The sequence below is a fragment of the Bradyrhizobium sp. IC3123 genome (assembly GCF_020193625.1).
Classification (GTDB): Bacteria; Pseudomonadota; Alphaproteobacteria; order Rhizobiales; family Xanthobacteraceae; genus Bradyrhizobium; species Bradyrhizobium yuanmingense.
The window spans coordinates 724,678-779,648 of record NZ_JADYVF010000002.1; the positions used below are offsets into that span (position 1 = coordinate 724,678).

The 54,971-nt window shown below is 64.8% G+C and carries 58 protein-coding genes (2 of these 58 only partly in view); 18 read left to right on the top strand and 40 right to left on the bottom strand.

Translation table 11 applies throughout. The features are described 5' to 3' along the window. Positions 1-142 carry the 3' end of a hypothetical protein gene (locus tag I6F20_RS08980; RefSeq protein WP_128262247.1) on the top strand. The gene continues 182 nt to the left of window position 1, outside the view, so only the last 142 of its 324 coding nucleotides appear in the window; its start codon lies off the left edge, out of view; it ends in the stop codon at positions 140-142. Here the strand turns inward: I6F20_RS08980 and I6F20_RS08985 are convergent, their stop codons facing one another. The 6 genes from I6F20_RS08985 to I6F20_RS09010 form a co-directional block, all read right to left on the bottom strand. Next, the gene (locus tag I6F20_RS08985) at positions 143-1,066 is read right to left on the bottom strand and encodes a DUF1932 domain-containing protein (RefSeq protein ID WP_225125829.1); all 924 of its coding nucleotides are present in this window, start codon (positions 1,064-1,066) and stop codon (positions 143-145) included. It lies immediately after the preceding gene. Next, complete coding sequence (locus tag I6F20_RS08990) at positions 1,066-1,944, bottom strand: substrate-binding domain-containing protein (RefSeq protein ID WP_225125830.1); 879 nt, start codon at positions 1,942-1,944, stop codon at positions 1,066-1,068. Before I6F20_RS08990 ends, I6F20_RS08985 begins: the two co-directional genes overlap by 1 nt. Beyond that, positions 1,941-2,654, bottom strand: coding sequence for a PIG-L deacetylase family protein (locus I6F20_RS08995; RefSeq protein ID WP_225125831.1), 714 nt, complete (start codon positions 2,652-2,654; stop codon positions 1,941-1,943). Before I6F20_RS08995 ends, I6F20_RS08990 begins: the two co-directional genes overlap by 4 nt. A 75-nt stretch (positions 2,655-2,729) precedes the next feature. Continuing rightward, entirely contained in the window at positions 2,730-3,614 is an 885-nt protein-coding gene (locus I6F20_RS09000) for an amidohydrolase family protein (protein WP_225125832.1), read from the bottom strand. A gap of 31 nt (positions 3,615-3,645) precedes the next feature. After that, a complete protein-coding gene (locus I6F20_RS09005) occupies positions 3,646-4,356 on the bottom strand; it encodes a TetR/AcrR family transcriptional regulator (RefSeq protein ID WP_036001304.1) in 711 nt (236 codons plus the stop codon). An 83-nt stretch (positions 4,357-4,439) separates the two neighbouring features. Beyond that, on the bottom strand, positions 4,440-5,582 hold the full coding sequence (locus tag I6F20_RS09010; protein ID WP_225125833.1) for a mechanosensitive ion channel family protein: 1,143 nt from the start codon (positions 5,580-5,582) through the stop codon (positions 4,440-4,442). Positions 5,583-5,708: 126 nt separating this feature from the next. On the opposite strand from I6F20_RS09010, the gene I6F20_RS09015 reads away from it, so the two are divergent. Then, positions 5,709-6,959 (top strand): DUF763 domain-containing protein, encoded by a 1,251-nt coding sequence (locus I6F20_RS09015; RefSeq protein WP_225125834.1) that lies wholly within the window; start codon positions 5,709-5,711, stop codon positions 6,957-6,959. Between the two features lie 35 nt (positions 6,960-6,994). Here the strand turns inward: I6F20_RS09015 and I6F20_RS09020 are convergent, their stop codons facing one another. The 8 genes from I6F20_RS09020 to I6F20_RS09055 all read right to left on the bottom strand — a co-directional run bounded on the left by I6F20_RS09020 (position 6,995) and on the right by I6F20_RS09055 (position 10,979). Then, complete coding sequence (locus I6F20_RS09020) at positions 6,995-7,237, bottom strand: hypothetical protein (RefSeq protein WP_036001316.1); 243 nt, start codon at positions 7,235-7,237, stop codon at positions 6,995-6,997. Positions 7,238-7,261: 24 nt separating this feature from the next. After that, positions 7,262-7,525, bottom strand: a complete 264-nt coding sequence (locus I6F20_RS09025) for a hypothetical protein (RefSeq protein ID WP_036001319.1) — start codon at positions 7,523-7,525, stop codon at positions 7,262-7,264. Positions 7,526-7,540: 15 nt separating this feature from the next. Next, positions 7,541-7,768, bottom strand: coding sequence for a hypothetical protein (locus tag I6F20_RS09030; RefSeq protein ID WP_036001323.1), 228 nt, complete (start codon positions 7,766-7,768; stop codon positions 7,541-7,543). 1 nt (position 7,769) lies between these two features. After that, positions 7,770-7,970: a hypothetical protein gene (locus I6F20_RS09035; protein WP_036001325.1), complete on the bottom strand. Its 201-nt coding sequence runs from the start codon at positions 7,968-7,970 to the stop codon at positions 7,770-7,772. 14 nt (positions 7,971-7,984) lie between these two features. Further along, positions 7,985-8,170, bottom strand: a complete 186-nt coding sequence (locus tag I6F20_RS09040) for a hypothetical protein (protein WP_036001413.1) — start codon at positions 8,168-8,170, stop codon at positions 7,985-7,987. 148 nt (positions 8,171-8,318) lie between these two features. Further along, a complete protein-coding gene (locus I6F20_RS09045) occupies positions 8,319-9,590 on the bottom strand; it encodes a cytochrome P450 (protein ID WP_225125835.1) in 1,272 nt (423 codons plus the stop codon). A 101-nt stretch (positions 9,591-9,691) separates the two neighbouring features. Next, positions 9,692-10,015, bottom strand: a complete 324-nt coding sequence (locus tag I6F20_RS09050; RefSeq protein WP_036001330.1) for a hypothetical protein — start codon at positions 10,013-10,015, stop codon at positions 9,692-9,694. A 190-nt stretch (positions 10,016-10,205) separates the two neighbouring features. Further along, a complete protein-coding gene (locus I6F20_RS09055; protein WP_109144114.1) occupies positions 10,206-10,979 on the bottom strand; it encodes a ferredoxin--NADP reductase in 774 nt (257 codons plus the stop codon). 157 nt (positions 10,980-11,136) lie between these two features. Between I6F20_RS09055 and I6F20_RS09060 the strand changes: the two genes are divergently transcribed. Beyond that, positions 11,137-12,333, top strand: coding sequence for an amidohydrolase family protein (locus I6F20_RS09060; protein WP_036001335.1), 1,197 nt, complete (start codon positions 11,137-11,139; stop codon positions 12,331-12,333). 124 nt (positions 12,334-12,457) lie between these two features. Beyond that, the gene (locus I6F20_RS09065) at positions 12,458-13,159 is read left to right on the top strand and encodes a hypothetical protein (RefSeq protein ID WP_036001338.1); all 702 of its coding nucleotides are present in this window, start codon (positions 12,458-12,460) and stop codon (positions 13,157-13,159) included. A gap of 4 nt (positions 13,160-13,163) precedes the next feature. Here the strand turns inward: I6F20_RS09065 and I6F20_RS09070 are convergent, their stop codons facing one another. From I6F20_RS09070 to I6F20_RS09110, 9 genes are all read right to left on the bottom strand, one after another. Then, positions 13,164-13,553, bottom strand: a complete 390-nt coding sequence (locus I6F20_RS09070) for a hypothetical protein (protein WP_225171382.1) — start codon at positions 13,551-13,553, stop codon at positions 13,164-13,166. A 161-nt stretch (positions 13,554-13,714) separates the two neighbouring features. After that, positions 13,715-14,170, bottom strand: a complete 456-nt coding sequence (locus tag I6F20_RS09075; protein WP_036001344.1) for a MarR family winged helix-turn-helix transcriptional regulator — start codon at positions 14,168-14,170, stop codon at positions 13,715-13,717. Positions 14,171-14,194: 24 nt separating this feature from the next. Next, complete coding sequence (locus I6F20_RS09080; protein ID WP_172786252.1) at positions 14,195-14,899, bottom strand: ABC transporter ATP-binding protein; 705 nt, start codon at positions 14,897-14,899, stop codon at positions 14,195-14,197. Continuing rightward, the gene (locus tag I6F20_RS09085; RefSeq protein WP_109144118.1) at positions 14,896-15,687 is read right to left on the bottom strand and encodes an ABC transporter ATP-binding protein; all 792 of its coding nucleotides are present in this window, start codon (positions 15,685-15,687) and stop codon (positions 14,896-14,898) included. Before I6F20_RS09085 ends, I6F20_RS09080 begins: the two co-directional genes overlap by 4 nt. After that, positions 15,684-17,573: an ABC transporter permease gene (locus I6F20_RS09090; RefSeq protein WP_057028848.1), complete on the bottom strand. Its 1,890-nt coding sequence runs from the start codon at positions 17,571-17,573 to the stop codon at positions 15,684-15,686. Before I6F20_RS09090 ends, I6F20_RS09085 begins: the two co-directional genes overlap by 4 nt. 150 nt (positions 17,574-17,723) lie before the next feature. Further along, positions 17,724-18,926, bottom strand: coding sequence for an ABC transporter substrate-binding protein (locus tag I6F20_RS09095; protein WP_036001355.1), 1,203 nt, complete (start codon positions 18,924-18,926; stop codon positions 17,724-17,726). 36 nt (positions 18,927-18,962) lie between these two features. Further along, entirely contained in the window at positions 18,963-19,547 is a 585-nt protein-coding gene (locus I6F20_RS09100) for an amino acid synthesis family protein (RefSeq protein ID WP_025035619.1), read from the bottom strand. Between the two features lie 15 nt (positions 19,548-19,562). After that, a complete protein-coding gene (locus I6F20_RS09105; protein ID WP_225125837.1) occupies positions 19,563-20,459 on the bottom strand; it encodes a UPF0280 family protein in 897 nt (298 codons plus the stop codon). Then, positions 20,456-21,913 (bottom strand): 6-hydroxynicotinate reductase, encoded by a 1,458-nt coding sequence (locus I6F20_RS09110; protein WP_225126018.1) that lies wholly within the window; start codon positions 21,911-21,913, stop codon positions 20,456-20,458. The genes I6F20_RS09105 and I6F20_RS09110 overlap by 4 nt, the downstream gene beginning before the upstream one ends. A 265-nt stretch (positions 21,914-22,178) precedes the next feature. Between I6F20_RS09110 and I6F20_RS09115 the strand changes: the two genes are divergently transcribed. Together I6F20_RS09115 and I6F20_RS09120 are read left to right on the top strand one after the other, a co-directional pair. Continuing rightward, complete coding sequence (locus tag I6F20_RS09115) at positions 22,179-22,661, top strand: (2Fe-2S)-binding protein (RefSeq protein WP_157282298.1); 483 nt, start codon at positions 22,179-22,181, stop codon at positions 22,659-22,661. After that, positions 22,661-26,185, top strand: a complete 3,525-nt coding sequence (locus I6F20_RS09120) for a molybdopterin cofactor-binding domain-containing protein (RefSeq protein ID WP_225125839.1) — start codon at positions 22,661-22,663, stop codon at positions 26,183-26,185. The genes I6F20_RS09115 and I6F20_RS09120 overlap by 1 nt, the downstream gene beginning before the upstream one ends. A 116-nt stretch (positions 26,186-26,301) precedes the next feature. Here I6F20_RS09120 and I6F20_RS09125 read toward each other — a convergent pair whose 3' ends face one another. Further along, a complete protein-coding gene (locus tag I6F20_RS09125; protein WP_036001365.1) occupies positions 26,302-27,267 on the bottom strand; it encodes a catechol 2,3-dioxygenase in 966 nt (321 codons plus the stop codon). 369 nt (positions 27,268-27,636) lie between these two features. Between I6F20_RS09125 and I6F20_RS09130 the strand changes: the two genes are divergently transcribed. The 3 genes from I6F20_RS09130 to I6F20_RS09140 all read left to right on the top strand — a co-directional run bounded on the left by I6F20_RS09130 (position 27,637) and on the right by I6F20_RS09140 (position 30,688). After that, positions 27,637-29,376, top strand: a complete 1,740-nt coding sequence (locus I6F20_RS09130) for an ATP-binding protein (protein WP_036001369.1) — start codon at positions 27,637-27,639, stop codon at positions 29,374-29,376. A 216-nt stretch (positions 29,377-29,592) separates the two neighbouring features. Beyond that, on the top strand, positions 29,593-30,174 hold the full coding sequence (locus I6F20_RS09135) for a peroxidase-related enzyme (protein WP_057029295.1): 582 nt from the start codon (positions 29,593-29,595) through the stop codon (positions 30,172-30,174). 10 nt (positions 30,175-30,184) lie between these two features. Further along, positions 30,185-30,688 carry an MgtC/SapB family protein gene (locus I6F20_RS09140; protein ID WP_036001373.1) on the top strand — a complete coding sequence of 168 codons (504 nt, stop codon included), beginning with the start codon at positions 30,185-30,187 and terminating at the stop codon, positions 30,686-30,688. On the opposite strand, the gene I6F20_RS09145 is transcribed toward I6F20_RS09140, so the two are convergent. The 3 genes from I6F20_RS09145 to I6F20_RS09155 all read right to left on the bottom strand — a co-directional run bounded on the left by I6F20_RS09145 (position 30,685) and on the right by I6F20_RS09155 (position 33,779). Further along, a complete protein-coding gene (locus I6F20_RS09145; RefSeq protein ID WP_225125841.1) occupies positions 30,685-33,237 on the bottom strand; it encodes a cation-translocating P-type ATPase in 2,553 nt (850 codons plus the stop codon). The genes I6F20_RS09140 and I6F20_RS09145 overlap by 4 nt on opposite strands. After that, positions 33,234-33,401 carry a hypothetical protein gene (locus I6F20_RS09150; protein WP_167361653.1) on the bottom strand — a complete coding sequence of 56 codons (168 nt, stop codon included), beginning with the start codon at positions 33,399-33,401 and terminating at the stop codon, positions 33,234-33,236. The genes I6F20_RS09145 and I6F20_RS09150 overlap by 4 nt, the downstream gene beginning before the upstream one ends. A 234-nt stretch (positions 33,402-33,635) precedes the next feature. Next, positions 33,636-33,779, bottom strand: coding sequence for a hypothetical protein (locus I6F20_RS09155; RefSeq protein ID WP_167361652.1), 144 nt, complete (start codon positions 33,777-33,779; stop codon positions 33,636-33,638). A gap of 262 nt (positions 33,780-34,041) precedes the next feature. On the opposite strand from I6F20_RS09155, the gene I6F20_RS09160 reads away from it, so the two are divergent. Next, complete coding sequence (locus tag I6F20_RS09160; RefSeq protein WP_165637160.1) at positions 34,042-34,197, top strand: hypothetical protein; 156 nt, start codon at positions 34,042-34,044, stop codon at positions 34,195-34,197. An 11-nt stretch (positions 34,198-34,208) separates the two neighbouring features. Here I6F20_RS09160 and I6F20_RS09165 read toward each other — a convergent pair whose 3' ends face one another. Then, complete coding sequence (locus I6F20_RS09165) at positions 34,209-34,838, bottom strand: ParB-like protein (RefSeq protein ID WP_225112808.1); 630 nt, start codon at positions 34,836-34,838, stop codon at positions 34,209-34,211. Positions 34,839-35,164: 326 nt separating this feature from the next. On the opposite strand from I6F20_RS09165, the gene I6F20_RS09170 reads away from it, so the two are divergent. The 6 genes from I6F20_RS09170 to I6F20_RS09195 all read left to right on the top strand — a co-directional run bounded on the left by I6F20_RS09170 (position 35,165) and on the right by I6F20_RS09195 (position 39,951). After that, the gene (locus I6F20_RS09170) at positions 35,165-35,506 is read left to right on the top strand and encodes a hypothetical protein (protein WP_036001385.1); all 342 of its coding nucleotides are present in this window, start codon (positions 35,165-35,167) and stop codon (positions 35,504-35,506) included. A 234-nt stretch (positions 35,507-35,740) separates the two neighbouring features. After that, on the top strand, positions 35,741-36,028 hold the full coding sequence (locus I6F20_RS09175; RefSeq protein WP_007592476.1) for an acyl carrier protein: 288 nt from the start codon (positions 35,741-35,743) through the stop codon (positions 36,026-36,028). Between the two features lie 10 nt (positions 36,029-36,038). After that, the gene (locus I6F20_RS09180) at positions 36,039-36,509 is read left to right on the top strand and encodes a 3-hydroxyacyl-ACP dehydratase FabZ family protein (protein ID WP_225125843.1); all 471 of its coding nucleotides are present in this window, start codon (positions 36,039-36,041) and stop codon (positions 36,507-36,509) included. Beyond that, a complete protein-coding gene (locus I6F20_RS09185) occupies positions 36,506-37,711 on the top strand; it encodes a beta-ketoacyl-ACP synthase (RefSeq protein ID WP_225125845.1) in 1,206 nt (401 codons plus the stop codon). Before I6F20_RS09180 ends, I6F20_RS09185 begins: the two co-directional genes overlap by 4 nt. A gap of 21 nt (positions 37,712-37,732) precedes the next feature. After that, positions 37,733-39,010 carry a beta-ketoacyl-ACP synthase gene (locus I6F20_RS09190; protein ID WP_036001392.1) on the top strand — a complete coding sequence of 426 codons (1,278 nt, stop codon included), beginning with the start codon at positions 37,733-37,735 and terminating at the stop codon, positions 39,008-39,010. Positions 39,011-39,018: 8 nt separating this feature from the next. Next, positions 39,019-39,951: a lipid A biosynthesis lauroyl acyltransferase gene (locus tag I6F20_RS09195; RefSeq protein ID WP_036034424.1), complete on the top strand. Its 933-nt coding sequence runs from the start codon at positions 39,019-39,021 to the stop codon at positions 39,949-39,951. A 99-nt stretch (positions 39,952-40,050) separates the two neighbouring features. Here I6F20_RS09195 and I6F20_RS09200 read toward each other — a convergent pair whose 3' ends face one another. The 7 genes from I6F20_RS09200 to I6F20_RS09230 form a co-directional block, all read right to left on the bottom strand. Beyond that, complete coding sequence (locus I6F20_RS09200; protein ID WP_036022311.1) at positions 40,051-41,163, bottom strand: polyamine ABC transporter substrate-binding protein; 1,113 nt, start codon at positions 41,161-41,163, stop codon at positions 40,051-40,053. 6 nt (positions 41,164-41,169) lie between these two features. Then, positions 41,170-42,351 carry an aminotransferase gene (locus I6F20_RS09205; RefSeq protein ID WP_057028841.1) on the bottom strand — a complete coding sequence of 394 codons (1,182 nt, stop codon included), beginning with the start codon at positions 42,349-42,351 and terminating at the stop codon, positions 41,170-41,172. A gap of 7 nt (positions 42,352-42,358) precedes the next feature. Further along, entirely contained in the window at positions 42,359-42,685 is a 327-nt protein-coding gene (locus tag I6F20_RS09210) for a rhodanese-like domain-containing protein (protein ID WP_036022412.1), read from the bottom strand. Positions 42,686-42,858: 173 nt separating this feature from the next. Further along, a complete protein-coding gene (locus I6F20_RS09215; RefSeq protein ID WP_225125847.1) occupies positions 42,859-44,793 on the bottom strand; it encodes a potassium transporter Kup in 1,935 nt (644 codons plus the stop codon). A 140-nt stretch (positions 44,794-44,933) separates the two neighbouring features. Further along, the gene (locus I6F20_RS09220; protein ID WP_036001442.1) at positions 44,934-46,832 is read right to left on the bottom strand and encodes a potassium transporter Kup; all 1,899 of its coding nucleotides are present in this window, start codon (positions 46,830-46,832) and stop codon (positions 44,934-44,936) included. A 173-nt stretch (positions 46,833-47,005) separates the two neighbouring features. Further along, positions 47,006-47,836 (bottom strand): OmpA/MotB family protein, encoded by an 831-nt coding sequence (locus tag I6F20_RS09225; RefSeq protein WP_036001445.1) that lies wholly within the window; start codon positions 47,834-47,836, stop codon positions 47,006-47,008. Positions 47,837-47,859: 23 nt separating this feature from the next. After that, positions 47,860-48,633, bottom strand: coding sequence for a motility protein A (locus I6F20_RS09230; RefSeq protein WP_036001447.1), 774 nt, complete (start codon positions 48,631-48,633; stop codon positions 47,860-47,862). Between the two features lie 301 nt (positions 48,634-48,934). Here I6F20_RS09230 and I6F20_RS09235 point away from each other — a divergent pair, with 301 nt between their 5' ends. Continuing rightward, entirely contained in the window at positions 48,935-49,228 is a 294-nt protein-coding gene (locus I6F20_RS09235; RefSeq protein WP_036001448.1) for a hypothetical protein, read from the top strand. A 117-nt stretch (positions 49,229-49,345) separates the two neighbouring features. On the opposite strand, the gene I6F20_RS09240 is transcribed toward I6F20_RS09235, so the two are convergent. The 4 genes from I6F20_RS09240 to I6F20_RS09255 form a co-directional block, all read right to left on the bottom strand. After that, on the bottom strand, positions 49,346-50,065 hold the full coding sequence (locus I6F20_RS09240) for an RraA family protein (RefSeq protein WP_036034447.1): 720 nt from the start codon (positions 50,063-50,065) through the stop codon (positions 49,346-49,348). A gap of 124 nt (positions 50,066-50,189) precedes the next feature. Continuing rightward, entirely contained in the window at positions 50,190-51,071 is an 882-nt protein-coding gene (locus tag I6F20_RS09245; RefSeq protein WP_036001453.1) for a CDP-alcohol phosphatidyltransferase family protein, read from the bottom strand. 87 nt (positions 51,072-51,158) lie between these two features. Beyond that, positions 51,159-51,881 carry a phosphatidylserine decarboxylase gene (locus I6F20_RS09250; protein ID WP_225126019.1) on the bottom strand — a complete coding sequence of 241 codons (723 nt, stop codon included), beginning with the start codon at positions 51,879-51,881 and terminating at the stop codon, positions 51,159-51,161. An 88-nt stretch (positions 51,882-51,969) separates the two neighbouring features. After that, positions 51,970-53,928: an ABCB family ABC transporter ATP-binding protein/permease gene (locus tag I6F20_RS09255; protein ID WP_225125849.1), complete on the bottom strand. Its 1,959-nt coding sequence runs from the start codon at positions 53,926-53,928 to the stop codon at positions 51,970-51,972. Between the two features lie 201 nt (positions 53,929-54,129). Here I6F20_RS09255 and I6F20_RS09260 point away from each other — a divergent pair, with 201 nt between their 5' ends. Continuing rightward, positions 54,130-54,735: an LOG family protein gene (locus I6F20_RS09260; protein ID WP_025035586.1), complete on the top strand. Its 606-nt coding sequence runs from the start codon at positions 54,130-54,132 to the stop codon at positions 54,733-54,735. A 108-nt stretch (positions 54,736-54,843) separates the two neighbouring features. Here I6F20_RS09260 and I6F20_RS09265 read toward each other — a convergent pair whose 3' ends face one another. Next, positions 54,844-54,971, bottom strand: the final stretch of a protein-coding gene (locus I6F20_RS09265; RefSeq protein WP_036001466.1) for a VOC family protein. 250 nt of this gene lie beyond the right edge of the window; the window shows 128 of its 378 coding nt (coding positions 251-378); its start codon lies off the right edge, out of view — the gene reads right to left on this strand; its stop codon occupies positions 54,844-54,846.

Genomic DNA, 54,971 nt, shown 5'->3' on the forward strand with positions numbered 1-54,971 from the left:
CGTTCGCGCCGTGCTGGCGGAGTTCCGCACCCAGCCGGCCACCGAGCAGCTCGTCCGTAAATCCCGCAATCTGATCGACCTCATCGAACGCGCGCGTGACCAGGTCGGGAGCTTCGAATCCCGCGACCCGGTCCTGAGCTGACTATTTCGTCCGATTGATCTTCGCCAGGATCCGGTCCGCCTCGGTGCGCCAGTCCGCACTGCGGGCGAATTCGCTGCTGCCCCTCAACCCGAACAGCCCCTCATCGGCGAGATCGGCCATCCAGGCCTGCCGCTCGGCCGTGCCTTGCGCCGACCACGGCGTCAGCCCCGCCTCGCGCACGGTCTCGGCGACCTCGCGCACCTCCTCGGCCCGGCGGCGGCCGTGCTCGATCACGCGCTGGAAGCAATAGGCGCCCAGCTCCTCCCAGTCGATCCCGGGGAACGTTTCCGCAAGCGAAGGCAGCACCGCATCCTCGACGCCATAGGCACGCGCCGTCGTGAAGCTCTCGATGACCATGGCCTCCAGGCCCTTGATCATGATGCTGCGGCACATTTTGACGGCCGAGGACACGCCGAGCTTGTCACTGGCAACCTTGGCCGCGAAACCGATCGCGTTCAGCAGCGGCTCGAGCTCTCTCGCGCCGGGTCCGCCGAGCAGCAAAGGCACCTTGATGCGATAAGGCGGCACTGAGGTCATCACCGCGCCCTCGACATAGCGCCCGGCGGCGCCGTCGATCAGCCCTGCCGCGCGCTGCTTGGCGCCGGGAGAGGCCGAGTTGAAATCGAGAAACCAGGTGCCCTGATTGATCGCTGCCGCACAGGCCTCTGCGACCGGCACGGCCTGGCTCGCCGTGACGGCGGAGATGATGAAGTCGGACTTCGCGGCCAGCTCTGCGTGGGAAGTTGCAAGAGAGACACCGAATTTCGCCGCATGCTCCTGCAGCGGCGCGCCCTGCTCGCCGCCGAGCTTGATGTCGTAGGCTGAGACTCTGATGTCCTGCTGGCGCAAATCCTCAGCCAGTATCCTGCCGACCTCGCCATAGCCGACCAACCCGATCTGCCAGCGCCTGGGATCACCTGCCATCAGTTCAGCCCTCGTGTCGTCTCGTCGAAGAGCTCATCGACCGTATAGCGGCGCGGAATCAGCGCCTGCTGGAATGCGTAGTCGATGATCAGCTCGAGCGGTTTTCTGTTGGCCTCGATCCCATACGGAACGAGGTCCGGCGTTGCCGTCGCTCCCGTCTGGGCCTTGTTGCGCTTGAGCAGATCATAGACGCCGGCGACCACGTCGGGGCGCGATTTCGCCAGGCTCTCGGTCACGACCACGAGATGGTTGATCGGGACCACGCCGCGCCGCGAATACCATCTGGAGGCTTCTGCGGCCGGATCGGGAAACAGCGGCTTCAGCTTGGGATCATCGGAGGTCTCGCCGAGGACGGCATCGAGCTCGCCGTCGCGCAGCATCTGCAGGATCTTCTTGTCCTTCGGCGCGCGCTCCGTGGTGTCGACATATTCGGCGACATGCGGATCCTCGAAGGTGATCCAACGAATCCTGTCGAGATCGACGCCGTAGTCGTTGGCGAGGATGCCCCTGATCCAGGCGCCCGTCGTGGTCGTGAAGGAGCGGATACCGACGCGCTTGCCTTCGAGATCGGACGGCCCGAGCGTCCCACGCGCAGGATTATAGAGAGCGTAAGAATGCTGGAAGCGGCCGAGCATGGTCGCCGGCAGCAGAACCAGCGGCTTGCCGTGCGCTTTCGCCATCAGATAGGTGACGATCGCCATCTCGCAGACGTCAAAGGCCTGCTCGCGCACCATCGGCTTGAACGCCGTGTTGGTCGGCGTGTATTCGATGAAATCGAGATCGAACAGGTCGGAACGGAGCGCCCCGCTCTTCACCGCCTGCACATGGTGGTGACTGCCGAGTACGGCCTTCAGCTTGATGTTGCGGACCGGCTTCATGCCAGCTCGTCCGCAACCGTCGGAAACAGGCGCTGATAGGCCTCGCCATAGGTCATGGGCACGCCGGTGTTGCGGCTGCCCTGGATGCCGCGGTTGAGCGCGACGCGCTCGTAATAGCCCCAGAGATGTTTTTGCGCGGCGAGAATCTGGAACGCCTCGTGTTTCTCCTTCCAGACCTCGTCGATCTTGAGAATGGTGTCGGGCTTATAGTTACACTGCTCGGGCTGGTGCGGCTCGAACAGGAACACCGGCGGCGCCGAATATTTGTACGGCGCGCCGGGCTTGTGGCCCATGGCCTGCGCGACCACACGCGTCTCCTGCGCGAAATGCGCCGCATTCGGATGGTCGAAATTATAGGGGTCTTCCAGCGCATGCGTCAGGACGAAGCTCGGATTGAGCTCGCGGTAGATATCCACCATGCGGTCGAAATGCGCCTCGGTGAGCTTCAGCGGATAGTCACCGCAATCGAAGAACTCGATTTCGGCACCCAGCAGCCTGGCCGCCCGCTCCGCTTCGTCCTTGCGGCCGGCCTTGACCGATTCCAGCGTCGCGCCCTGCTCCTTCCAGGCGAACTGGCTCTCGCCGCGCTCCCCGAAGGACAGGCACACGATCTTCACGCGATAACCTTTCTTCGCATGCAGCGCGATGGCGCCGCCGGCGCGCCAGACGAAATCGCCGGGATGGGCGGTGACGACGAGGCCTGTTTTCATGGGCTACTCCTTTTTGTTTCGTATGCATGCGTCCACAGCACATGTCCTCCCAGCGTGCCGGTCGCGATGACGTCGTCACGCCTCGAACCCGAACAGGCGCGCGGGATTGTCGACCAAAATCTTCGTCTGCACCGCCGGCTCCGGCGCGAACAGCGGAATCAGATCGACGAGATCGCCGTCATTCGGCATCACCTTGACGTTGGGATGCGGCCAGTCCGTACCCCAGATGACGCGATCCGGCGCGGTCTCGACGATCTTTCGCGCGAACGGCACCGCATCGGTGAACGGCGGACCGATAGAGGACACCCGCTCCGAGCCGCAGATCTTCACCCAGCACTTGTCATCGCGCTGCATCAGCTCGATCAGGATTCTGAACGGCAACTGGTCGAGCCCGTCTGCCGCCTTCACCCGGCCCATATGGTCGATGGTGTAGGTCAGGGGCAGCCTTGTCAGCATGTCGGCATATTCGGGCAGATCGATCGCATCGAAATGCAGATCGATGTGCCAGCCGAGCGGCGTGACCATCGCGACGATGCGGTCGAACACGCGCTTGTCGGGGACGCCGCCGAGATGGCGGACGAAATTGAAACGGCAGCCGCGAAAACCGCCCTCATGCAGCACGCGCAGGTCGCGCTCGGTGACGGCGCCATCGATGTTGGCGACGGCACGGTAGGCGCCATTGCTCTCAGCGATCGCATCGAGCGCCACCCTGTTGTCGGTGCCGTGCACGCTGGCATTGACGATGACGGCCCGCTCCACGCCGAGCTTGGCATGCAGGATGCGAAAATCCTCCAGCGGCGCATCCGGCGGCGTGTAGGAACGCTCCGGCGCGTAAGGGTATTTCGTGCCGGGCCCGAAGATGTGGCAATGCGCGTTACACGACAACTTCGGCAGCCTGAACTTCGGCGTGCGCGTGTTCGGGTCGGGCGGTGGAATGGTCGGCGTGTACATCATCGTCATGAGGTGAACCGCCGAAGCGAGATTTCTTGCTTCACGCCTTGCCGGCGACGACCGGCCGCCGCCGCGCCGGCGCGGCCTCATCCAGCGCCGGCGCCTGGAAAGCGGCGACGGTGGCCTGCACCAATTGTTCGATGGCGCAAGCGGCATCGCTGCCGTCGGCCTCGCCGCGCGACAGGCGCGACACGCGTTCCGGCGTCACCAGTGAATAATAGAGTGCGCCGAGCAGGAAGTGACTGCGCCAGACGATGTCCGTGCGCGGAATGTGCGGCAGACTCTCGTGCACCGCGTCGATGAAGGCGTGGCTGGTGTCGTCGAAGGTCTGCGCGATGATCTTTCGCGCGACCTCGTTACCTTCCGCCGACATCACCGCGCGCAGCCGCGTGAAACGCGCCCCGCCGCCGGCGAGATCGCTGCCCGAGGTGAAGGCCGGCACCACATAGGCCCGAACGATCGCCTCCAGCCGGTCCTGGAGATCGCGCACGCGCTTTGCGGCCGCGAGCAGCTCGGAACGGCGCAGATTCATCGGCCCGCAATGACGCCGGTAGATCTCCAGCAGCAAACCGTCCTTGGTCTTGAAATGATAGGTCACGCTGCCCGGATTTGCCCCGGCAGCTTGCGCAATGTCGCGCACCGATACGGCATTGAAGCCGTTGGTGGCGAACAGCTCCTCCGCGGCGGCGAGGATCGCCTCGCGCATGTTCGGCTTGCGGGCCGCTTCCTTGCTGGTGGGCTTGCGTACCATGAGATTTGTACTATCGTACAAAAGATCAGGTCTCGTCAACAAGAACGTGGCAATGGCGGGACGGCGCAGCGCGTAAGCGCCGTTCAGTGACTGGCGCTCGCCCGCATCCTCTCCGGCGGTGCGGGACGCAGTCCGAGATCGCCCTCTCCGTCTCCCGACGGGATCAGGATGGCGCGGTCGCGCGGCAGCGCCTCCGGCATCTCGTCGCGGATGAAGGCGATGAGCTTCTCCCTGATCTCGCAGCGCAGGTCCCACGACTGCGGTGCGTTCCTGGCACTGACCAGCGCCCGAAGCTCGATGGTGCGCGAATCGGCATCGATCACCTGGAGATTCACCACCTCCCCGTCCCACAGCTTCGACTGCTTCACCGCCTCCTCCAGCCAGCGTCGGATGCGCGGGACGTCGGCGCGATAGTCGACATGCAGCGCGACGACGCCGATGAGGGATGCGGTGTCGCGCGTCCAGTTCTGGAATGGCTTTTCGATGAAGTAGGACAGCGGCACCACCATGCGGCGCCAATCCCACAGCCGGATCACGACATAGGTCGAGGCGATGTCCTCGATCCAGCCCCATTCGTTCTCGATGATCACGGCATCCTCGATGCGGATCGGCTGGGTGATCGCGATCTGCAGGCCGGCGATCAGATTGCTCAGCAGCGGGCGCGCGGCAAGGCCGACGATGATACCGGCAGCACCTGCAGAGGCGAACAGGCTGACTCCGTATTGCTTCACGGAGTCGAACGTCATCAGCGCGGCGGAGACCGTGATGATGACGATGATGGTGTCGGTGACGCGCTTGAACACGCGCACCTGCGTGACATGCTTGCGCGCGACGAAATTCTCGGTGACATCGCGAAAGTTCTGCAAGTAGCGCGCCGCGCTCATGTCGACGATCCGGATCGAGATCCAGCCGATCAGCGCGATGAAGGCCACGACGAACAGGCGCGTCAGGGGGGTGCGGATCGTATCGTCGAGCGGCGCCAGCGGGAGCACCATTGCGACGGCGGCAAGGCAAAGCGCCATTTGCGCGGGGCCTGCCGTGCGCTCGATGAACACACTCAAGAGCGGAAGCCGCGTTCCGAAAGCGCGGTTGAGCAGCCATGTGGCGACCCGGTAGGCGAGCAGGGCAAGAAGGATCGCGCCGGCAACCAGGGTGAGGCCGATGAACCATGACGGTATCCAGCCGAACATCCCGTCGATATCGGCCGTCAGAGCCTGCCAATCCATGGATCGTCCCCATCATTGCATTCACGCAACCCGCACAACGCATCCCGGCCGGCTTCGCTCCCCCGCCCCGTGCAATGCAGCATCCCGCAGGTGCAACCGTCGCTGAGCTGCGCTAGGCTTGTCGCCATGACTCGACGAACCGGCAGCGCCGATCTTCCTCTTCACACCGGGCGGGTTCCGCCCTGGCTGGCAAGTCGCATGTCCTCGCTCGGGGCGATCGTCACCCAGGCGATCGTGCATCATTACGGCCGCGACGCATTTCTACAGCGCCTGTCGCATCCATTCTGGTTCCAGTCGTTTGGCGCCGTGATGGGAATGGACTGGCACTCCTCCGGCATCACCACCTCCGTGATCGGCGCGCTGAAGCGCGGGCTCGGACCGCTCCAGGACGAGCTCGGGATTTACGTCTGTGGTGGTCGCGGTCAGCATTCGCGCAAGACGCCGGACGAGCTGTTGCAGCTCGGCGACCGCGTCGGATTCGACGGCGTCAAGCTGACCCGGGCCAGCCGTCTGGTCGCCAAGGTCGACAGCGCCGCGGTCCAGGACGGCTTTGACCTTTATCTGCACGGCTTCTTCGTCACCACTGAGGGCAAATGGACGGTGGTGCAGCAGGGCATGAACGGCGACAAGCGGCAGGCGCGGCGCTATCACTGGCACTCCGAGGCACTGAAGAGCTTTGTCGATACGCCGCACAGCGCAATCGACGGGCCGCAGCAGGGGGAGATCGTCAATCTCACCGATCATCGCGCCGATCTGTCTCGGACGGCACAGCTCGAGCTGCTCTCCGACCTCGGTCCGGATCGCATCGTCTCCGAATTCGAGCGGCTCACGGGGACCCCGTCCACGCCGGCGCAAGGCATGCTGCCGCATCTGATCATGCCTGCGCATCATGATGTGCGGCCGAAGGACGTGTTCGCGCGCCGCCTGCACGGCACACTCGCCGCTGCAGCCGAACGCGGCCCGGCGGATTTTCCGGAGCTGCTGCTGACGCCGGGCGTCGGCGCGCGCACGGTGCGCTCGCTCGCGATGGTTGCCGAGGTCGTGCACGGCGCGCCCTATCGCTTCAGGGACCCCGCACGTTTCTCGCTCGCCCATGGCGGCAAGGACCGGCATCCCTACCCCGTTCCGATCAAGGTCTATGACCAGACCATCCGGGTGCTGAAGGGCGCGATCCACAACGCGAACCTCGGGCGAGAGGAAGAGATGCAGGCGATCAAGCGCCTCGACGACCAGGCGCGGCGGTTGGAGCGGACCGCGCGCGGGCCTTCGGTCGAGGCTTTCATCGCCGGTGAACGAGCGGCCTCACCGGATCTCGACGGCCGCTCGGTGTTCGGCTGGGAGCGCGACCTTGCGCCCACAAAAAAGCGGACCGGCTGAACACCGGTCCGCAAGTCGGCGGAAGGAACGCCCTCTCAGGTCTCGTCGGCCTCCGGCTTCTCATCGAGCCGGTTTGCTGCGTGGTCCTGATATTGTTCGGTCTGGATGGACTTGCCGTCCATGCCGCGAATGTCCGAATGCTGTTTCTTGTCTCGGTTGGACAGGACCATGTTGTCGCCGATCATCTCCTTCGGCACGTCGGTCAATGCGCCGGTGCCGTCGCCCTTGCCATGCATGCCCGATCTGAAGTGCGTCTTGCTGCCATGCCCACCAGGCATCAGTCTCTCCTCTCTTCGGATGATTTAGTGCTTCTGTTGTGCCGTCGTCGGTTTGGGCGGCTTGTGGCCGCTCTGGCCGGGATCGTTGTGCTTGTTGTGATCGCTCTCCTGGTTGAGACCGCCGCGGCTCACTGGAAACTCGCTGTGACGAGCTTCGGGGTTCGCACGATGGACGCGCGTGTCTTGCGGGTTATGACCGGCGGCCTGCTCGAGTTCTCGCGCATCCGGAACATCTGGCTTCCGCTCGAGGATGCGCACTTGCTGTTCGTGAGTCTTCTTGCCCTGCATTGTGGGCCTCCAATCTTACCGGCCTCTTCGGGGCGAACCGCTCCGCGCGACATCCTTGTCGATACCGCCACCGGCGTTCACGTCGTTTTCGACGTCGCCTTCGATCGTGTTCTCGCCCAAGACGTCCTCGAGGTCGTCAGGCGAAACGCCTGCCCTGTTCACGCCCTTGGATCCGCCGATCAGGGGGTTGTCATGCAGGTCCTTCTCGGTCGGCGCGTACAGCTTGGGTTGCTTGTTGGCCATGTCACCTGCCTCCGCCCTTTCCGGCCTCGTCGTGCGTGTGATGGGAATCGCGCTCGCCACCGCCGCCGGAAACCCGGCTGTGGCTGCGCTGCGGATCGTCCGCCGGCGGCTTCTTCACCTGAAGCGGTGCCTTCGCGTTCTCATGCGAGGCGCCGGGTCCGCCCTGTCGAATGCTGTTCGGTGTCTTCGTGGATGTCGACATGAATGTCGTCCTCCTCAGCGATCTTGCTGATAGCCTTGGTTGGTCGTGTTCTGCTTGATGTTGCCCTGCTGTCCCTGCTGATCTGGATTCTGTACACGCTCCTGACCGTGCGGCATCTGATCGGCAGACATCTGCTTGCGATCGCCGGTTCCCTTGCGGCTCTGATTGTCCGGTGGAACAGGTGGCATCTTGCTGGCCATGATCTGGTCTCCCGTTAAGACGTCGATCTGCGACATGCGCCCCAAGGAACTCCCCTCCGCGTCATGTCGGGATGACAACAGCACGAACGGCACACCGTTCCTGGCCGATCACAACAGGCAAAGATTTTCCGAAAGGGCGCCGCCGACGTCAGTTCGCCGCGGTGAGGGAACGATCGTGCCTCGTTCCGCTGCGTGCAGTCGTCTCTGTTCCGCGGCCCTCTGCCGTGACGGGAAGCTTCGCGATCGCGCGCAAGCCCGGCCGCCTGCGCCAGCGGATTTCAGCGGCATCGACGGCAAGACTCAATTTCGGCCAACGCACGAACAGCGCCTCCAGCGCACAGGCCGCCTCGATGCGCGCGAGCTGATGGCCGAGACAGAAGTGGATTCCCGTGCCGAACGAGATATGGCGGTTCGGCTTGCGTTCGAGATCGAGGGTCTCGGGACGATCATGTACCGCGGGATCCATGTTCGCAGCGGCGAGCATCACCATGACGCGATCGCCCTTCTTCAGGCGCACGCCCTCGACCTCGACATCGCGCCGCACGTAGCGCGGCTTGGAGAATTGCACCGGTGAGACGAAGCGCAGAAACTCCTCGACTGCGAGCCCGACACGGCTCCAATCCTGTTCCAGCCAATCGCGCCGTTCGGGATTCCTGAGCAGCTCGTAGATGGAACCGCTGATGAGATGGGTGGTGGTTTCCGATCCCGCCCCGAGCAACAGAAACACCATCGAGACCATTTCATCCGGCGTGATCTGGCCGCCTTCGCGCTCGACCTGAATCAGCTCGGCAATCAGGCCCTCGCCGCCCTGGACACGCGCGATCTGCAACTGCTGCTCGAGGTAGGCGCGCATCTTGCGCACCGCGAACAGCAGGCGGAAGAAGCTGACGACATTCGTCAGCGAGGATATCGCGTTGGCCCAGGCGATGAACTTTGGACGATCTGCGAGCGGCAGGCCGAGCAGCTCCGAGATCACCGCGAGCGGCAGGATGCGCGCATAGCGCTGGACCAGATCGGCCGGGGATCCTTGCGCGAACAGCTCGTCGGCCAGACCGTCAGCGATGGCCCGGATGCGCGGCTCCATCGCAACGATCGCGCGGCGGCGAAACGCTTCGTCGACGATGCTGCGCAGCCGCGTGTGATCCGGCTCGTCCATCGTCAGCATGTTGTTGGCGATGGTCCTGACGAATCTCGGCATCCACCAGCGCAAGCCCGCGATGTCGCCATCCTCCTTGCGCAACGTGAAGGTCGCGCCGTCCTTCAGAACCTGCGCCGTGGCGTCATGGGTCGTGGTGATCCAGACATCGCCGACGATGGGAAACGGCGTCGCGACCACGGGTGCGGACATGCGCAATTTCGCGATCGCCTTGGGCGGATCGCGAAAGAAGGCCTCGCTGGTGAAATCGAGGCGCGCTGTCATGTGATCACCGGAACGATTGGTGGCGTATCACCGAGATGGTGCGCGGCGCGGCCGGCGCAAGGGTGCGTCTGCTCGTCGGCCGCGGGCGTGGCGAGCCGCGGCTATCCGCGCCCGGAGGAGCGCTGGCCGCTCTTGCGCTGCTGTTGGGTGTAGGCGTCCCAATGGCTCCAGCTGCCATTGCTGAGGCTCTGCAGGTCGGTTGCGAGTGGACGGCGCGTCCGTTTGTCGTGATCGGCGATGGCGCGCTCCGACTGTGCGATCTTGCGCTTGAGTTCCGCGATCGTCTTCTGCGTCTGGCCGTTGCGCTTCGAGGTGGCGATCTCGCCCATCGTGAAGCGCGCGGTCTCCAGCGCCTTCAGCTCGGCGCGGTTCTTCTTCAACTGAACCCGGTGCCAGGCGATGTTGCTGTCGCTGTCCGCAACCATGTGGGAACTCCGCTGATTCGGTCCCACATAGTATCGTGCGCCGAATCGGCGCCGCAACGCCCCGGCGGTGGCGAAAATGCGATCTTCTCGCGCAGAAATTCCGGATCTGGAGCCCCGCAACGGGGCCCTTGATTCTTATTTGGGCGGGTCTTCTTGACGCGAACCGGTATCCACTTCGCTCGAAAACGCTTCAGCGCTCGGCGAAGGCCTTCTCGACCACGAACTGGGCAGGCTCGCCGTGATTGCCCTCGACGAAGCCGCGCTCACCCAGGAGGACACGGGTGTCCGCCACCAGGGCCGGGCTGCCGCAGATCATGACGCGGTCATGGGCGGCTTCCAGCACCGGCAGGCCGATATCGGCGAACAGCTTGCCTGAGGTGATGAGATCGGTGATGCGGCCGCGATTGCGGAAGGGATCGCGCGTCACGGTCGGATAGTAAATCAGCTGGTTCTGGATGTACTCGCCGAGCAGCTCGTCCTTCGGCAGATGCTCGGTGATCATCTCGCCATAGGCGAGCTCCTTGACGTGCCGACAGCCGTGCAGCAGCACCACCTTCTCGAACCGCTCGTAGGTCTCGGGATCCTTGATCACGCTCAGGAACGGCGCAAGACCCGTGCCGGTGCCGATCAGGTAGAGGTTACGTCCCTCTTCCAGATTGTCGATCACCAGTGTGCCGGTGGCCTTGCGGCTGACGATGATCTCGTCGCCTTCCTTCAGATGTTGGAGGCGCGAGGTCAGCGGTCCGTCCGGCACCTTGATCGAGAAGAATTCCAGCGTGTCCTCGTAATTGGCGCTGGCGACGCTGTAGGCCCGCAGCAGCGGCTTCTCGCCGACCCTGAGCCCGATCATGGTGAATTCGCCGTTGCGGAAGCGGAAGGTCGGGCTGCGGGTGGTCTTGAAGGAGAACAGCGTATCGGTCCAGTGGTGGACGCTCAAAACGCTTTCTTGATTGAAATTGCTCATCTCACCTTCCCTGTCGCGTCGATTGCGGTTCCGAGGCCGGCAGCTATGCGTCGTTTGTACACGATCATTCGTATACTAATGAATAATCCGGCTTGATCCCGCGGTCAAGGCTGCCCAAGATCGGAAGCGTTGCAGTTAGGAATAAGGAGCCCCTTCCATGGCGCATGACGCACCCCAGGCCACCGGACCCTCGAAGCTGGTGATCCGCAATATCGGCCTGATCCTGTCCGGCGCTTTGGAAAAGCCGATCCTGGACGGCGACACCATCGTCGCCGAGAACGGCAAGATCAGCGCGATCGGCCGCTTCAAGGAGGTCAATACCGAAGGCGCCACCACCATCGTCGACGCCAACGGCACCACGGTGGCGCCGGGCCTGATCGACAGCCACGTCCACCCTGTCGCCGGCGACTGGACGCCGCGGCAGAACCAGATCAACTGGATCGACAGCTATCTGCACGGCGGCGTCACCACCATGATCTCCGCCGGCGAGGTGCACATGCCTGGCCGACCCCGCGACGTCGTCGGCCTCAAGGCCATGGCCGTGTTCGCCCAGCGCGCATTCTGGACCTTGCGTCCTGGCGGGGTGAAGGTTCACGCCGGCGCACCGGTGATCGAATGCGAGATGGTGGAAGAGGACTTCAAGGAGATGGCGGCCAACGGCGTCAAGCTGCTCGGCGAGGTCGGCCTCGGCGGCGTCAAGGACGGCCCGACCGCGCGGAAGATGGTCGGCTGGGCGCGCAAATACGGTATCCAGAGCACCATCCACACCGGCGGCCCGTCGATCCCCGGCTCCGGCCTGATCGACAAGGACGTGGTGCTTGAGGCCGACACCGACGTGGTCGGCCACATCAACGGCGGCCACACTGCTCTGCCCGACGACCAGATCCGCTGCATCTGCGAGGGCTGCAAGCGCGGCCTCGAGCTCGTGCACAACGGCAATGAGCGCTCGGCCCTGTTCACGCTGCGCACCGCCCGCGAGATGGGCGACCTGCATCGCGTCATCCTTGGTACCGACGCGCCCGCCGGCTCCGGCGTGCAGCCGCTCGGCATTCTGCGCATGGTCTCGATGCTGTCCTCGCTCGGCGACCTCCCGGCCGAGATCGCATTCTGCCTTGCCACCGGCAACACCGCCCGGATGCGCCAGCTCGACTGCGGCCTGATCGAGGTCGGCCGCTCCGCCGACTTCGTCATCATGGACAAGGCCCAGCACTCGCCGGGCAAGAACATCCTGGAGAGCGTTCAGCTCGGCGATCTCCCCGGCATCGGAATGACCATCATCGACGGCATCGTCCGCACCCAGCGCAGCCGCAACACGCCGCCCGCCGGCAAGGTGCCGGAGGTGGTGGCGAAGTGATGCAGCCGGAGCGGCCCGCCGCTCGCACCGTCCCTCGAAGGCATTGAACAAGTCGCAAGCCTGTTGCGTCTAACGCAGGCAGCCCTCGGCGGCGGCAGTTCATTGTTCGACCATCGAGGCTGACATGAAGGACCCATCACGGATAGCCGTGGGCGTCGCTGGCGCGGTGGCGGGCTATATCGCGATCTTTGTGCTGTTTTCTCTCCTCGATGTCGGCAACCGTGCGGACCCGATCACATCGGGTCTGCTGGGACTGTTCGTCTACTCGCCCACCGGTGCAATCGCCGGCGCGGTCCTCGCCAATTGGCTCGTGACGCGTTCAGGCAAAAATGCAGGGCAGGACGCAGGCGTCGGCGGCGTCGCGCGGAACAGCTTGAAGTCGCTCGGCATCGTCGCCCTGCTCTGCACCGCCGGCCTCGGCGCCTACATTGCGTACGCATACGCGACCGCAACGCCCTGGCTCAACCGCAACGGCGCCAATCCCCTGCTCGTGTTCGAGGTCCGCTTTCCGGCGGGAGTAACGGTGCCAACATCGGCGCAGGACATCACCATCGAACTGCAAACCGACATCAACACCATGCCGGGCGAAGTCAGTCCGGCCGCGTTCTATCGCGATGGCGACCAGGCGGTTATCGCCGGCGAAGTCGAGCTGGCGTTTCGAACCTCGCACCGGCAGCTCGCCATCAACATCCAGGGCCAGCCGAGCCGGATCTATCCGATCGATTTGACGGCCCGCGCGCCGCATACGCCGGAATTCGGAACGTGGCGGCGGCTTGGTGACGGCAGCGAAATCCGCTACCGCGCCAAATGGCCGGGAAAGACGTAAGAGATCAGCGCTTCTTCGCAATCTCACAGCGCACATAGGTCTGGCGCTTGGCCCGCCCAACTGGACCGTTGTCCATCACCAGCCTGCCATCCGCAGCGACGGAGACGCGAGGATTGGAGCGGAATTTTTCGCCCTCGCCTTCGCAGGCCAGCTTCATTTTCCAGCCGAGCCTTCCGTCGGCCGTGATCTGGCTGGCGCGGCACCGCGTCTCATACCAGTACAGGCGATTGCCGCCCTCGATGCTCATGCGGTTGGGACTGTCGTCGTCGCGACAGTCCTTTTTGGTCGAGGCCCAGAAGCCTTCGTAAGGCTGCGCCGCCAAGGCGGGAGCGCATTGGCCGGCGAGCACGGCACCAAGACTCAAGACAACCGCAAAGCGCGTCGCAACTCTCATGACCAAAACCTCGATAAACCCTTCATCAAGGTTAGTCGCCAGTTCCGGCACCTTGTTCAACTGCCGTAGGGTGGTCAACGCGCGAAGTGCCGTGCCCACGATTTTTTGCGACTCGAGAAAGGATGGCGGGCACGCTTCGCATTGCCCGCCCTACGAAACCTTCACCTGAGCTTGTTCAGCAGCATCATCAGCGTCTCGCGCTCTTTCGCCTCGAGCGGCGCCAGCGTCTCGCGGGTGATCGCCAGCGCGTTCGGCGCCAGCTTTTCGGCAAGCTGCTGACCGGCACGGGTCAGGCTCACGAGCAGGCGGCGGCCGTCCTCGGGATCCTGGCTCGTCTCGGTGAGGCCGCGCGCGGTGAGACGATCGATCACGCCCTTGATGGTCGCGACGTCCATCGCCGTCAGGCGCCCGAGCTGATTCTGCGAGCACGGCCCGGTCTCGGCCAGTTTCGACAGCGCCGCCCATTGCGTCGGCGTCAGATTGGTGCCGATGTCGCGGGCGAAGATCGAGCTGTGGCGCTGCCAGACCTGGCGCAGGATGAAGCCGACCTGTTCGTCGAGCACGTAAGGCGGTTTCGCCGGTTTGACACTTTTCTTTGCCGCAACGCTTCTCGCCATCCGTTCGCAGCCCTTCCCCTTGCCTCACAACGACAGATGCGCGTCGCGGATATCCGGGCGCGCGTCGAGCTCGGCCATGGTGCCGCCGAAGCAGATGCGGCCGCGCTCGATGATGTAGGCGCGATCCGAAATCAGCCGCGCGAAATGCAGATTTTGCTCGGAGACGACGATGCTGACGCCTTCCTTCTTCATGGTCAGGATGGCATCAACCATCTGCTCCACGATCTTCGGCGACAGGCCCTCCGACGGCTCGTCCAGCAGCACCAGCGAGGGATTGCCCATCAGCGTGCGCGCAATGGTGAGCATCTGCTGCTCGCCGCCGCTCATTCGTCCGCCCGGGCGGTTCTTCATCTCGCCGAGGTTAGGAAACAGCGCGAACAGCTTTTCGCGCGTCCAGTGCGGCGCATTCGGACGCTTCGGCTGGCGGCCGACTTCGAGGTTTTCCTCGACGGTCAGGTCCGTGAAGATGCGCCGCTCCTCCGGCACGTAGCCAAGGCCCTCGCGCACGATCTCGTGTGTCGGCTTCGACGAAACGTCCTTGCCCTCGAACGTGATGCGGCCGGAGCGCTGCGCGACGAGGCCGACGATCGACCGGAACGTCGTCGACTTGCCGGCGCCGTTGCGTCCCAGCAGTGCCACCACCTCGCCCTCGCCGACCTCGAAGCCGATGTCGAACAGGATATGCGCCGGACCATAATGGCTGTTGAGGTCCTGCACCGTGAGCTTCATGTGGAGGCTCCCTCGCGGTGGCGGGAATCGTAGACCAGGCCCTCGCCGAGATAGACCGCCTGCACCTGGGGATTGCCGCGCACTTCCGCCGGCGAGCCCTCCGCGATCAACGTCCCGCGGTTGAGCACGAGGATGCGATCGGCATGCTCGAACACCACGTCCATGTCGTGCTCGGTGAAGAGCACGCCGATGGATTTTTCTCGGGCAATGCGCGCGGTCAGCCGCATCAATTCGACGCGCTCGCGCGGTGCCATTCCGGCCGTCGGCTCGTCCATCAGCAGCAGTTTGGGCTGGTTGGCGAGCGCAACCGCAAGCTCGAGCCGCTTGAGATCGCCATAGGCAAGCTCGCCGCAGGGCCGGTCCGCATAGCCGCCCATGCCGACCAGCTCGAGCAGGCGGCCGGCCTCGTCGCGATCGAACTTCGGCGCCGAGCCGAACAGATTGAACAGCTGCTTGCCGTGCGAGATCAGCGCGACCTGCACGTTCTCCCGCACGGTCATGGTGGCGAAGGTCGCGGTGATCTGGAAGGTGCGGCCGACGCCGAGCCGCCAGACCTCACGCGGCTTCCGGCCGGTGATCTCCTCGCCAAGCAGGCGAACGTGGCCGCTATCAGGCATGTTCTGGCCGTTGAGCATGTCGAAGCAGGTGCTTTTTCCAGCGCCGTTCGGCCCGATCAGCGCCAGGATCTCGCCGGCCCGCAGCGAGAACGAGACGCCTCGCACGGCATGGATGCCGCCATAGGATTTGGTCAGGCCTTCGACCGCGAGAAGTGGAGGTGCGACGCTCATTCGGCAGACTCGATCGGCTTGGCGAGCAAAGGTGATCCCGGCGGCGATGCTTTCTTGCGGCGCTGCGCCAGCATCTCCAGCGTGCCGACGATGCCCTTGGGGAAGACGACGACGATCAGCATGATGAAGCCGCCGAGCACGAGCTTCGACAGATCGGTCTGGCTCACCAGCCAGATGTTCAAAGCCTTGTAGACGATGGCGCCGATCACCGCGCCCGAGACCGTCTCGACGCCGCCGAGCAGCACCATGACCAGCGCGTCGACCGAGAGCGAGATGCCGAGATTGTCGGGGAACACGCTGCCCTTCAGGTAGGCAAACAGCGCACCGCCGATGCCGGCGGTCGTGCCGGCGATCACGAAGGCGGTCCACTGGATGCGCTTGGCATCGATGCCGATGGCTTCGCTGCGCAAAACCGAGTCGCGCGTGGCACGAAGCGCGTAGCCGAACGGCGAGAACACCATGGCCCGCAGCGCGACAGTCACCAGCGCCGCGACGCCGAGCGAAAGCCAATAGAAGCGCGACGGACTTGCCGCCCAGCTCGATGGCCAGAGGCCGAGAATGCCGTTGTCGCCGCCGGTCACGTCCACCCACTGGAACGCGATCGACCAGACGATCTGCGCGAAGGCAAGCGTCAGCATTGCGAAATAGACGCCGGAGAGCTGCACCGCGAAGAAGCCGAACACGGCCGCACCCATGCAGCCGAGCAGCGGCCCGAGCAGCAGGCAGACGATCATCGGCAGTCCCGCCATCTTGGCGAGGAAGGCGATGCCATAGGCGCCCAGGCCAAAATAGGCGGCGTGACCGAACGAGGCGAGCCCGCCGACCGACATCAGGAAGTGCAGGCTGACGGCGAAGATCACGAAAATCGCGATCTCCGAGCCCACGGTCAGCAGATAGTTGCCGGCGAACAGCGGCAGCATGGCCGCGACGATCAGCGCCGCAAGCGCCATCAGCCGCTCGTTCGAGGTCAGCGGCCGCCAGGGATTGACGGTGAGACCCGGCGTCTTGCGCGCGGCCGCCTCCGGCTTGCCGAACAGGCCCCAGGGACGCACGATCAGCACCACCGCCATGACCAGGAAGACGAGAATGATCGAGATCTTCGGGAAGATCAGGATGCCGAAGGCATTCAGCTCGGAGACCAGCACCGCCGCGACGAAGGCGCCGACGATGCTGCCGAGGCCGCCGATCACGACCACGACGAAGACCTCGACGATGATCCGCAGGTCCATGGCGTGATGCACGGCATCGCGCGGGATCTGGAGCGCGCCGCCGAGCGCTGCGAGGAAGACGCCGACGGCGAACACCGACGTGAACAGCCACTTTTGGTTGACGCCGAGCGCGGCCACCATGTCGCGATCCTGCGTCGCCGCGCGCACCAAGACGCCCCAGCGCGTGCGCTGGAACAGCAGCCAGAGAATGCCGAGCACGACCGGTCCGAGCACGATCAGGAACAGATCGTAGCTCGGAATGTTCTGGCCGAAAAAGTCGATCGCGCCCCTGAAGCCCGGCGCGCGGCGGCCGACGAGATCGTCGGGCCCCCAGATCAGCACGACGAGATCCTCGACCATCAAGGTCAGGCCGAAGGTCGCGAGCAGCTGAAACAGCTCGGGCGCATGATAGATGCGCCGGAGCAGCACCATCTCGACGATGACGCCGATCAGCGCCACCGCGAACGCGGCCAGCACGATGCCGCCCCAGAAGCCGAACGCGCCGGACAAGCGCTCGGTCAGCGTGAAGGCGATGTAGGCGCCGATCATGTAGAAGGCGCCATGCGCGAAATTCACGATCCGGGTCACGCCGAAGATGATCGACAGGCCCGAGGCCACCAGAAACAGCGACGCTGCGCTGGCGAGACCGGTCAGAAACTGTACGACGTAAAAGGCCATCGGCGGTCCGGGTTGGTTAGGTCTCGGTGCTGGTCTTCATCCTTCGAAACGGCGCTCCGCGCCTCCTCAGGATGAGGTCCGGGACCCTCATGGTGAGGAGCGCGGCGACGCCGCGCGTCTCGAACCATGAAGGCCCCGGTCTCTGTTGTATCAATCCTTCGGACGCAACTTCGCGACTTCGGCATCGCTGGGCAGATAGTCCGCGCCTTTCTTGTAAGACGAGTCCACCATCACGCCCTTGCCGTCCTTCAGCGCGGTCTTGCCGACGAAGGCCCCGAGCGTCGACTGGTGGTCGATCTTGCGGAAGGTGATCTCGCCGAACGGCGATGGCATCGTAAGCCCCTCCGCCGCGGCAATCAGCTTCTCCGGATCGGTCGAGCCAGCCTTCGTCAGGATCGCGGCGGCCGACTTGATGGTCTGGTAGCCGACGATCGAGCCGAGACGCGGATAATCGTTGTACTTGGCCTGGTACGCCTTCAGGAACGCGTCATGCTCGGGCGTCTTGATCGAGTACCAGGGATAGCCGGTGACGATCCAGCCCTCCGGCGTCTCGTCCTTGAGCGGGTCGAGATATTCGGGCTCGCCGGTGAGGAAGGAGACGACCTCGCGCCCCTTGAACAGGCCGCGGGTGTTGCCTTCGCGCACGAGTTTGACGAGATCCGCGCCGAAGGTGACGTTGAGGATCGCTTCCGGGTTGGCGGCGGCAACCGCCTGCACCACCGGGCCGGCGTCGATCTTGCCCTGCGGCGGCCATTGCTCGTCGACCCACTGGATGTCGGGGCGCTTCTCCGACATCAGCTTCTTGAACACCGCGACCGCCGACTGGCCGTATTCGTAGTTCGGCGCGATCGTCGCCCAGCGTTTGGCGGGCAGCTTGCTGGCGGCTTCCACCAGCATCGCGGCCTGCATGTAGTTGGAGGGACGCAGGCGGAAGGTGTACTTGTTGCCCTTGGACCAGGTGATGGCGTCCGTGAGCGGCTCGGCCGCGAGGAAGAACACCTTCTTCTGGTTGGCGAAGTCAGAGACCGCAAGGCCGATGTTCGAGAGGAACGTGCCGGCGAGCATCGCAACGCCCTCGCTCGAGACGAGCTCGTTGGCCGCGGTCTGCGCATCCGCCGGCTTGCCACCGTCGTCCTTGGAGATGACGACGAGCTTCTTGCCGTTGATGCCGCCGGCCGCGTTGACTTCCTCGACCGCAAGCTGCCAGCCCTTGCGATAGGGCTCGGTGAATGCCGGCAGCAGCGAATAGCTGTTGATCTCGCCGATCTTGATGTCCTGCGCCAGGGCCGAATGGGCCATGCCGCCCGCCAGAAGCGCGAAGGCCGCGCCGACGATAGTATTTCTTGCTCGCATCCCAACCTCCAATTTGAACTCGCCTACGACTTCTATCTATCTCAGACCGTCTTCGCCCTTGATCTCCGCGACCGTGAGCCCGCCGACGCGCGGCAGCGGACGGCCGCTGTCGGTGACGGCGACCGCGACCATGATCTCGTTGGCGCGCGGCGCATCGTTGATCTGTACCTCCATCCCGTCGAAATGGCTGCGGACGAAGGCTGCGTCCTTGTGCCCCAGCGGAATGTCCAGGGTCGTGCCGGGGCCGCTGCGCTTCTTCGAGGACGGGATCAGCGCCGCGCCCTTCCCCAGAACTTTACGCACCGGCGCGCCCATCTTGGGGTGGAGGATTGCGGCGGCATGCTCCAGCTCGCCGTTCTCGCCGACGGCCGCGGCCTTGCCGTAGCTATGTGCCTTGGCGCCATCGATGCCGAGCGCCGCCACCGCGCGCTTCGATAAGAGCTCGCCCAGCTCCTCGCCGATCGCGATCAGCGGCGAAAGATCCTCGACATATTTTCCGGCGAAAGGATTTTCGATCACGGCGATCGCGGCGGCACGCCGGGTCGGCGGCGACACCTGGCGTCCCATCTCCATCTGCGTCTCTTCGACGACGGTGACGATCTTGCGGATGATCGCGCTCATGTTTCGCTTCCCTGTTCAGGCATGGACCGCGTTCTCCAGCACACGCGGGCGCGATCGTTGCTCTTCTATATCCTTTGTTCCGATGACAAGCATATCACCACAAAGCCGCAGCACGGCACCTTCGATCAGTCCGCGATCGAACAATTGCCGTGCACATTCCGCGCCAGATTCAAGCGCGGCGGCGATCTCATTGTGAGACAGCTCGCCGACACCGCGCGTCACGAGGCGCGCGCCCAGATCGCTGTCGGGCTGAAGCTCGTTCGCAGGCTGTCGGATGATTGCGGGATGCCCGGGCAGATCGACGGCATTGGCGATCACGGTCGCGGCCGCATCGGCCTGCGAAGCGGTTGCGGCCAGCACGGTCACGGCATCGGCGATCCCGAGCGAAAAGCTGCGGCCGTGCCGACCGCTGGTCGCGACGCCCCGCACCGGATCGTCCGCATCGATCCGCATCCTCCGCATCACGCCGTCGTGGTCGGGACGATCCATCAGGCCGACCGAAAAATGCTCGCCCACACCGAGATGCAGCGCGATGTCGCCACCATTGTTGACGTAAATCCGATCGAGCGGTGCAGCGCGCAGCATCGCGGCCAGAATCTCCTCCGCGACGCTGCCGGCAACGGCCGCCATCGGCGTGATGAAGCAATCGGCGGCATAAGGCGCGACGGCAGCGTGCATGCGGCGGGCGACAACGCCCTTCAGCGAGGTCTTCTCCTCGACCGCCGTACGCAGCCCTGGCAATTCCGCGCAAAGCTCGTCGAGCAATCCAGTGAACCGCAGCGCCGCAGCCTCATAGGCGACCCGCACCGCATCCGTACGTCCCCTCGCCTCCACGATCAGATCGATCGGTCCATCCTGCAAATGCAGCCGCCGGCCATCAGACAGCAATGCGATTTGCGGGCGCCTGGTCATGTGCGAGGCCCCGGAATCGGGTTCTGCCAGGGCAATTGGCGGACATCGTCGCCGCTCTGCACCTCGGAGAGCGGCTTCACATAATCCATGTGGCCACCGAGCGCGGCATAGTCGGACAGCTTCATGGTGAATTCGATCGGCGCGACCAGGGCCGGTGTCGGCACATAGCCGAACGCGCCTGACGGCATCTGCGTCACGTCGACCATGTAGGTGATGCCGCCGCCGGGCCAGACATAGACCGGCGCGCCGCCGCTGGTGACGCGCGTCAGCGCATCCTTTACCGAGCGCGTCAGCCGCACCGGGTTGTCGGTGACGCCAGCGCGCAAGGAGCCGCCCGCGCCCGCCATGAACAACACCGTGCACAACGCGGGCTCGCAATTTTCCTGGATGCGCTCGACCGAGAACTTCAAGTCGTCAGGCATCTCGGTCTCGACCGGCTTCAAGGCCTGGTCGAGCACGTAATAGGACGAATGCTCTCCGGTGGTGGAGACCATCAGCATGGTCAGACCGGGCTTTGCTTCCTTGGCATCGAACGGGCCAAGGATCGACAGGGGATCTGAGATGTTGGTGCCGCCCCAGCCCGTGCCTGGATCGGCCACCTGGAAATAGCGGCCGGGCGTCGAGCGACGGCCCTTCATCTTGATGCCGGTGTCGGCGATGTCGAGCAGCTTGCCCGCTTGATGCTCGCTGAGCACGCCGGTGATGTGGTCATCGACCACGACGACTTCGTCCACCTTGCCGAGCCATTGCTTGGCGAACATGCCGATCGTCGCCGAGCCGCAGCCGACGCGCATGCGCTCTTCCTTCACGCCGTTGACGATCGGCGGCTGCCCGGCCTGCACCACCACGGTGGCGCCGCCATCGATGGTGAGCTCGACCGCCTTGCAATTGGCGAGGTCCATCAGCGTGTCGCAGGTGACGCGGCCCTCCTTCTTGGAGCCGCCGGTGAGATGATGCACGCCGCCTAGCGAGAGCATCTGCGAGCCGTATTCGCTGGTGGTGACATGGCCGACCGCCTCGCCCTGCGCGCGCACGGTCGCGGTCTCCGGGCCGAGATAGCGATCGGTGTCGATCTTCACCTTGATGCCGCAATAGGAGAAGATGCCCTCGGTGACGACCGTCACCATGTCGACGCCGTCGACCTCCGCAGAGACGATGAACGGCGCCGGCTTGTAGTCGGGATAGGTCGTGCCTGCCCCGATCGCCGTCACGAAAGTCGAGGGCTCGTGGACGATCTTGCCGTCCCAGTCCTCGGTGCGGCTGAACGGGACGAGCTTGCCGCCGTGAGAGACGGTGCGCTCCAGGATGACATGCGGATCGACGCGGACCAGCTTGCCGTCGTGATTGGCATAGCGATCGCAGGCCCCCGCCGCGCCGGGCTTGATGTAGCACATCACCGGACAAGCATCGCAGCGGATCTTGTCGATGACGGCGCTCGTCGTTTCTGTCACCATGTCGGAGCCGGCGGACACCGCTGTTATCATTCGTATACGAACGATGTTGCGCGCGCTGCCCCGGGGCTGTCAAGCGGCGGTGCAGCGCAAAAGATGCCACTGCCGCATAAAACCTCATTTGCCTATCCGCCCTGTCCACAAAGAAGGCAACCGCGCTGCAGTGCGGCATGCATGGCTTGCACGTTTGTGTACAAACGGTATCGTCGCAGCGCCGAATTTTCGCGATTGCATGATCTTGGATATCGTCTTGGGCTTGGGAACGAGGATGACGCAGACACCGATCCGCCTCACCGTGAACGGCAGGATCCACGAGGTCACGGCAGCGCGCGACACGCCGCTGCTCTACGTGCTGCGCAATGATCTCGCGCTGAACGGCCCGAAATACGGCTGCGGCCTCGGCGAATGCGGCACCTGTACTGTCCTGATCGACGGACTGGCGGCACGCTCCTGCGTGATTCCGGTGAGCGGCTGCGCCGGGCGCGACATCGTGACGCTCGAAGGCCTCGGCACAAGCGACAAGCCCGACGTCGTGCAGCAGGCCTTCATCGACGAGCAGGCCGCACAATGCGGCTATTGTCTCAACGGCATGATCATGACCACCAAGGCGTTGCTCGCGATCAACCCGCGGCCGACCGAGCAGGAGGCGCTGGCGGCACTGCGCTACAATCTCTGCCGCTGCGGCACGCATGTCGAGATCCTTCGCGCGGTGATGCGCGCATCCGGCCAACTCACCGAGGCCGCAGATTGATGGCGTCCTTTGTTACGAACGGAGCTGAGCGCGGGGGTTCGCTCGTCGTCGCGCGCAGCGTGGACGAGGTCACGTCGGAGACCTTCGTCCGCATCACCGCGGACGGTTCGGTCACGGCCTATAACGGCCATGTCGATCTCGGCACCGGCATCCGCACTGCGCTGGGCCAGATCGTCGCCGAAGAGCTCGACGTCTCCTTTGCGCGCGTCGTCGTCGTGCTCGGCGACACGGCATTGGTGCCGAACCAGGGCGCGACGATTGCGAGCGAGACCATCCAGATCACGGCCGTGCCGCTGCGGAAGGCCGCGGCGCAAGCGCGGCACTTTCTGATCGCGCGCGCGGCGGAACGCCTGGACTTGCCCGAAGCCGAGCTCAAGATCGAGGACGGACTCGTTCGCGGCCACGACAATCGCAGCGTCAGCTATGGCGAGCTCATCGGCGACGAGGCAATCCGCCTCGAGCTGGCCGATGACGCCACGCTCAAGCCTGTCGGCGATTACGCGATCGTCGGCCAGTCGGTGCCGCGCGTCGATCTACCCGCCAAAGCCACGGGCGAGCTGACTTTCGTGCACGACATCCGAGTATCAGGAATGGTGCATGGCCGCGTGGTGCGGCCGCCCTATGCTGGCGTCGATGCCGGACCGTTCGTCGGCACCAGCCTCATTGCGGTCGACGAATCCTCCGTGCGCGACATTCCCGGCCTTGTCGCCGTCGTGCGGATCGGCGATTTCGTCGGCGTCGTCGCCGAGCGCGAGGAGAATGCGATCCGTGCGGCAGAGCAGCTCAATGTGAGCTGGAAGCCGACGCCGACGCTTGCCGATCTTGGCGATGTCGAGACGGCCCTGCGTGCCAATCCATCGACGCCGCGCACGCTGATCGACAAGGGCGAGGTCGACAAGGCGATATCAGCCGCGGCCAAGCCGATGCAGCGCACTTACCTCTGGCCGTATCAGATGCACGCCTCGATCGGCCCTTCCTGCGCCGTCGCCGACTTCCAGGACGGCAACATCCGCGTCTGGTCGGGCACGCAGAACCCGCACGTGCTGCGCGGCGACCTGGCGCTGCTGATCGAGCGTCCCGAGAGCGAGATCGAGGTGATCCGGCTGGAGGCCGCCGGCTGCTACGGTCGCAACTGCGCCGACGACGTCTCCGCCGATGCGCTCCTGCTGTCGCGCGCCGTCGGCCGTCCTGTCCGCGTGCAGCTGACACGTGAGCAGGAACACGCCTGGGAGCCCAAAGGCACCGCGCAGCTCATCGACGTCAATGGCGGCCTCGACGCCGACGGCAGCATCGCTGCTTACGACCTTGCTACGCGCTATCCCTCGAATGCCGCGCCGACGCTGGCGCTGCTGCTGACGGGCCGCCTCTCGCCCGAGCCCGCGGTGCTCCAAATGGGCGACCGCACCGCGATCCCGCCCTATGATTACGAGCACATGCGCGTCGTTGCCCACGACACGCCGCCGATCGTGCGGGCCTCCTGGTTCCGCGGCGTCTCGGCATTGCCGAACACCTTTGCGCATGAATCTTATATCGACGAAGCCGCAACCGAGGCCGGCGTCGATCCGATCGAATATCGTCTGCGCTACCTGAAGGATCAGCGCGCTGTCGATCTCGTCAATGCTGTGGCCGAGCGCGCGGGCTGGACGCCCCGCCCCGTTCGCGAGGAGAAGGACGGCGAGGTCGTGCACGGCCGCGGCTTTGCCTACGCGCTCTACGTCCACAGCAAGTTTCCGGGCTATGGCGCGGCGTGGTCGGCCTGGGTTGCCGACGTCGCGGTGAACAAGACGACCGGCGACGTCAGCGTGACGCGCGTCGTCGCGGGACAGGATTCCGGGTTGATGATCAACCCGGACGGCGTGCGCCACCAGATCCAGGGCAACGTCATCCAATCCACCAGCCGCGCGCTGATGGAAGAGGTATCGTTCGAGCGCGGCACGGTGGCCGCGCGCGAATGGGGCGCCTACCCCATCATCCCCTTCCCCGACGTGCCCAAGATCGACGTGCTGATGCTGCCGCGGCAGAATCAGCCGCCGCTCGGCGTCGGCGAGTCCGCCTCGGTGCCGAGCGCGGCGGCGATCGCGAACGCCATCTTCGATGCCACCGGCGTGCGCTTCCGCGAGCCGCCGTTCACGCCTGAGCGAATCCTCAAGGGTCTGCGCGGCGATGCGGCGGTGACGCCGCAGGCTCTGCCCGCACCGGCGGCATCGCGGCCGTCCCGGGTCTGGGCGAATCCGTTCGCCAGGCGCGCCGGTATTGCTGCAGCGATCGCAGCCGTCTGCACCGCTGCCATCGGCATCGGTGCGGCGCTCCTTCTAGGTCGCGCGATTGCGCCGATCGCACGGCCCGACGCGTCGGTCTATTCCGCGGCGACCATCGCCCGCGGCGAGCAGCTTGCAGCGCTTGGCAATTGCGCGGAGTGCCATACCAGCATTGGCGGCGCGCTCAACGCCGGCGGCCGCGCCTTGGAGACGCCATTCGGCACGATCTATTCGACCAACATCACGCCCGACGTCGAGACCGGTATCGGTGCCTGGTCCTATCCGGCCTTCGAGCGCGCCATGCGCGATGGCTTGCATCGCGACGGACGGCAGCTCTATCCCGCTTTTCCCTACACGCATTTTGCAAAGACCAGCGACGCGGACATGCAGGCGCTCTATGCGTATCTGATCGCGCAGCCTTCAGTGCGTGCGACGGCACCGCCGAACGAACTCGCCTTCCCTTACAATCTCCGCTCGTTGCTCGCGGGCTGGAATGCGCTGTTCCACGACACGAAGGTGTTCAAGCCTGATCCCGCCAAATCGGAGCAATGGAATCGCGGCGCCTATCTGGTCGAGGGCCTCGGCCATTGCAGCGGCTGTCATTCGCCGCGCAACGCGCTCGGCGCCGAGCAACGCAACGCTTATCTCGCCGGCGGCTTTGCCGAGGGCTGGGAAGCGCCGGCGCTGACCTCGCTCTCGCACGCGCCGATTCCGTGGAGCGAGGAGGAGCTCTACGCCTATTTGCGCACCGGCCACTCGCGTTACCACGGTGTCGCGGCCGGCCCGATGGCGCCTGTCGTCAGGGATCTCAAAGCCCTGCCCGACCAGGACATCCGCGCGATGGCGGTCTATCTGAACTCCTTCAACGACACGGCCGATACACCAGCGCCGGATGCGCTCGCCGCCAAGCTCGAGAGCGCAACGCAAGTGACCGTCGCCTCCTCCGCGGGCGCCCGCCTCTATCAAGGCGCCTGCGCCGTGTGCCACGAGGTCGGCGGCCTGCCGCTGTTCGGCACGCGGCCCTCGCTCGCGCTCAACAGCAACGTTCACAGCACGAAGGCGGATAATCTCGTGCAGGTGATCCTGCACGGCATTGCAGACCCAGTCTCCAGCGATCTCGGCTACATGCCCGCGTTCGGGAATAGCATGAGCGATGCACAGGTCGAGGAGCTCGTGACGTTTTTGCGCAAGCAGTTCGCGCCGGACAAGCCGGCCTGGACCGGCGTGCGCGAGACGATCTCGCGGGTGCGAAGTTCGACCCACTAACGTCATTCCGGGGCCCGAGCATAGCGAGGGAGCCCGGAATCCATAACCACCAGCCGGGGTTATGGATTCCGGGCTCGCCGCTTCGCGTCGCCCCGGAATGACACTGCGTGAATACGCTAGTCGTGCTTCACCTCCACCGGCGGCGTGCCGTGGGTGTGGAAGGACTCGATCGTCTTCAATCCCCACGCCTGGCCCTTCTTGCGCTCCTCCTCGGTCCACACGATCGGCTTCCAGTCGGGCGCGAGAATGAGACGCGCGCCGGCATTGGCGACTTCGACGCGGTTGCCGCCGGGCTCATAGACATAGAGGAAGAAGGTCTGCTGGATCGCGTGCTTGTGCGGCCCGGTCTCGATGTGCACGCCGTTCTCTAGAAAAATGTCGGCGGCGCGCAGAATCTCCTCACGGCTGTCGAGCGCGTACGTGACGTGATGGAAGCGGCCCGGCACGCCCGAGTGATCGAGCGAATAGGCGAAGTCGTAGCTCTTGTTCGACATCGTCAGCCACATCGCGGCCTCACGGCCGTCGTTGAGTACGATCTGCTCGGTGAGGCGGCAGCCGAGGTAATTCTCGAAGAACTCGCGGTTGGCCTTGATGTCGACGGCGAGGCAATTGAGATGATCGAGCCGGCGGACGTTGACGCCACGCGCCGGAAAGCGCTGCGCCTGGTTCTTTAGTGCGGGCTTGAGCTCCGGCGGCGCCTGATACCATTCGGTCTCGTAATAGAGCTCGACGATGTGGCCATCGGGGTCGCGGCAGCGGAAGGTCGGCCCCTGCCCCATGTCGCCGTCGATCCAGCCGATGTCGAAGCCGGATCCCTTCAGCGCGGCGACGCGCCGCTCCAGCGCCTGCTGGCTGCGCGCACGGAGCGCCATGTGGCCCATGCCCGAGGTCTTCGACGCCGTGAGCTTGAGCGAATAGCGCTCGTAATCGTCCCAGCCGCGCAAATAGACCGACTCGCCCTTCTGTCCGCTGACGGTCATGCCCATGACATCGACGAAGAACTTCAGGCTCTCGTCGGGCTTCGGCGTCAGCAGCTCCATGTGGCCGAGGTGGGCAAGGTCGAGGATCGGTTCGGGCTGCATGGCTTCCTCCTGGAGCGGACGCGGGGCTTTCGGCGCGGTGCCTCATTTGTACTAATGTACAAATCATTAGGTCCAGTCAACAAAGCAGCCGGTATCCTGCTGCGATCGGCGCCTGACCGCTGGCCTCCGGACGAGACGGGCAGCCTGCCCGAATGGTAAACTCTTCCTTAAGGACCATCTCACCTGAAAGGTCCGGAAAATGCAGCATTTTCCTGGCGATTTTGCCAATAAGCAGGCATTGGCGGCGAGGCTCCCGACCGAATTACCGCGGATTTAACGGAGCCGGCGCGTCCGGCGTTTAACCGTTTGTGCAGCGACGGCCGCGCATAGTCCGGGCAACTCCCCTTGCTCTTGCCAGGTTCATTCATCGTGACATCCTTTGGACGCGTGATTTCGGTTCGCGGATCGCTCGCCCGGGTTGGGCTTCTGGCGGAAAGCCGGATGCCGATCTCGGAGGTGCGGGCCACCGTCGGCCGGTTCGTCAGCATTCGCTGCGCCAGCTCGGTCATCGTTGCGATGATCACGGAGGTCTCCTGCGAAAATCTGTCGAGCTCCGACAATTACATTGCCATCGCCTCGGTCGACCTGCTCGGCGAGATCCTCAATGCCGCGGACAAGGCCAAATTTCAGCGCGGCGTCACCAACTATCCGACCATCGGCGATGCCGTCGACCTGATCACGAGCCAGGAGCTGCGCACGATCTACGCGCCGACCGGCTCGGACCAGATCAATGTCGGCTTCCTGCAGCAGGACCGCTCGGTCATCGCCTATGTCGACGTCGAGGAAATGCTGTCCAAGCATTTTGCCGTGCTGGGATCGACCGGCGTCGGTAAATCGACCGGCGTCTCGCTGCTGCTCAACGAGATCCTGAAGGCGCGGCCGAACCTGCGCATCTTCCTGCTCGACGTGCACAACGAATATGGCCGCTGCTTCGGCGACCGCGCGCTGGTGCTCAACCCGCGAAACCTGAAGCTGCCGTTCTGGCTGTTCAACTTCGAGGAAATCGTCGACGTGCTGTTCGGCGGCCGCGCCGGCGTGCCGGAAGAGCTCGACATCCTCGCCGAGGTGATCCCGCTCGCCAAAGGCGTCTACACCCAGTACCAGAACGCCGACCGCATCGGCCTCAAGCGCATCGATCCCAAGCAGATCGGCTATACCGTCGATACGCCTGTGCCCTATCGCCTGGTCGACCTGTTGTCGCTGATCGACGAGCGGATGGGCAAGCTCGAGAACCGCTCCTCGCGCATCATCTATCACAAGCTGATCTCGCGCATCGAGGCCGTGCGCAACGACCCGCGCTACGCCTTCATGTTCGACAATGCCAATGTCGGCGGCGACACCATGGCCGAGGTGATCAGCCATCTGTTCCGCCTGCCCGCCAACGGCAAGCCGATGACGGTGATGCAGCTCGCCGGCTTCCCGGCGGAGGTGATCGATTCCGTCGTCTCGGTGCTCTGCCGCATGGCCTTCGATTTCGGCCTGTGGAGCGACGGCGTCTCGCCGCTGCTGTTCGTCTGCGAGGAGGCGCACCGCTATGCCTCCGCCGATCGCAACATCGGCTTCGGCCCGACCCGCAAGGCGGTATCGCGCATCGCCAAGGAAGGGCGCAAATACGGCGTCTATCTCGGCCTCATCACCCAGCGCCCCGCCGAGCTCGACGCCACCATCATCTCCCAGTGCAACACGCTGTTCACGATGCGCCTCGCCAACGACCGCGACCAGGCGCTGCTGCGCGCCGCCGTGTCGGACGCCGCCGCGAACCTGCTCTCCTTCGTGCCCTCGCTCGGCACCCGCGAGGTGCTGGCGTTCGGCGAAGGCGTGGCGCTGCCGACCCGCTTGCGCTTCAAGGAGGTGCCGCCGCACCAATTGCCGCGCGGCGAGGCCACCATCTCGAGCGTGCCCTCCGTCACCTCCGGCCACGACATGCATTTCGTCAGCGCCGTGCTCGAACGCTGGCGCGGCGCCACCTCGCAGCGCGACGTGCCGAACGACCCCGTGTTCTCGGCACCGCCCGCGAAGACGATGTCCAGCGTCGAAGCCCCGATGCTGCAGCCCTCGATGGGCCTCGATCCGGACCGCTTCTCGCTGCTGAAGAAGCCGCTGCGGTAAGGCTTCGCTCCATCCACATCGTCATTGCGAGCGCAGCGAAGCAATCCAGAGTCTTTCCGCCGGGGGGACTCGGGATTGCTTCGCTGCGCTCGCAATGACGGAGGATGGAACGTCGTTCCCACCTGACACCTTTGTCGCGGCCGCTTCGGACCGGCAGATTGAGCCCGCCCCACGCATCGACTATGGTTCCCGCCCCCCAAGCCGGAACCCATGCCCATGACAAAGACCGCCGCGCAACGCTTTCCCGCACCCGCCCTCGACACCCTGCCCGACGACATTCGCACGCGCCTCCTTGCCGTGCAGGAGAAGAGCGGCTTCGTCCCGAACGTGTTCCTGACGCTGGCCTATCGCCCCGACGAGTTCCGCGCCTTCTTCGCCTATCACGACGCGCTGATGGAGAAGGACGGCGGCCTCACCAAGGCCGAGCGCGAGATGATCGTGGTGGCGACGTCGGCGGCCAACCAGTGCCAATATTGCGTGATCGCCCATGGCGCGATCCTGCGCATCCGCGCCAAGAACCCTGTGATCGCCGACCAGGTCGCGATCAACTACCGCAAGGCCGATATCACGCCGCGGCAGAAGGCGATGCTCGATTTCGCCATGAAGGTCTCGGCAGACGCGCAGCGGATTTCCGAGGATGATTTCGTAGCGCTCGCGCCCCACGGCTTCAGCGACGACGACATCTGGGACATCGCCGCGATCTCCGCCTTCTTCGCGCTGTCGAACCGGCTGGCGAATTTCACGGGCATGCGGCCGAACGAGGAGTTCTATCTGATGGGCCGCCTGCCGAAGACGTGATCGAGGCGCCATGACCGAGCTCGATTGGCCCGAAATCCTGCTGCGCCTCGGCACGGCCACGCTTGCCGGCGGCGCGATCGGCCTCAACCGCGACCTGCACGGCAAGCCGATCGGGCTGAAGACGCTCGGCATCGTCGGGCTCTCCACCGCGAGCGTGGTTCTGCTCGCATTGCAGCTCGCCGAACCGGCCAGGGTCGTCGACGCCGCCAGCCGTGTCATCCAGGGCATCCTCACCGGCATCGGCTTTCTCGGCGCCGGCGTCATCGTGCACCAAAGCACCGGGTTTCGCGTTCGAGGCCTCACCAGCGCCGCCTGCACTTTCCTTGCCGCCTGCCTCGGCATCGTCTGCGGCGCCGGACAATGGAAGATCGTCGTCGTCGCCCTGGCGCTGGCCTTCGTGCTGCTGACGATTGGCCGCCGCCTCGAGCGCCGGCTGCATCGTATGCTTGGCGGCAAGGAAGATCCTCAGCGGACGGAGACCTCGCCGAGCTCGGGTCAGCGGGAGAGCGATTAGAATCGCAACCGTCGGCCCCAAAACGGCTTCAGCAGTTCGAGCGCCGTGAGCACCAGCACTCCCGCGCCGAGCGTGATCATCAAATCGTCAAGATGCAGGGGACCGAAGCGAAACAGGCCTGAGGCCGGCGGCCAGAACAAGGCTGTGGCGAGAACGAGCGCAATCAAGAGGAAGATCCAGAGCAATGCCGCGTTCGGACGGAAGAAGGCGGACAAGAACGATGCGCTGAAGGATCGATTGACCAGCACCAGCGCGAGGACGCAGACGACGAGCGCGATGAATGCGAGGGTGCGAGCCTCCTCGGGCGGAAGGCCGGAACGAAGCGCTGCGACGAAGATCACGGCGATCAAGGCGAAGGCCATCGTGCCTTGCAGAACGCTCCAGGCGATCAGGGGCCACGAGAACAGCTCCGCATCGGCACGCCGCGGCGGACGCTTCATGACGTCGCGCTCCTCCCGCTCGGCCTCGAACACCAGCGAGCAGACGGGATCGATGATCAGCTCCAGAAAGGCGATGTGCACCGGGCCGAGCACCAGCGGCAGCCCGAACACCAGGGGAAGCAGCGCAAGACCCGCGATCGGCACGTGGACGGCAAAGATAAAGGCCATGGCCTTGCGCAGATTGTCGTAGATCCGGCGACCGAGGCGGATGGATGCGACGATGGAGCTGAAGTCGTCGTCGAGCAGGACGATCGAGGACGCCTCGCGAGCGACGTCGGTGCCGCGGCCACCCATCGCGATTCCGATATGGGCGGCCTTCAGCGACGGCGCGTCATTGACGCCGTCGCCCGTCATCGCAACGATCTCGCCGCTGCGCTTCAGCGCCTGGACGATCCGCAGCTTCTGCTCCGGCAGAACCCGCGCGAAGACGTTCACCTTCCTGACGAGTGCCTCGAGCTCGCTGTCGTCCGCGAGCTTGACCTGCTCCCCGGTCGCGACCTCATTGATGTCGAGCCCGGCTTGCAAGCCGATCGCCATGGCGGTCGCCGGATAGTCGCCCGTGATCATGATGACGCGGATGCCGGCCGAACGGCATTCGCGAACCGCCTCCGGAACATGAGGCCGCAACGGATCGGCAAGCCCGACCAGGCCAACGAAACGAAATACAAAAGCCTCCTGGGATGCCGGCAGGGAAGCCTCATCGCAAACGGCAACCGCCATCCCCAGCACCCGGAGCCCGTCCTTCGCCATTGCCCCGACGGCAGCTTGCACGGCCTCCCGATCGGCTTCGTTCAGCCTGCACAGGCGCGCAATCGCCTCCGGCGCGCCCTTGGCGCATGCGATGAGGTCCGCCGCTCCGGCTGTCCGCCAAACCTGGGTCATGGCGAGCAGCTCGGGGCGCAGACCATAGGTGCGCACCAGCGTCCGCTCGCCATCCATCGCGTCGCCGTCCCGCAGGACACCACGCGCGAACGAATGCAGCGCCTTCTCCATCGGATCGAACGGCTCCGGAGAGCTTGCCAGTGCCCCGCAGCGCGCCAGCTCTGCGAATTCGCGCCCGACCTGATCCGGTCCGGACGCCTCCGCGCGCAGGCGCGCGCCGTCCAGCAGGCGCAGCTCGGCGACCGACATCTGATTCTGCGTCAGCGTTCCGGTCTTGTCGGTGCACAGGACTGTTGCTGAGCCGAGGACCTCGATGGCGGCGGCGCGCCGCGTCAGGACGCGGGCCTGCGAAATCCGCCACGCACCCATGGCCATGAACACCGTGAGCACGACACCGAATTCTTCCGGAAGCATCGACATACCGATGGCGACGCCTGCCAGCAGCGCCTGCAGCCAGTCGCCGCGCGAGACGCCGTAGAGCACAATCGCGGCCAGGCTGATCACGGCGCCGCCGAGGAAGCAGAGCCGCACCAGCCTTGCGGTCTGTTGCTGAAGCCGCGGCGGCTCGGCCTGCAGGCCGCGAAGCGACAGCCCGATCTTCCCGATCTCGCTGCGCGGCCCGGTGCCCTCGACCAGCGCCAACCCCTCGCCGCGCACGACGAGCGAGCCGGAATACACGAATGGCTGATCCTCGCCGCCGGGCCGGTGAGCGGCCGCCGTGACCTTGTCGGCGGTCTTCTTGCGGACGGGCACCGACTCGCCGGTCAGCAGGGACTCGTCGATCTGCAGGTCCCGCGCTTCGACGAGCGCGGCGTCGGCGGGAACGCGATCGCCTTCACCGAGGACGAGAAGGTCGCCCTGCACGACCTCGCGGCCGGCAATTCGCCGGCGCGCACCGTCACGCACCACCAGCGCCCGCGGGCTGGTCAGGTCGCGCAAGGCTTCCAGCACGCGCTCGGTCCGGGTTTCCTGCACCACCGTGATCACGATGGACATCGCCCCGAACGCCAGCAGGATCACCGCCTCCTTGAGATCGCCGAGCACGAGGTAGATCAGCCCGCCGCAGAGCAGCAGCAGGAGCATCGGCTCGCGCAGCACTTCCACCACGATGCGCAGCGGACTGCGTCGTTCCGGCCGAGGCAGTTCGTTGGCGCCGTCTGCCGCGAGCCTCGCCCGCGCCTCGGTCTCACTCAGACCGGCCGCACCTCCGCGTTGCACCTCGCTCACGGTTTCCGCCGCAGGCTCCAGAAGCTGCCGGCACCGACGATTGCGGTGGCGAGCAGGACGGCGACGAAAGTCTGGATGATGGTGAAGTTCAGCGCGTCACGCGCAACGAACAGCGCCGTGATCGCGCCGGCGAGGACAAAGAGGATGCGAAAGATGACGCTCATGGTCGTGCCTCCAAGATCTGCATGACAAGATCTGCATGACTTGGAGCCCGGGGCCCTCCCATCGGGGCGCAACGCTGTCTCTGCAACCATGCTGGCAGACCTTAGCCGGTCAGGGCGAGGCAGGTTTGCGACAGGTCAAGCCTGACCCGGCCATCATCGGTCGGCGACTGCGACGTGATGTCCGCCCAGCAGCGAACAGCCGCTGCATCGCTCACGGCTGCGAGGCGTATGCGGCTAGCGCTTCGCCATCAGCTCGAGCGCCGGAGCAAAGCGCTCCGCGAACGTCAACGTCTTGGCGTGGTGGACTGCGGCGAAGGATGCAGAGATTCCCGCCGAAGCGACCGCGAGCAAGCCAACTACGAAAGCCAGACGGCGCATGTTCGCCTCCTGTGTGAGCTCGACTACCCCATAGAGATGGGACGGCTCTGTTTCAGGACGGTTTCGTGGGCGCGGAAATTGATTTCGCTCAAGCGGCTGTGATGAGATCCGGCTTATCTGGGCGCAATCCGTAACCAACTAACAAGGGTGGACGTGTTTTGCAGCGCCGGCCGTATTGGGAATTTGATACCCGCGAGCGCTGTCCTAGGCACTGCGGCGACGAGCAACATTCGTGAAATGGGAGTCATCGAGGACTACGCAAATGAAGATCGTGATCCAGAAGCTCAATGGCCTGTGGCATCTCATCGTCGGATCGAGCCAGATCCGAACGCCCTTCCTGGATACCCAGGACCGCGCGCTGGTGGTCACTTACGCCCGCCGGGCCTATCCCGGCGCCAGGATCTTCCAGCGCGACTGACGTGAATACCCTCAGTCGTCGTCCGCCGGGCCGCACCAGCCGGGCAGATAGATCGCATTCTTGCTTCTGGCCGCGGCCATCGCCTTCTCGAGCGCATTATCGAAATCGGCCTCCACCGCCTTGCGCGAGACCTGCCGGCGCAGGAAGTCGGCCCACAGGAATTCGGAGAACGGTGTGGTGTCCTTGGCGAAGCCGCCCATGCGGCGCAATTCGCCGGCAAGACTGCGGAACGGATCGTCCTTGAGGTCGGCCACCGATTTCGGCAGGTCGCGGAACGAGCGCCGCTCACCCTTGGCGTCGTAAGGATAGACCCAGCGCTTGTTGTCCATGACGCCCCAGAACGCCTCGCGCTCCACCATCCTGAGATCGCCGACGACGGTCACCAGCACTTCCTTGACGCCTTCATCGTGCAGTGCGCGGCCGAGGTGATGATGGTCGATCACGTAGTAGCGCGCGTCGGGGCCGTAAACGACGGGGATCATGTGCTTGCCGAGCAGATCCGCCTGCTTCTTCTTGCCATGCTCGCGCCAGCGCTTGCGCTTCTCCTTGACCTCGCGCATGCCGACCGTCATCTGCGTCGGCCGGAGCGACAGGATCGGAACCGGATGCACTCTCGGCTCGCGCGCGTTGGTCGTGGTCATGATCGAAGGCCCCTGGCATGCAACTAACGGGTTCGGGTTCCCGCGACTATGCCACGGGTCCCGCGGTGGCAAAATCCGTTCGGAAGACGCGCAGATCACAAGTCGATACCAGCCGGTAAAAAAGACGTCCTCAATGGCTGTCGCTATGCCCGCGTTGCAGCGCAACGCTCGCGACGGACACGATGGCCCGTTGCTGGATCGCGGCACACCGGTCCATGCGCAAAATAGTACGAACGCACAAATGCATCCTGGCATTGCAAAGATTTACTGCAACGCGTGCCTCACCTATGCTATCTAGATCGCTGCTTCGGAGTGATCCCCGCCCCATGAACAATCAGCGGCCCATAAGCTCTGATGAGGAGCACCGGGTGCTCCAGTTCAGGCCGCGCACCCCGCCTTCTCCAAGGGTCCAGCGCGGCAATGGCTCCGTGCAACCGCTCCGCGGCACGCCCGAACGGCTGGACCTGTCACGCTACGAGCAGCCGCGTGCCGAGCCCGACAATTACCGGCAGCGCATGCTTGCCAACATCGCAGCGCTCGCCTTCACCATCGCGCTGACGGCGATCGGGATCTGGCTCGCGGTCAGCATCGCCGACCTGCGCCGGACCCAGGATTGCGTGCTGATGGGCCGCCGCGACTGCGTCAAGATCACAACGCCGCATATTTAGGGACCGGCCCGGCACGAACCTCGCGGCGGACGGACCCAGCCGGCATCCCCAGCTACGTCCGATGCTGCCCCCGGAGGCCTGCCCGGCTCCATTGAACTCAAGGCGGCGCTCCGATATACGGGCTTTCGACCCGGCCAGAGGGGGGTTTGAGGGCGTCATCAGGGGCGCGATGCCCAGCCACCGTGCCACTCTGGACAATCTGACAAATACCTACAATATATCAAAGGCTTAGTGATGTCATCCACATTCGATCAGGTCGCCACGATCATCGCTGAAACCTGCGACATCCCGCGCGACACGATCACGCCGGATAGCCATGCCATCGATGATCTCGGCATCGACAGCCTCGATTTTCTCGACATCGCCTTCGCGATCGACAAGCAGTTCGGCATCAAGCTGCCGCTGGAGAAGTGGACTCAGGAGGTCAACGACGGCAAGGCGACCACCGAGCAATATTTCGTGCTGAAGAACCTGTGCGCCCGCATCGACGAACTGGTTGCGGCCAAGGGCGCGAGCGCCTAAGGGCGCAGTCATGCAACTCGAATACTTCCACATGATCGATCGCATCGTCGACCTCAAGGTCGACGAGAAGACGATCGTCGTCGAAGCGCAGGTCCCGCAGGAAAGCACCATCTTCGAGGGGCACTTTCCGGGTTATCCCTTGATGCCGGGCGTGCTCCTGATCGAATCGATGGCGCAGGCCTCGGGCTGGCTTCAACTCGGCGTGTTCCGATTCGAACGGATGCCGATCCTGGCCGCCGTGAGGGAGGCCAAGGTCCGCGGCTCGGTCTTCCCCGGCGATCTCATGAGCATCGAGGCCAGCCTTACCCATGAAGGCTCCGGCTATGCCATGACCGAGGCCAAGATCCGGGTCGGCGGCAAGCTGCGCGCGAATGCGGCGCTCACCTTCACCCTGATTCCCTTCCCCAATGCGGATATGCGCTCCCACATGGACGCCATCGCCAAGCGCGTCGGATTTCCGCAACAGGCCGTATCGTCATGACTGACACTCCCGCTTTGAAGCCGGGCCAGACCGAGGTCTGGATCACCGGCGTTGGGCTCGCCACTTCGCTCGGCGAGGGCCTCGACGCCAACTGGGCCGCGCTCCAGGAAAAGCGCATCAATGTCGACGAGAAGGGCTTTGCGCCCTACATCGTGCATCCCTTGATGCCCGTTTCCTTCGACAGCCAGATCCCGAAGAAGGGCGACCAGCGCCAGATGGAAGCCTGGCAGCGCATCGGCACCTATGCCGCCGGGCTTGCACTCGATTCCGCCGGAATCAAAGGCAACAAGGACATCCTGTCGAAGATCGACATGGTGGTCGCCGCGGGCGGCGGCGAGCGCGACATCAACGTCGACAGCGGCATTCTCACCGCCGAGGCCAAGGGCGCCAACGCGCCGGGCTTCCTCAACGAACGGCTGATGAGCGATCTCCGGCCGACGCTGTTCCTGGCCCAGCTCTCCAACCTGCTTGCCGGCAACATCGCCATCGTGCACGGTCTCGGCGGCACCTCGCGCACCTTCATGGGCGAAGAGGTCGCCGGCGCCGATGCCGCCCGCATCGCGCTCGCGCGCATCGCCTCGGGCGAGAGCGACATCGCGCTGGTCGGCGGATCGCACAACGGCGAGCGCAAGGACTTGCTCGTCCTCTACGAATTCGGCGATTTCAACCTGAAGGACAAGTTCGCGCCCGTGTGGGCGCGCAAGGACCATCCCGGCTTCGCGCTCGGCTCGGCCGGCGCCTTCCTGGTGCTGGAATCGAAGGCGCATGCGGAAGCGCGCGGCGCCAAGCCGTTCGCAAAGCTGTCGAGCGTCGTCGCCGACCTCGCCAAACGCAAGCAGCCCGGCGACATGACCGCGACGCTCGAGAAACTGTGGGACAAGCTGCCCAGGCGCGAGCGCAAGGGCGCGATCATCACCGGGGCGACTGGGGCGGAGCCTGCGACCTCGGACGAGCGCGACTTCCTGAAGAACCATGCCGACTTTCCGGTGCGCTCGACCGGCACGGTGTTCGGCCACGCCATGGAAACGCAATTTCCGCTCGGCATTGCCCTCGCTGCATTGTCGATCTCGCGCGGAGCGCTGTTCCCGCCGAATGATTCCACGGGGACCGAGATTGAAATGCAGGGCGCGCCCACCCAGATCGTGGTGGTGGGAGCCGGACACTGGCGCGGCGAAGGCATGGCGCTGGTCGAGGCGGTTTAATCAGCTCAAGCGGGGATCGACATGACTGCACCACGCGACAAACTCGGGCGTCCCGTTGTCGTCGTCACCGGCATGGGCATTATGACCTCGCTCGGCGCCGGCAAATCCGACAATTGGGCAAAGCTCGTCGCCGGCGAATCCGGTATCCGCACGATCACGCGTTTTCCGATCGACGGTCTCAAGACCACGATGGCCGGAACGGTCGATTTCGTCAGCGCCGATCCGTTCTCTTCCACCGCTCTGTCCGAGCGGATGGCCGAGCTGGTGACGCAGGAAGCGCTGGAGCAAGCCGGCATCGGCGCCAAGGCCGATTTCCCGGGTCCGCTTTTCCTCGCGGTGGCGCCGGTCGAGGTTGAATGGCCGCAGCGTCGCGAGCTCGGTCGCGCCGTCGGCCAGCAAGACATCACCTATGACGATCTGCTCCGCATCTCCGGCGGCGGCAAGTTTAGCGCCTATCATCATCGCTTCATGTTCGGCTCGGTTGCCGCCTATCTTGCCGAGACCTTCGGCACCAAGGGCTCGCCGATCTCGCTGTCGACGGCGTGCGCGTCCGGAGCCACCTCGATCCAGCTCGGCGTCGAGGCGATCCGCCGCGGCGAGACGGACGCAGCGCTCTGCGTCGCGACCGACGGCACCGTGAACCCGGAAGCGCTGGTGCGCTTCTCGCTGCTCTCGGCGCTGTCGACCCAGAACGATCCGCCGCAGGCGGCCTCCCGTCCCTTCTCCAAGAACCGCGACGGTTTTGTCATGGCGGAAGGCGCCGGCGCGCTGGTGTTGGAGAGCTACGAGGCCGCGACCGCGCGCGGCGCAAAGATCCTCGGCGTGATCGCCGGCTGCGGCGAGCTCACCGATTCCTTCCACCGCACCCGCTCCTCGCCCGACGGCAAGCCGATCATCGGCTGCATGAACAAGACGCTGGCCGATGCCGGCATGACGCCGGATCAGATCGACCACATCAACGCGCACGGCACCGCGACGCCCGAGAACGACAAGATGGAGTTCAACACGACGTCGGCCGTTTTCGGCGAGCTCGCGCAGAAGATTCCGGTCACCTCCAACAAGTCGATGGTCGGCCACACCATCTCTGCCGCCGGCGCAGTCGAGGCGATCTTCTCGCTGCTCACGCTCGAGCATCAGCGCATTCCGCCGACCATCAACTACGACAATCCGGATCCCACGATCCTGTTCGACGTCGTCGGCAACAAGGCGCGCGATGCGCGCGTGACCGCGGTGATGTCGAACTCATTTGGCTTCGGCGGCCAGAACGCTTCGCTGATCCTGACCCGCGAACCGGCCTGACCCGACGCATGGCGCTGCTTCCTGCGAGCACGAAGGCCCGCGCGCGGGAGGCTGCCAAATCGCTCGGCGGCAGCCTGATCGGCGCCGCGACCGTCGCGATGCTGCGCACCACGCGCTATTTCGATCCGGCCAAGACCTCGGACTTCTTCGCGCGTGCCGTCAAGCTGATCGGGCCGCGCCTGCGCGAGCACCGCATCGGCCGCGCCAACCTCACCGCCGCCTTCCCCGAGAAGTCACCGGAGGAGATCGAACGGATCCTGATGGGCGTCTGGGACAATCTCGGCCGCGTCGGCGCCGAGTTCGCCCATATCGACCAGGTCTGGGACTACGCCCGCGATGTCCCCGAGAAGAGTCGCATCGAGATTTCCCCGCGCAGCATCGAGCTGTTCGACCAGATCCGCGACGACGGCAAGCCGGCGCTGATCTTCGCCGCACATCTTGCGAACTGGGAATTGCCGGCGCTCGCCGCGGTCGCGCATGGCCTGGACACCGCGATTCTCTATCGCCGCCCGAACATCGCCTCGGCCGATCGCATCATCCAGGAGATGCGCCAGGTCAACATGGGCACGCTGATCCCGGCCGGCCGCGACGCGCCGCTGCGGCTCGCGCAGGCGCTGAAGGACGGCAAGCACGTCGCCATGCTGATCGACCAGTATCTGACAGCCGGCGTCGAGGTCACGTTCTTCGGCCGCAAGACCCGCGCCAATCCGATGCTGGCGCGCCTCTTGCGCCAGGTCGAATGCCCAATCCACGGCGTGCGCATCATCCGCCTGCCCGACGGCCGCTTCCGCGGCGAGCTCACCGAGGAGATCCCGCCGGTGCGCGATGCCGACGGCAGGATCGACATCCAGGGCACCACGCAGGCGATCACGAGCGTGGTGGAAAGCTGGGTACGAGAACATCCCGAGCAGTGGCTGTGGCTGCATAGAAGGTGGCGGTAAATACTCCGTCATTGCGAGCGCAGCGAAGCAATCCGGAATCGTTCCACGGAAGCAGTCTGGATTGCTTCGTCGCTTCGCTCCTCGCAATGACAGGCGCTACTACCGCCCCGTCTTCACCTTGGTCCAGAGCCGGTTGATGATCCGCTGCGTCGCCGGCTCGCGCGCCGTGATGACGAACAGTTTTGCCAGCGTCGCCTCGTCCGGATAGATGTTCTTGTCATCAAGGATTTTCGGATCGACCAGCTTCTGGCTCGCGAGATTGCCGCTCGCGTAGGACAGGAAGTCCGAGTTCTTGGCGGCGACGTCCGGCCGGTAGAGATAGTTGATCAGCTCGTAGGCTTCCTTGACGTTCTTGGCGTCGGCGGGGATCGCGAGATTATCGAAGAACATCTGCGCGCCCTCCTTCGGAATGGTGTAGCCGATCTCGACGCCGCTTTTGGCTTCCGCGGCGCGGGCGCGGGCCTGCATGATGTCACCGGACCAGCCGACCACGAAGCAGATCTCGCCGGTGGCGAGCGCGCTTAGATATTCGGACGAGTGAAACTTGCGTACGGAGGGGCGGACTTTCGCCACGGCATCGGCGGCCTTTTCCAGGTCCGCCTGCTTGGTCGAGTTCGGATCGAGCCCGAGCCAGCTCAGCGCCGCCGGGAAGATGTCGTCGGCGGAGTCGAGCATGTGGACGCCGCAGTCCTTGAACTTGGCGAGGTTCTCCGGCTTGAAGACGATGTCCCAGCTGTCGATCTTCGCATCAGCCCCAAGGATCTGCTTCACTTTGGCGATGTTGTAGCCGATGCCCGTCGTGCCCCACATGTAGTTGGCGGCGTAGACATTGCCGGGGTCGTAGGTGGCGAGGCGCTGCGTCACCACGGGCCAGGCATTGGCGAGGTTCGGGAGCTTCGACTTGTCGAGCTTCTGGAAGATATTGGCCTTGATCTGGCGCTGCAGGAAATAAGCGGTGGGCACCACGACGTCATAACCGGACTTGCCGGCCATCAGGCGCGTCTCCAGCGTCTCGTTGGCGTCGAAGGTATCGTAGACGACCTTGATGCCGGTCTCCTTGGTGAAGGCCTCAAGGACGTCAGGCGCCATGTAGTTGGACCAGTTGTAGAAATTGACGACCCGCTCCTCGGCACCTGCGGGAGCGGAGAGCAACGTCAGCGCGGCGGCGATCGCGAAACCAAGGCCAAAGCCGGAGCGGCCGACGTTCGTCATCTCTGTCTACCTCTTGCGTCCACGCACCGCGTCCGACAGCCGCTCCAGTGCGGTGTCGAGCGTCTCGTCCTTCTTGGCAAAGCAGAAGCGCACCACTGATGTGACCGGGTCCTGCTCGTAGAACGCCGAGACCGGGATCGCGGCGACCTTGTAGTCTTTCACGATGCGCCAGCAGAACTCGGTGTCGCTCTCGTTGAGCCCGAGCGGCGACAGGTCGACGGTGAGGAAATAGGTGCCTTGCGACTTCAGCACGGGGAAGCCGAGGCTCTCCAGCCCCTTGGTCAGCCGGTCCCTGCTCCGCGTCAGGTCCTTGCGCATGGATAGGAAGTAGTCGTCGGACTTGCCGAGCCCATAGGCGACGGCGGCCTGCAGGTTCGGCGCGGTGGTGAAGGTCAGGAACTGGTGCACCTTGGCCGCGACGCGGAGCAGCGGTGGCGCCGCGCAGACGAAGCCGATCTTCCAGCCCGTCAGCGAGAAGATCTTGCCGGCCGAGCCGACCTTGATGGTGCGCTCGCGCATGCCGGGAATGGTGATCAGCGGGATATGCTTGTGCTCGTCGAAGGTGACGTGCTCCCAGACCTCGTCGCAGATCGCGATGACGTCAAACTCCTGGCAGTAACGCGCGAGCAGCTCGAGGTCCTCGCGCGGATAGACGACCGCGCTGGGATTCAGGGGATTATTGAACAGCACCGCCTTGGTCTTTGAATTGAACACGCTTTTCAGCATGTCCTCATTCAGCCGCCAGTACGGCGGCTCGAGCCGGACCAGGCGCGGAATGCCGCCGGCCTGGCGGATGATCGGCAAGTAAGAATCATAGACCGGCTGGAAGCAAACCACCTCGTCGCCGGGCTGGATTACCGCGAGGATCGCCGAGGTCAGTGCCTCGGTGCCGCCGGAGGTCACCATCACCTCGCTCATCGGATCGAGCTTGAGGCCGTGCCAATGGCCGTAATGGGTCGCGATCGCCTGGCGCAGCTCCGGCAGGCCCATCATCGAGGGGTACTGGTTGTAGCCGTTCAGCGAGGCCTCGGCCGCGGCGCGGCGGATGTCCTCGGGGCCGGGATCATCCGGAAAGCCCTGGCCGAGATTGATCGCATTGTTGTCGCGCGCGGCCTGCGACATCGCCTCGAAGATGGTGACGGGAAGGTCGGCGAAGACCTTGTTCAGCGAAGAGCTCTTGGTCGTCATTGCGCGGTTAGCCACCGACCTTGCTGGGAAGCCCGGCCGCCTTCCAGCCCAGCATGCCGCCGGCCAGATGCTTGTCGTAAGACAGGCCCGCCGCCTGTGCCGCCAGCGAGGCCGTCACCGAGCGCTTGCCCGAACGGCAGGCGAACACGACCTCCTTGCCGGCGGGATCGGGGATCGCCTTCGGATCGAAGGTCGAGAGCGGAACCACGACGCCGTAAGGGTAAGCCTCGGCCTCGACCTCGTTCGGCTCACGGACGTCGACGAGCAGATAACGCCCTTCCGCGACACCCTTGGCGACCTCGTCCGGGGTCAGATCCTGCACTTGATTTGCCACATCATCCTCCAACGTCGCGGGCCCCGTACCGGGGCGATCCCGGCCGGCGGCAACCTCGCCTCTCGGGAGACGAAAATCAAGCGCCACAAAGGCTTGAGCCGCGCGGCGCAAGTTAAAGCTAAATCGCAGCGACTTGAAGTCCGCTTTGAATCCCAAGCCCTAGATCGTCTGCCCTAGATCGTCACCTGCGTGCCGACCTCGACCACACGGCCGGACGGGATCTGGAAATAGTCGGTGGCGTCGTTGGCGGAGCGGCTGAGCGAGATGAACAGCCGGTCCTGCCAGCGCGGCATGCCGGAATGGGCGGCGGGCTTGAGCGCCCTGCGCGACAGGAAGAACGAGGTCGACATGATGTCGAACTGCCAGCCCAGCTTGCGGGCGATCGCGAGCGCCTTCGGCACGTTGGGCGATTCCATGAAGCCGAACTTCAGCGTCACCTTGGAGAAGGTCGGTGAAATCTGCTCCAGCTTCACCCGTTCGGCCGGATCGATCCGCGGGGTTTGCGCGGTCTCAATGGTGAGAATGACGTTCTTCTCGTGCAGCACCTTGTAGTGTTTCAGACTATGCATCAGCGCGGTCGGCGCGCTGAGCGGGTCCGAGGTCAGGAACACCGCAGTGCCAGGCACCCGCTGCGGCGGCCGCTTCTCCAGCATCGCCACGAGATCGGCGAGCGGAAACTCGAGCTTGCGCGACTTTTCAAACAGCAGCCGGCTGCCGCGCCGCCACGTGTACATCAGGATGATCATGAGCGCGCCGAGCGCCATCGGCACCCAGCCGCCCTCGAACACCTTCAACAGGTTCGCGCTCAGGAAGGTCAGATCGAGGAACAGGAACGGCGCAATCAGCGCGCCGGCAGCAAGCGCTGACCAGCGCCAGCCCTTCCAGACCACGACGAAGCCCATCATCGCCGTGACCACCATGGTACCTGTGACGGAGATGCCGTAGGCGGATGCGAGCGCGCTCGACGAGCGGAACAGCAGCACCAGCAGCACCACCGCGACCAGCAGCAGCTGGTTGATGCGCGGAATGAAGATCTGGCCGGAATGGGCTTCCGACGTATGGCGAATTTCAAAGCGCGGCAGCAGCCCGAGCTGGATCGCCTGGCGCGTCAGCGAATAGGCGCCGGTGATGACGGCCTGGCTCGCGATGACGGTCGCCATGGTGGCGAGCACGACCATGCAGCCTCGGACGAAGCCTTGCGGGAACAGCTGAAAGAACGGGCTCACGATCGCGCCGGGGTCGCCGAGCACCAGCGCGCCCTGCCCCAGATAGTTCAGCGCCAGCGAGGGCAGCACGATGGTAAGCCAGGCGGTCTGGATCGGCCGCTTGCCGAAATGGCCGAGATCGGCATAGAGCGCCTCGGCGCCGGTCACCGCCAGGAACACCGCGCCCAGCGTCACGAAGCCGACGATGCCATGGTGCAGCATGAAGTTCACGGCGTAGAGCGGGTTGAGCGCAAGCAGCACCTGCGGCTGCTGGGCGATCTGAGGGATCGCCGCCACCGCCAGAACCGTGAACCAGACGCACATGATCGGGCCGAAGAAGGCGGCAACGCGCGCCGTGCCGCGGGACTGCACGGCGAACAGGCCGACCAGGATCACAACCGTCAGCGGAACGATGTAGGGCTCGAACCTTAGCGTGACGTCCTTCATGCCCTCGATCGCCGACAGCACGGAGAGCGCCGGCGTGATCACGGCATCGCCGTAGAACAAAGCTCCGGAAATGATGCCGAGCAGCACGATGGTGGCCCCGCCGCGGCCGGTGCCAACCGCCCGCTGGGCCAGCGCCATCAGTGCAAGCGTGCCGCCCTCGCCGTTGTTGTCGGCGCGGAGCAGGATCACGACGTATTTGAGCGTCACCACCACGATGAGCGCCCAAAGGATCAGGGAGAGCACGCCGAGGACCGCTGCCGGCGTCGGCAACCCCTCCGCGCCCGAGGCCGCCATCACCGCCTCGCGGAACGCGTAGAGCGGGCTGGTGCCGATGTCGCCGTAAACGACGCCGACGCTCCCGAGCGTCAGCGCGCCGAAACCGGCAGTGGTATGGGCATCGCCATGCCCATTGGCCGCCACCGTTTCCGGGGCGGGAACTGCTACGTCGCTTGTCATGGGAGAGCCCGATGGCCTCTAAAATGCTTCACTGCACAACGGCGGAAGAGCGCGCGGCTTATAGTCCTGCGCCACCGGCATGGCCTAGCCCGATTCTGGGCCGTAGCCATGCAAATATGCATGGCTACGCCAGTTGCATTCTAGATGGTGACCTGGGTTCCGACTTCGACCACGCGGCCGGTGGGGATCTGGAAGTAGTCGGTGGCATCGTTGGCCGACCGGCTCAGCGCGATGAACACATGATCCTGCCAGAGCGGCATGCCCGACTGTGCCGAGGCCTTCAGTGACCTGCGCGACACGAAGAACGACGTCGACATGATGTCGAACTGCCAACCCTGCTTGCGCGCGATGGCGAGCGCCTTCGGCACGTTCGGCTGCTCCATGAAACCGAAGCGCAAGCGGACCTTGGAGAACTTTTCGCTGATCTTCTCCATCCTGAACCGCTCCGACAGATCGACCCGAGGCGTCTGCGCGGTCTCGATGGTCAGAATCACGTTGTGCTCATGCAGCACCTTGTTGTGCTTGAGATTGTGCAGGAGCGCGGTCGGCACGAACGCGGGATCGCTGGTCAGGAACACCGCGGTGCCCTTGACGATGTGCGGTGGCCGCTTCTCCAAACTGCGGATCAGATCGTCCAATGGCACCTCGATCCGGCGGGTCTTCTGGATCAGGATTGCGGAGCCCTTGCGCCAGGTCCAGATCGTCCCTGCCATGACGATGCCGAACAGCAGCGGCACCCAGGCGCCTTCGAGCAACTTGAGCAAATTGGCGCTGAGGAAGCTCAAATCGACGATGACGAAGGGGACGATCACGGCTGCGGCCGTCGCGGCGCGCCAGTTCCACAACTTCCAGATCACGACGAAGCCCATGATGCCGTCGGCGACCATGGTGGTGGAGACGGCAATACCGTAGGCGGAAGCCAGATTGCTGGGGGTGTGGAACAGCAGCACCAGCAGCATCACGCCGATCAGCAGCAGGCGGTTGACGCGCGGCAGATAGATCTGGCCGGCATGGGATTCGGAGGTGTAACGCACCTCAAAACGCGGCAGGAGCCCGAGTTGCACGGCCTGGTGGACCAGCGAATAGGCGCCGGTGATCACCGCCTGGCTCGCGATCACGGTTGCGGCCGTCGCGAGTCCGACCAGCGGCAGGACCAGGCTCTCGGGCACCATGCGATAAAACGAATGCTCGATCGCGCTGGGATCGGACAGCACCAGCGCACCCTGCCCGAAATAGTTGACTAGAAGCGCCGGCAGCACGAAAAACATCCAGGCCGACTGGATCGGCTTGCGGCCGAAATGGCCGAGATCGGCATAAAGCGCCTCTCCGCCCGTCACCGCCAGGAACACCGCGCCGAGCGTCACGAGGCCGATCACACCGTGCGACAGCACGAACTGCACCGCATAGTACGGATTGATCGCCGCCAGCACCGTGGGATCGTCGGCGATGTGGACAGCCCCCATCACGGCGATGACGGTGAACCAGACCACCATCACCGGCCCGAAGGCCGAGGCGACCAATGCGGTTCCCTTGCTCTGCACGGCGAACAGCAGCACCAGAATGAGCACGGTGAGCGGCACGACATAGTGCTCGAGCGCGGGGGTCGCGAGCTTGAGGCCCTGCACCGCCGATAGCACCGAGATCGCCGGCGTGATCATGGAATCGCCGATGAACATCGAAGCGCCGATCACGCCGAGCGCGAGCAGGACCCAGCTTCGCCGCCCGAGCGCGCGCTGGCCGAGCGCCATCAGCGAGAGCGTGCCGCCCTCCCCGTTATTGTCGGCGCGCAGCAGCAAGAGGACATATTTGGCGGTGACGACGATCAGGAGCGCCCACAGGATCAGCGAGAGCACGCCGAGCACGATGACGCGCGAGACGGGCTCGCCATGGGCGGCGGCCTTGACCGCCTCGTGGAATGCATAGAGCGGCGAAGTGCCGATATCGCCAAAGACGACGCCGACACTCCCGAGCGTAAGGGCCCAAAAACTTGCGGTGGGCCGCCCGTCCTGGGTCTCGGCCTGTGTGATGCTCGCCGTCATGAAGGTGGAGAACGCTTCGTTCCTGAAATTGATCCGGCGCCTTTTGACGCTTCCGGTGCACCTGTCAATCGGCGCACCATCATAGCAGGCGCCGAGCCGGATGCTGTGACGCCACAGCCACGCTCATCGCCCGCGCGACGACATGCCTCAGGTAAGATGGTAGCGCAAGGGGGTTACGGCCTCAGATTCGGCGGCAGCGGCGGATCTTCGCGCATCAAGGTGATGGTCACCCGCCGGTTGGCTGCCAGCGAGGGATCGTCCGGAAACAGCGGCTGGGTATCGGCCTTGCCGGAGACGGCGAAGATGTGCGACGGCGGCAGGCCCTGGCGCTCGAGGATCTGGCGCACGGCGTTGGCGCGATCGGCCGACAGATCGAAGGCGCCATAATCGCTGCGGGTCGGCACGAACCCCGCCGCGGTGTGGCCGGCGATGGAGACGCGGAGCGGCGTCGCCTTGAGCGGGATCGCGAGCTTCTCGACCAGGCGGCGGGTGCGGTCATAGGGCACCTTGGAGCCGTCGGCGAACATCGAGCGGCCGTCCTGGTCGACGATCTCGAGGTTCAGGCCCTGCTTGGTCTCCTCGAACATGATGTGCTTGGACATCTCGGTCAGTTCCGGCATGTCCTGCAACGCCTGGCGCAGCGAGGCTGCGGCCAGCGCGAAATTGCGGTCGACCTTGATCTTCGCGCCGGAGGTCTTTTCGCGGTCTTCCTGATCTGGCGTCGGCGTGTTGGAGGCATCTTCCGGCTGGATGTGGTCGACGTTCTTGAGCCGCGGGCGCGTCGGCAGGCCGTCGGATTCGACGATGCCGGAGTAGCGCGCCTCGGTCTGCACGCCGAACGCCTCGCGCATCGAGCCCGCGACGATCTTCAGCTTGTTGGCGTCTTGCGTGGAGAACGCGACCAGCATCACGAAAAACGCCAGCAGCAGCGCCATCAGGTCGGCGAAGGTCACGAACCAGCCGTGGCCGCCACCGTGAGCATTGCCGCGCTTCTTCTTGGCCATCTCTCAAAATCCAGGCGGCGGCCTCAAGCCGGCACCGGCTCGCCTTCGGTGTGACGATGCTTCTCCGGCAGATAGGCCAGCAGCATTTCGCGCACCAGGGTCGGGCTCTTGGAGTCGCGGATCATCAGGATGCCGTCGATGATCAAGGTGCGGTTGGTCTCTTCGTCCAGCAGCTTGCCGTGCAGCTTGTCCGCGATCGGCAAGCAGATCAGGTTGGCGACAACGGCGCCGTACAGGGTCGCCAGCAGCGCGGTGGCCATGAACGGGCCGAGCTTGGAGGGATCCGACATGTTGGAGAACATCTGCACCATGCCAAGCAGCGTGCCGATCATGCCGAACGCCGGGGCGCAGTCGCCGACGGCGCGGTAGATCTTGCTGCCTTCATCGAGGTGCATCAGGAAGTTGTCCCGGTCGCGCTCCAGATTGTCGCGAATGAAATCGAGGTCGTAGCCGTCGGCAACATAGCGAATGCCCTTGGCGAGGAAGGGCTCGTCGGTCTCGACCTTTTCGAGTCCGACCGGGCCCTGCTTGCGGGCGATTTCCGCGATGCGGGCGAGCTCGTCGACAAGGTCGTGAGCCGACAGGCGGCTCAGGGTGAAAGCAAACTTCGCGCCCAGCGGCACGCCGTGGATCATCGCGGACAAAGGAAAGCGGATCATCGTCGCTGCGAACGAGCCACCGAAGATGACGATGACGGCGTGGATGTCGTAGAACATCCCGAACGTACCGCCCATCAGGATCAGCGACGACACAACAATGGCGCCTGCGACGAGGCCGACAAGTGTTGCGATATCCATGATCGACTCCAACGCCTACGCAACAACGGCCGTCCTGGCCGCTGGCGCGGCTCAACCCCGAACCGCATCGCAGACCCTAGAGCGCCGCCCTTAAAGGCGCGTAAAGGTTAAGTCTCGACGATGTGCCGCCTGCCGCCGCAATTTGTCCCGGTTGCCGTCCAGCGATAGGAATTTCAACCCTTCGCTAACCATAAGCAGGCGCCCACCACGTCACGTCGGCTGCGGCCCTCCGCCACATCGTGGACGGGGATCAGTTGGTGTCTGCTAGCGTTGCGACAGGGCCAATCGCGGAGCCAGCGCGATGTTGATGCTATTCGGTCTACTCACGGCGCTGCCCGCGGCGCTGGCGTTCCACCTGCTCGAGCCGGAACTCGTGCTTCCGGCGTTCAGCGTGCTGCTCTTTATCGAGGCCGCCTTCGCCGTGCTCGCGGCGCGGTTGATGCGCAGCGCCAACAGCGCAGACGATATCACCCTCTGGGACCTTGCCGGCGGCTTCACCCTGATCGGATGCGCCGCCGCCGTGCTCGGAGAACCGGATCAAGTCGCCCTGCTTCTGACCGAGCAAGGCGGCATTCGGCCGTCGTCCGGGCCGTAGATTGCCCTAAAGCGCGATGCGATTAGGATCAACCGTCATCGCGCTTTAGGTTATTGTTTGAGCATGATCTTTTCGGAAAACCGCTACACGCTTTTCCGGATCATGCTCCAGCAGCCGTCAATGGATCTCCGCAGAGCGCTTCAACGCGGCCTTGAGCTTCTCGAGCGAGAAGTCGGGACTGCGGGCGATCTCCAGGATCGGCGTCTCGCGGCGGCCGCACAGTTCGGCGGCCTCCGGCAGCTTTGCGGCAAGGTCAAGCGGGATCACGATGGCGCCATGCCGGTCGGCGTGGATGAGGTCGTCCGACTTTACGGTCATGCCGGCGACGCGCACCTCGCCGCCAAAGCTTTCCGCGTGCACCCAGGCGTGCGACGGGCCGATCGAGCCGGCTAGCGCCTGGAACCCGGGCGCCCATTGCGGGATGTCGCGGATCGAGCCGTCGGTGATGACGCCGAGGCAGCCGAGCGCCTTGTGCACGTTGCTCTGTACCTCGCCCCAGAACGCGCCATAGCCGACGTCGGGTCCGTCGATGTCCTGGATCACCGAGATGCGCGGGCCATGGCCGGTGCCGACATATTCGTAATATGCGATTCGGCGCCTGGACTGCTCCTCGGCCGGAAGCGATGATTTCAGAACCGAGCGGATCGTCACCGTGCGGGCATAGCCGACGATCGGCGGCAGGTCGGGAAACGGACAGACCAGCTGCTTGGTGGTGTAGCCGATCAGCCGCCGCTCGGGCGCCACGATCTCCATGGCGTTGCAGATCGTCGGCGTATCGTAACGGCCCAGCGCTTCGAGGACGGAAGCGGGCAGCGGCCCGGTCGCGGAATTGGTCACGGCGTTCTCTCCCAGGTTGGCGGCGATTGATTGCGCGATGCCGCCGGCACAAGGGCGATATAGCCGAGATCGGACCTCGACCCAACTCAGGCAGGCTTCATGGCAGATATCCGCGAGGAGCGTTTTAGTGCAGTCGTCCGGGCCGATCGTCGTCTTGCGGCGGCTCCGACAAATTCGCCAGCGTCGGCGCCGAGGGCGGTGACGGGACCTCGCCTCCCGCCGGCGCGGTGGCTTCCATCGCGCGCGCCTGGTCGCGATAGGATTTGTAGCCGAGCGGCAGCGCGAGGAGGTACAGCACCGTGCCGATCGACAGCACGTGCCAGGGATAGGCGATCAGGAGCGCGATGAAGACGATCACGGCGACGAAGGCCGGCAGCACCAGCTCGGGCGGCACGCGCATCCGCTTGGTCTTGCCGGAGAACACGGGCAGGCGCGACACCATCAGAAACGCGATCAGAAGCGTGTAGGCCGCGGTCACCGCCGCAGGTGTGCGCCCGACGTCGAGGAACGCGACATAGATCGGCAGCAGCACGGTGATCGCGCCGGCGGGCGCCGGCACGCCGGTGAAGAAATTGGCGGCGAAAGCCGGCTTGTTCGGATCGTCCATGGTGGCATTGAAGCGCGCAAGCCGCAGGCCGCCGGAGATCGCGAACACCATGGCGGCGATCCAGCCGGCATTGCCGAGCTCATGCAGCTGCCAGAAATACAGCATCAGGCCGGGCGCCACGCCGAAATTGACGAAGTCGGCGAGACTGTCGAGCTCGGCGCCGAACTTCGACTGCCCCTTGATCATGCGCGCGATGCGGCCATCGATGCCGTCGAGCGCGGCGGCGAACACGATGGCATAGACCGCGAGCGTCATCCGTCCTTCGATCGACAGGCGGATCGAGGTCAGGCCGGCGCAGATCGCCAGCAGCGTGATGACGTTGGGCACCAGCATCCGCACCGGGATCGGTCGGAACCGCCGGCGGCGGACGTCGGGATCCTTGAAATCGTAAGGCGTCATGGCTCGTCCTTATCTCGAGGCGAGATATTAGCAAGCCGCGCCGCCCTCCGCCATTGCGGCGGAACGCCTGTGAGCACCGACTATTGGTTAATTGGCGCGGAACGCGCGGCCCGGGTCGTCGCCGGCAAGGTCGGCCAGGATCGTCTCTCCGGCGATCGCGGTCTGCCCTTCCGAGACCAGCGCCTTGGTACCCACGGGCAGGTAGACGTCGAGGCGCGAGCCGAAGCGGATCAGGCCGAAACGCTCGCCGGCGCCGATCGCCTGCCCCTCCTTGACGAAGCAGACGATGCGCTTGGCGACCAGGCCGGCGATCTGGACCACGCCGATCCGCGCCGTCGGCGTCGTGATCACCAGCGAGTTGCGCTCGTTGTCCTCGCTCGCCTTATCGAGCTCGGCGTTGATGAAGAGGCCGGGCCGGTAGGCGATACGATCCACCCTGCCCGCCACGGGCGCGCGGTTCACGTGGCAATTGAACACGCTCATGAAGATCGAGACGCGCGGCAGCGGCCGGTCGCCCAGCCCAAGCTCGGCCGGCGGCAGCGCCATGGTGATCATGGAGACGCGCCCGTCGGCCGGCGACACCACGAGACCCTCGCCCACCGGCGTCACACGGACGGGATCGCGGAAGAACAGCGCACACCACACGGTCAGGATCGTGCCGATCCACCCCAGCGGCGACCACAGCCAGAACAGGAGCAGGCTCGCCAGCGCAAAGGCGCCGATGAAGGGATAGCCCTCCTTGTGGATCGGCGGGATCTGACGCTGGATCGAATCGAGAATGGACATTGCTTTTTGCCGGTCGGGGTTAATGCCACGGGGTCGTCGCGCGGGCTTGTTTAGGCCAGACTTTTGTTTAGGCCAGACTTTGTTTAGGCCAGACTTGGGACCGGAGACAAGGTCACTCCGCCGCCGCGGGCGTCGTCAGGCTATCATCGACCGGCGGCGGCTCCCGGTTAGGCGCGGCATTGGTGTCGGCCATCTTGGCCAGCTTCTCGCGGGCCTCCTCGGCCTCGCGCTGCCTGTTCCACATGCTGGCATAGAGCCCGCCCTGCGCGAGCAGGCTCGCGTGAGTGCCGCGCTCGGCGATGCGGCCCTGGTTCAGCACGATGATCTCGTCGGCGCCGACGATGGTGGAAAGCCGATGCGCGATCACCAGGGAGGTGCGGTTCTTCGCCACGCGGTCGAGCGCCCCCTGGATCTCGTGCTCCGTATGGGTGTCGAGCGCCGAGGTCGCCTCGTCGAGCACCAGGATCGGCGGCGCCTTGAGCACCGTGCGCGCGATCGCGACGCGCTGCTTCTCGCCGCCCGACAGCTTCAGGCCGCGCTCGCCAACCTGGGTCTCGTAGCCCTTCGGCGCCATGCGGATGAAGTGGTCGATCTGCGCCAGCCGCGCCGCCTCCTCGACCTCGGCATCGGTCGCGTCCCAGCGGCCGTAGCGGATGTTGTAGCGGATGGTGTCGTTGAACAGCACGGTATCCTGCGGCACCATGCCGATCGATGCGCGCAGGCTGGCCTGCGTGACCTCGCGGATGTCCTGGCCGTCGATCAGGATCCTGCCGCCGGAGACATCATAGAGGCGAAACAGAAGCCGCGAGATGGTCGATTTGCCGGCGCCAGAGGGGCCGACGATGGCAACCGTCTTGCCGGCCGGCACTTCGAAGCTGATGCCCTTGAGGATGGGGCGCGCCGGCTCATAGGCAAAGCGCACGTCCTCGAAGCGCACCGTGCCGGCGGAGATGACCAGCGGCTTCGCGCCAGGCGCGTCCTTGATCTCGGCCTCGCGGCTGAGCACGCCGAACATCTTCTCGATGTCGATGATCGCCTGCTTGATCTCGCGATAGACCATGCCCATGAAGTTCAGCGGCTGGTAGAGCTGGATCATCATGGCGTTGACCAGCACGAAATCGCCGACGGTGTTGGTGCCGTTGCGCACGCCGATCGCGCACATCAGCATGGTCGCGGTCAGGCCCAGCGTGAAGATCACCGCCTGGCCTGTGTTGAGCACCGCAAGCGAGGTGTAGGTGCGGACGCTCGCCTCCTCGTAGCGCTCGACCGATCTGTCGTAGCGCTGCGCCTCGCGTGCCTCGGCACTGAAATACTTCACCGTCTCGTAGTTGAGCAGCGAGTCGACCGCCTTGGTGTTCGCCTCGGTGTCGGAATCGTTCATCTTGCGGCGGATGCCGATCCGCCACTCGGTCGCGACGTAGGTGTAGTACATGTAGAGCGTGACCGTGATCAGGGTCGCGACCACGTAACGCCAGTCAAATTGCCAGAGCAGCACCGCCAGCAGCAGCGAGACCTCGACGATGGTCGGGATCAGCTGCAGGATCACCATGCGCACGATGACCTCGATGCCCTCGCGGCCGCGCTCGAGCACGCGCGTGAGGCCACCGGTCTTGCGCTCGAGGTGAAAGCGCAGCGACAGCTCGTGCATGTGGATGAAGGTGAGGGTCGCGAGCTTGCGCACCGCATGCATGGCGACGCGGGCGAAGATGCCGTCGCGCCATTGCGTCAGCACCGCCATCAGGATGCGCATCACGCCGTAGCTCGCGGTCAGCAGCAAAGGCGAGGCGATCACCCAGAGATGCCAATTGTCGGCCGCTACCGGCGCGGTGTTGGCGCCGGTCAGCGCATCCGTCGCCCATTTGAAGCTGAACGGCACGGTGAGCGTGATCAGCTTGGCGGCGAGCAACAACACCAGCGACCAGACCACCCTCATCTTCAGGTCGAAACGGTCGCCCGGCCAGATGTAGGGCCACAGATGTGCCAGCGTGCCCATCAGCGTGGCCCCGGCCTGCGGTCCTGCCACGGAAGGATCAGGAACGTCGGCGCCGTCGAACGATTGAGGTTGGTCCATCAACAAACCCGAAAGCCCGCCGGATGCGGGCGAAACTGCGATTAACGATTTTCGCCCGTCATATAGAGCCTTCCCGATGCCCGTGCACCCCGCCAGATGGCGAATCTTCGATTGTTTGTCGCGATTTACCGGTAAATTCCCGGACGTATCGAATCACCGTTTGGGCTTGACGCCACTTCGCTGCAATGCATCATGGCACCAATGAGCACGATCAAAACCGTCTGTGTCTATTGCGGCTCCGGCCCTGGAACAAATCCCAACTTTATTGAAGCGGCGAAGGCGCTCGGCAAAGCGCTGGCGGAAAGCAAGATCCGCCTCGTCTATGGCGGCGGCTCGCTCGGCCTGATGGGCGCGGTTGCGACCTCCGTGCTGGATCACGGCGGCATGGTCACCGGCATCATCCCCGACTTCCTGCGGATGCGCGAGAATGCGCTGACGCGCGTGCAGGAGATGGTCGTCACACCCGACATGCACGAGCGCAAGCGGCTGATGTTCGAGCGCTCCGACGCCTTCGTGGCCCTGCCCGGCGGGCTCGGCACGCTGGAGGAGCTGGTGGAGCAGCTGACCTGGCAGCAACTCGGCCGTCACGCCAAGCCCGTGCTGCTCGCCAATGTCGACGGCTTCTGGGAGCCGCTGTTCTCCCTGGTGGCCCACATGCGGCAGACCCAGTTCATCCGCGCCGGTCTCACCGTCGATATCCTGAAGGCGGACAAGGTCGAGGAGATCATCCCACGGCTGCGCGCCGCGGCGGCGCAGATCCCTGACGACCAGCGCGATCTCGCGCCCGACGTGGCCCGGCGGCTCTAAAGCATGATCCGGAAAAGTGTGAAGCGGTTTTCCGAAAAGATCATGCTCAAACAACAACCTAAAGCGCGATGACGATCCATCCTAATCGCATCGCGCTTTAGACCGTCCCTATTCCTGCGGAAACGTCACCGCCTCGATCCGGTTGCCGTCGGGATCGGTGACGAAGGCGGCGTAGTAGCGCACGCGATCGTGCGGGCGGAGGCCCGGTGCGCCGTCGGAGGCGCCGCCAGCGGACA

What these genes read in the sequence shown, in the direction of transcription:
- I6F20_RS08985 (WP_225125829.1), bottom strand. Translation starts at nt 1,066, where the DNA reads ATGGCAGGTGATCCCAGGCGCTGGCAGATCGGGTTGGTCGGCTATGGC.
- I6F20_RS08990 (WP_225125830.1), bottom strand. Translation starts at nt 1,944, where the DNA reads ATGAAGCCGGTCCGCAACATCAAGCTGAAGGCCGTACTCGGCAGTCAC.
- I6F20_RS08995 (WP_225125831.1), bottom strand. Translation starts at nt 2,654, where the DNA reads ATGAAAACAGGCCTCGTCGTCACCGCCCATCCCGGCGATTTCGTCTGG.
- I6F20_RS09000 (WP_225125832.1), bottom strand. Translation starts at nt 3,614, where the DNA reads ATGACGATGATGTACACGCCGACCATTCCACCGCCCGACCCGAACACG.
- I6F20_RS09005 (WP_036001304.1), bottom strand. Translation starts at nt 4,356, where the DNA reads ATGGTACGCAAGCCCACCAGCAAGGAAGCGGCCCGCAAGCCGAACATG.
- I6F20_RS09010 (WP_225125833.1), bottom strand. Translation starts at nt 5,582, where the DNA reads ATGGATTGGCAGGCTCTGACGGCCGATATCGACGGGATGTTCGGCTGG.
- I6F20_RS09015 (WP_225125834.1), top strand. Translation starts at nt 5,709, where the DNA reads ATGACTCGACGAACCGGCAGCGCCGATCTTCCTCTTCACACCGGGCGG.
- I6F20_RS09020 (WP_036001316.1), bottom strand. Translation starts at nt 7,237, where the DNA reads ATGCCTGGTGGGCATGGCAGCAAGACGCACTTCAGATCGGGCATGCAT.
- I6F20_RS09025 (WP_036001319.1), bottom strand. Translation starts at nt 7,525, where the DNA reads ATGCAGGGCAAGAAGACTCACGAACAGCAAGTGCGCATCCTCGAGCGG.
- I6F20_RS09030 (WP_036001323.1), bottom strand. Translation starts at nt 7,768, where the DNA reads ATGGCCAACAAGCAACCCAAGCTGTACGCGCCGACCGAGAAGGACCTG.
- I6F20_RS09035 (WP_036001325.1), bottom strand. Translation starts at nt 7,970, where the DNA reads ATGTCGACATCCACGAAGACACCGAACAGCATTCGACAGGGCGGACCC.
- I6F20_RS09040 (WP_036001413.1), bottom strand. Translation starts at nt 8,170, where the DNA reads ATGGCCAGCAAGATGCCACCTGTTCCACCGGACAATCAGAGCCGCAAG.
- I6F20_RS09045 (WP_225125835.1), bottom strand. Translation starts at nt 9,590, where the DNA reads ATGACAGCGCGCCTCGATTTCACCAGCGAGGCCTTCTTTCGCGATCCG.
- I6F20_RS09050 (WP_036001330.1), bottom strand. Translation starts at nt 10,015, where the DNA reads ATGGTTGCGGACAGCGACAGCAACATCGCCTGGCACCGGGTTCAGTTG.
- I6F20_RS09055 (WP_109144114.1), bottom strand. Translation starts at nt 10,979, where the DNA reads ATGAGCAATTTCAATCAAGAAAGCGTTTTGAGCGTCCACCACTGGACC.
- I6F20_RS09060 (WP_036001335.1), top strand. Translation starts at nt 11,137, where the DNA reads ATGGCGCATGACGCACCCCAGGCCACCGGACCCTCGAAGCTGGTGATC.
- I6F20_RS09065 (WP_036001338.1), top strand. Translation starts at nt 12,458, where the DNA reads ATGAAGGACCCATCACGGATAGCCGTGGGCGTCGCTGGCGCGGTGGCG.
- I6F20_RS09070 (WP_225171382.1), bottom strand. Translation starts at nt 13,553, where the DNA reads ATGAGAGTTGCGACGCGCTTTGCGGTTGTCTTGAGTCTTGGTGCCGTG.
- I6F20_RS09075 (WP_036001344.1), bottom strand. Translation starts at nt 14,170, where the DNA reads ATGGCGAGAAGCGTTGCGGCAAAGAAAAGTGTCAAACCGGCGAAACCG.
- I6F20_RS09080 (WP_172786252.1), bottom strand. Translation starts at nt 14,899, where the DNA reads ATGAAGCTCACGGTGCAGGACCTCAACAGCCATTATGGTCCGGCGCAT.
- I6F20_RS09085 (WP_109144118.1), bottom strand. Translation starts at nt 15,687, where the DNA reads ATGAGCGTCGCACCTCCACTTCTCGCGGTCGAAGGCCTGACCAAATCC.
- I6F20_RS09090 (WP_057028848.1), bottom strand. Translation starts at nt 17,573, where the DNA reads ATGGCCTTTTACGTCGTACAGTTTCTGACCGGTCTCGCCAGCGCAGCG.
- I6F20_RS09095 (WP_036001355.1), bottom strand. Translation starts at nt 18,926, where the DNA reads ATGCGAGCAAGAAATACTATCGTCGGCGCGGCCTTCGCGCTTCTGGCG.
- I6F20_RS09100 (WP_025035619.1), bottom strand. Translation starts at nt 19,547, where the DNA reads ATGAGCGCGATCATCCGCAAGATCGTCACCGTCGTCGAAGAGACGCAG.
- I6F20_RS09105 (WP_225125837.1), bottom strand. Translation starts at nt 20,459, where the DNA reads ATGACCAGGCGCCCGCAAATCGCATTGCTGTCTGATGGCCGGCGGCTG.
- I6F20_RS09110 (WP_225126018.1), bottom strand. Translation starts at nt 21,913, where the DNA reads ATGGTGACAGAAACGACGAGCGCCGTCATCGACAAGATCCGCTGCGAT.
- I6F20_RS09115 (WP_157282298.1), top strand. Translation starts at nt 22,179, where the DNA reads ATGACGCAGACACCGATCCGCCTCACCGTGAACGGCAGGATCCACGAG.
- I6F20_RS09120 (WP_225125839.1), top strand. Translation starts at nt 22,661, where the DNA reads ATGGCGTCCTTTGTTACGAACGGAGCTGAGCGCGGGGGTTCGCTCGTC.
- I6F20_RS09125 (WP_036001365.1), bottom strand. Translation starts at nt 27,267, where the DNA reads ATGCAGCCCGAACCGATCCTCGACCTTGCCCACCTCGGCCACATGGAG.
- I6F20_RS09135 (WP_057029295.1), top strand. Translation starts at nt 29,593, where the DNA reads ATGACAAAGACCGCCGCGCAACGCTTTCCCGCACCCGCCCTCGACACC.
- I6F20_RS09140 (WP_036001373.1), top strand. Translation starts at nt 30,185, where the DNA reads ATGACCGAGCTCGATTGGCCCGAAATCCTGCTGCGCCTCGGCACGGCC.
- I6F20_RS09150 (WP_167361653.1), bottom strand. Translation starts at nt 33,401, where the DNA reads ATGAGCGTCATCTTTCGCATCCTCTTTGTCCTCGCCGGCGCGATCACG.
- I6F20_RS09155 (WP_167361652.1), bottom strand. Translation starts at nt 33,779, where the DNA reads ATGCGCCGTCTGGCTTTCGTAGTTGGCTTGCTCGCGGTCGCTTCGGCG.
- I6F20_RS09160 (WP_165637160.1), top strand. Translation starts at nt 34,042, where the DNA reads ATGAAGATCGTGATCCAGAAGCTCAATGGCCTGTGGCATCTCATCGTC.
- I6F20_RS09165 (WP_225112808.1), bottom strand. Translation starts at nt 34,838, where the DNA reads ATGACCACGACCAACGCGCGCGAGCCGAGAGTGCATCCGGTTCCGATC.
- I6F20_RS09170 (WP_036001385.1), top strand. Translation starts at nt 35,165, where the DNA reads ATGAACAATCAGCGGCCCATAAGCTCTGATGAGGAGCACCGGGTGCTC.
- I6F20_RS09175 (WP_007592476.1), top strand. Translation starts at nt 35,741, where the DNA reads ATGTCATCCACATTCGATCAGGTCGCCACGATCATCGCTGAAACCTGC.
- I6F20_RS09180 (WP_225125843.1), top strand. Translation starts at nt 36,039, where the DNA reads ATGCAACTCGAATACTTCCACATGATCGATCGCATCGTCGACCTCAAG.
- I6F20_RS09185 (WP_225125845.1), top strand. Translation starts at nt 36,506, where the DNA reads ATGACTGACACTCCCGCTTTGAAGCCGGGCCAGACCGAGGTCTGGATC.
- I6F20_RS09190 (WP_036001392.1), top strand. Translation starts at nt 37,733, where the DNA reads ATGACTGCACCACGCGACAAACTCGGGCGTCCCGTTGTCGTCGTCACC.
- I6F20_RS09195 (WP_036034424.1), top strand. Translation starts at nt 39,019, where the DNA reads ATGGCGCTGCTTCCTGCGAGCACGAAGGCCCGCGCGCGGGAGGCTGCC.
- I6F20_RS09200 (WP_036022311.1), bottom strand. Translation starts at nt 41,163, where the DNA reads ATGACGAACGTCGGCCGCTCCGGCTTTGGCCTTGGTTTCGCGATCGCC.
- I6F20_RS09205 (WP_057028841.1), bottom strand. Translation starts at nt 42,351, where the DNA reads ATGACGACCAAGAGCTCTTCGCTGAACAAGGTCTTCGCCGACCTTCCC.
- I6F20_RS09215 (WP_225125847.1), bottom strand. Translation starts at nt 44,793, where the DNA reads ATGACAAGCGACGTAGCAGTTCCCGCCCCGGAAACGGTGGCGGCCAAT.
- I6F20_RS09220 (WP_036001442.1), bottom strand. Translation starts at nt 46,832, where the DNA reads ATGACGGCGAGCATCACACAGGCCGAGACCCAGGACGGGCGGCCCACC.
- I6F20_RS09225 (WP_036001445.1), bottom strand. Translation starts at nt 47,836, where the DNA reads ATGGCCAAGAAGAAGCGCGGCAATGCTCACGGTGGCGGCCACGGCTGG.
- I6F20_RS09230 (WP_036001447.1), bottom strand. Translation starts at nt 48,633, where the DNA reads ATGGATATCGCAACACTTGTCGGCCTCGTCGCAGGCGCCATTGTTGTG.
- I6F20_RS09235 (WP_036001448.1), top strand. Translation starts at nt 48,935, where the DNA reads ATGTTGATGCTATTCGGTCTACTCACGGCGCTGCCCGCGGCGCTGGCG.
- I6F20_RS09245 (WP_036001453.1), bottom strand. Translation starts at nt 51,071, where the DNA reads ATGACGCCTTACGATTTCAAGGATCCCGACGTCCGCCGCCGGCGGTTC.
- I6F20_RS09255 (WP_225125849.1), bottom strand. Translation starts at nt 53,928, where the DNA reads ATGGACCAACCTCAATCGTTCGACGGCGCCGACGTTCCTGATCCTTCC.
- I6F20_RS09260 (WP_025035586.1), top strand. Translation starts at nt 54,130, where the DNA reads ATGAGCACGATCAAAACCGTCTGTGTCTATTGCGGCTCCGGCCCTGGA.